Source organism: Sinorhizobium sp. KGO-5, from assembly GCF_036245905.1.
Taxonomy (GTDB): Bacteria; Pseudomonadota; Alphaproteobacteria; order Rhizobiales; family Rhizobiaceae; genus Sinorhizobium; species Sinorhizobium meliloti_A.
This window is the reverse complement of sequence record NZ_BDIZ01000002.1, coordinates 958,247-1,005,321: the sequence shown is the minus strand read 5'-3', so window position 1 is coordinate 1,005,321 and position 47,075 is coordinate 958,247. Positions and strand designations below refer to the sequence as shown.

Annotated in this window: 41 protein-coding genes and 3 pseudogenes (1 of these 44 cut by a window edge); 27 read left to right on the top strand and 17 right to left on the bottom strand. The window is 60.6% G+C overall.

Going from position 1 to position 47,075, the window contains the following annotated elements; all coding sequences use genetic code 11:
- From BHD07_RS14095 to BHD07_RS31945, 4 genes and pseudogenes are all read left to right on the top strand, one after another.
- A partial coding sequence (locus tag BHD07_RS14095) for a multicopper oxidase domain-containing protein (protein ID WP_338280894.1) occupies positions 1-631 on the top strand: 631 nt, incomplete at its 5' end.
- Between the two features lie 39 nt (positions 632-670).
- Complete coding sequence (locus BHD07_RS14090; RefSeq protein ID WP_338280892.1) at positions 671-1,150, top strand: cupredoxin domain-containing protein; 480 nt, start codon at positions 671-673, stop codon at positions 1,148-1,150.
- A 19-nt stretch (positions 1,151-1,169) separates the two neighbouring features.
- Positions 1,170-1,454 carry a copper-binding protein gene (locus BHD07_RS14085; protein ID WP_324765321.1) on the top strand — a complete coding sequence of 95 codons (285 nt, stop codon included), beginning with the start codon at positions 1,170-1,172 and terminating at the stop codon, positions 1,452-1,454.
- A 96-nt stretch (positions 1,455-1,550) separates the two neighbouring features.
- Positions 1,551-2,893, top strand: a pseudogene (locus BHD07_RS31945) (adenylate/guanylate cyclase domain-containing protein).
- On the opposite strand, the gene BHD07_RS14070 reads toward BHD07_RS31945, so the two are convergent.
- The 6 genes from BHD07_RS14070 to blh form a co-directional block, all read right to left on the bottom strand.
- A complete protein-coding gene (locus BHD07_RS14070) occupies positions 2,812-3,174 on the bottom strand; it encodes a hypothetical protein (protein ID WP_338280887.1) in 363 nt (120 codons plus the stop codon). The pseudogene BHD07_RS31945 and the gene BHD07_RS14070 overlap by 82 nt on opposite strands.
- 204 nt (positions 3,175-3,378) lie before the next feature.
- Positions 3,379-4,227 (bottom strand): sulfite exporter TauE/SafE family protein, encoded by an 849-nt coding sequence (locus BHD07_RS14065; RefSeq protein ID WP_338280885.1) that lies wholly within the window; start codon positions 4,225-4,227, stop codon positions 3,379-3,381.
- The gene (locus BHD07_RS14060) at positions 4,209-4,640 is read right to left on the bottom strand and encodes a YeeE/YedE family protein (RefSeq protein WP_324765317.1); all 432 of its coding nucleotides are present in this window, start codon (positions 4,638-4,640) and stop codon (positions 4,209-4,211) included. Before BHD07_RS14060 ends, BHD07_RS14065 begins: the two co-directional genes overlap by 19 nt.
- Positions 4,637-5,047, bottom strand: coding sequence for a YeeE/YedE family protein (locus tag BHD07_RS14055; RefSeq protein WP_338280883.1), 411 nt, complete (start codon positions 5,045-5,047; stop codon positions 4,637-4,639). Before BHD07_RS14055 ends, BHD07_RS14060 begins: the two co-directional genes overlap by 4 nt.
- Positions 5,044-5,385 carry a sulfite-sensing transcriptional repressor BigR gene (gene bigR / locus BHD07_RS14050; RefSeq protein ID WP_416385307.1) on the bottom strand — a complete coding sequence of 114 codons (342 nt, stop codon included), beginning with the start codon at positions 5,383-5,385 and terminating at the stop codon, positions 5,044-5,046. Before bigR ends, BHD07_RS14055 begins: the two co-directional genes overlap by 4 nt.
- Positions 5,382-6,680, bottom strand: a complete 1,299-nt coding sequence (gene blh / locus BHD07_RS14045) for a bifunctional sulfur transferase/dioxygenase Blh (RefSeq protein ID WP_338280881.1) — start codon at positions 6,678-6,680, stop codon at positions 5,382-5,384. The genes bigR and blh overlap by 4 nt, the downstream gene beginning before the upstream one ends.
- 190 nt (positions 6,681-6,870) lie before the next feature.
- Here blh and BHD07_RS14040 point away from each other — a divergent pair.
- Positions 6,871-7,177, top strand: a pseudogene (locus BHD07_RS14040) (hypothetical protein); the annotation flags it as partial.
- 443 nt (positions 7,178-7,620) lie between these two features.
- Here BHD07_RS14040 and BHD07_RS14035 read toward each other — a convergent pair.
- The 4 genes and pseudogenes from BHD07_RS14035 to BHD07_RS31940 all read right to left on the bottom strand — a co-directional run.
- A complete protein-coding gene (locus BHD07_RS14035) occupies positions 7,621-8,253 on the bottom strand; it encodes a Spy/CpxP family protein refolding chaperone (RefSeq protein ID WP_338280879.1) in 633 nt (210 codons plus the stop codon).
- A 100-nt stretch (positions 8,254-8,353) separates the two neighbouring features.
- Positions 8,354-10,723: a phosphoketolase family protein gene (locus BHD07_RS14030; protein ID WP_338280877.1), complete on the bottom strand. Its 2,370-nt coding sequence runs from the start codon at positions 10,721-10,723 to the stop codon at positions 8,354-8,356.
- Between the two features lie 214 nt (positions 10,724-10,937).
- Complete coding sequence (locus BHD07_RS14025; RefSeq protein ID WP_338280963.1) at positions 10,938-11,435, bottom strand: BON domain-containing protein; 498 nt, start codon at positions 11,433-11,435, stop codon at positions 10,938-10,940.
- Positions 11,436-11,438: 3 nt separating this feature from the next.
- Positions 11,439-11,564 (bottom strand): annotated as a pseudogene (locus tag BHD07_RS31940) (CBS domain-containing protein); the annotation flags it as partial.
- Between the two features lie 123 nt (positions 11,565-11,687).
- Here BHD07_RS31940 and BHD07_RS14020 point away from each other — a divergent pair.
- From BHD07_RS14020 to BHD07_RS14005, 4 genes are all read left to right on the top strand, one after another.
- Positions 11,688-13,889, top strand: a complete 2,202-nt coding sequence (locus tag BHD07_RS14020) for a copper-transporting P-type ATPase (protein WP_338280875.1) — start codon at positions 11,688-11,690, stop codon at positions 13,887-13,889.
- Entirely contained in the window at positions 13,886-14,089 is a 204-nt protein-coding gene (locus BHD07_RS14015) for a DUF2933 domain-containing protein (protein ID WP_324765310.1), read from the top strand. The genes BHD07_RS14020 and BHD07_RS14015 overlap by 4 nt, the downstream gene beginning before the upstream one ends.
- On the top strand, positions 14,086-14,616 hold the full coding sequence (locus BHD07_RS14010; protein WP_338280873.1) for an SRPBCC family protein: 531 nt from the start codon (positions 14,086-14,088) through the stop codon (positions 14,614-14,616). The genes BHD07_RS14015 and BHD07_RS14010 overlap by 4 nt, the downstream gene beginning before the upstream one ends.
- Positions 14,617-14,759: 143 nt before the next feature.
- Positions 14,760-14,963, top strand: coding sequence for an Hsp20/alpha crystallin family protein (locus BHD07_RS14005; RefSeq protein WP_338280871.1), 204 nt, complete (start codon positions 14,760-14,762; stop codon positions 14,961-14,963).
- A gap of 206 nt (positions 14,964-15,169) precedes the next feature.
- On the opposite strand, the gene BHD07_RS14000 is transcribed toward BHD07_RS14005, so the two are convergent.
- Both BHD07_RS14000 and BHD07_RS13995 read right to left on the bottom strand, forming a co-directional pair.
- Positions 15,170-16,498, bottom strand: a complete 1,329-nt coding sequence (locus BHD07_RS14000; RefSeq protein ID WP_324765309.1) for a trypsin-like peptidase domain-containing protein — start codon at positions 16,496-16,498, stop codon at positions 15,170-15,172.
- 194 nt (positions 16,499-16,692) lie between these two features.
- Positions 16,693-18,288, bottom strand: a complete 1,596-nt coding sequence (locus BHD07_RS13995) for an MBL fold metallo-hydrolase (protein WP_338280869.1) — start codon at positions 18,286-18,288, stop codon at positions 16,693-16,695.
- A gap of 598 nt (positions 18,289-18,886) precedes the next feature.
- On the opposite strand from BHD07_RS13995, the gene BHD07_RS31935 reads away from it, so the two are divergent.
- A complete protein-coding gene (locus BHD07_RS31935) occupies positions 18,887-19,381 on the top strand; it encodes a DUF6064 family protein (protein WP_445190492.1) in 495 nt (164 codons plus the stop codon).
- On the opposite strand, the gene argF is transcribed toward BHD07_RS31935, so the two are convergent.
- Positions 19,378-20,400, bottom strand: a complete 1,023-nt coding sequence (gene argF / locus BHD07_RS13990; RefSeq protein ID WP_324765425.1) for an ornithine carbamoyltransferase — start codon at positions 20,398-20,400, stop codon at positions 19,378-19,380. The two genes, BHD07_RS31935 and argF, sit on opposite strands and share 4 nt — an antisense overlap.
- 234 nt (positions 20,401-20,634) lie before the next feature.
- Between argF and BHD07_RS13985 the strand changes: the two genes are divergently transcribed.
- A complete protein-coding gene (locus BHD07_RS13985; RefSeq protein ID WP_324765307.1) occupies positions 20,635-21,081 on the top strand; it encodes a hypothetical protein in 447 nt (148 codons plus the stop codon).
- 55 nt (positions 21,082-21,136) lie between these two features.
- Here BHD07_RS13985 and BHD07_RS13980 read toward each other — a convergent pair whose 3' ends face one another.
- Complete coding sequence (locus BHD07_RS13980) at positions 21,137-21,883, bottom strand: response regulator (protein WP_324765306.1); 747 nt, start codon at positions 21,881-21,883, stop codon at positions 21,137-21,139.
- Positions 21,884-22,027: 144 nt separating this feature from the next.
- On the opposite strand from BHD07_RS13980, the gene BHD07_RS13975 reads away from it, so the two are divergent.
- The 5 genes from BHD07_RS13975 (at position 22,028) to BHD07_RS13955 (ending at position 29,149) form a co-directional block, all read left to right on the top strand.
- Positions 22,028-22,777, top strand: coding sequence for a Crp/Fnr family transcriptional regulator (locus BHD07_RS13975; RefSeq protein ID WP_338280866.1), 750 nt, complete (start codon positions 22,028-22,030; stop codon positions 22,775-22,777).
- A 35-nt stretch (positions 22,778-22,812) separates the two neighbouring features.
- Complete coding sequence (locus tag BHD07_RS13970; RefSeq protein WP_338280864.1) at positions 22,813-24,381, top strand: PAS domain S-box protein; 1,569 nt, start codon at positions 22,813-22,815, stop codon at positions 24,379-24,381.
- Positions 24,382-24,521: 140 nt separating this feature from the next.
- Positions 24,522-27,221, top strand: a complete 2,700-nt coding sequence (locus BHD07_RS13965) for a bifunctional acetate--CoA ligase family protein/GNAT family N-acetyltransferase (RefSeq protein WP_338280862.1) — start codon at positions 24,522-24,524, stop codon at positions 27,219-27,221.
- Between the two features lie 75 nt (positions 27,222-27,296).
- Positions 27,297-28,118, top strand: a complete 822-nt coding sequence (locus tag BHD07_RS13960; RefSeq protein WP_324765302.1) for a universal stress protein — start codon at positions 27,297-27,299, stop codon at positions 28,116-28,118.
- 197 nt (positions 28,119-28,315) lie between these two features.
- On the top strand, positions 28,316-29,149 hold the full coding sequence (locus BHD07_RS13955) for a universal stress protein (protein WP_324765301.1): 834 nt from the start codon (positions 28,316-28,318) through the stop codon (positions 29,147-29,149).
- A 60-nt stretch (positions 29,150-29,209) separates the two neighbouring features.
- On the opposite strand, the gene BHD07_RS13950 is transcribed toward BHD07_RS13955, so the two are convergent.
- Entirely contained in the window at positions 29,210-29,665 is a 456-nt protein-coding gene (locus tag BHD07_RS13950) for a pyridoxamine 5'-phosphate oxidase family protein (protein WP_338280859.1), read from the bottom strand.
- Positions 29,666-29,809: 144 nt separating this feature from the next.
- Here BHD07_RS13950 and BHD07_RS13945 point away from each other — a divergent pair, with 144 nt between their 5' ends.
- The 6 genes from BHD07_RS13945 (at position 29,810) to BHD07_RS13920 (ending at position 38,021) form a co-directional block, all read left to right on the top strand.
- Complete coding sequence (locus BHD07_RS13945) at positions 29,810-30,484, top strand: BON domain-containing protein (RefSeq protein ID WP_324765299.1); 675 nt, start codon at positions 29,810-29,812, stop codon at positions 30,482-30,484.
- 14 nt (positions 30,485-30,498) lie between these two features.
- Positions 30,499-33,186: a cation-translocating P-type ATPase gene (locus BHD07_RS13940; RefSeq protein ID WP_338280857.1), complete on the top strand. Its 2,688-nt coding sequence runs from the start codon at positions 30,499-30,501 to the stop codon at positions 33,184-33,186.
- A gap of 313 nt (positions 33,187-33,499) precedes the next feature.
- Complete coding sequence (locus BHD07_RS13935; RefSeq protein WP_338280855.1) at positions 33,500-35,824, top strand: heavy metal translocating P-type ATPase; 2,325 nt, start codon at positions 33,500-33,502, stop codon at positions 35,822-35,824.
- A gap of 110 nt (positions 35,825-35,934) precedes the next feature.
- On the top strand, positions 35,935-36,978 hold the full coding sequence (locus BHD07_RS13930) for an alpha/beta fold hydrolase (protein ID WP_338280853.1): 1,044 nt from the start codon (positions 35,935-35,937) through the stop codon (positions 36,976-36,978).
- A 56-nt stretch (positions 36,979-37,034) separates the two neighbouring features.
- Entirely contained in the window at positions 37,035-37,616 is a 582-nt protein-coding gene (locus tag BHD07_RS13925; RefSeq protein ID WP_338280851.1) for an NAD(P)H-dependent oxidoreductase, read from the top strand.
- A gap of 114 nt (positions 37,617-37,730) precedes the next feature.
- A complete protein-coding gene (locus BHD07_RS13920) occupies positions 37,731-38,021 on the top strand; it encodes a hypothetical protein (protein ID WP_017272068.1) in 291 nt (96 codons plus the stop codon).
- A 763-nt stretch (positions 38,022-38,784) separates the two neighbouring features.
- Here the strand turns inward: BHD07_RS13920 and BHD07_RS13915 are convergent.
- Together BHD07_RS13915 and BHD07_RS13910 are read right to left on the bottom strand one after the other, a co-directional pair.
- Positions 38,785-39,303, bottom strand: a complete 519-nt coding sequence (locus tag BHD07_RS13915; protein ID WP_324765294.1) for a GNAT family N-acetyltransferase — start codon at positions 39,301-39,303, stop codon at positions 38,785-38,787.
- Positions 39,304-39,581: 278 nt separating this feature from the next.
- Entirely contained in the window at positions 39,582-40,412 is an 831-nt protein-coding gene (locus BHD07_RS13910; RefSeq protein WP_324765293.1) for a ferritin-like domain-containing protein, read from the bottom strand.
- A 171-nt stretch (positions 40,413-40,583) separates the two neighbouring features.
- On the opposite strand from BHD07_RS13910, the gene BHD07_RS13905 reads away from it, so the two are divergent.
- The 5 genes in view from BHD07_RS13905 to BHD07_RS13885 are tightly spaced (at most 24 nt apart) and all read left to right on the top strand, a layout consistent with a single transcriptional unit that may run on beyond the window.
- A complete protein-coding gene (locus BHD07_RS13905) occupies positions 40,584-42,851 on the top strand; it encodes a regulatory protein NosR (protein ID WP_338280843.1) in 2,268 nt (755 codons plus the stop codon).
- Positions 42,852-42,875: 24 nt separating this feature from the next.
- Positions 42,876-44,795: a TAT-dependent nitrous-oxide reductase gene (gene nosZ, locus BHD07_RS13900; protein ID WP_338280841.1), complete on the top strand. Its 1,920-nt coding sequence runs from the start codon at positions 42,876-42,878 to the stop codon at positions 44,793-44,795.
- Positions 44,795-46,156, top strand: coding sequence for a nitrous oxide reductase family maturation protein NosD (locus BHD07_RS13895; protein WP_338280839.1), 1,362 nt, complete (start codon positions 44,795-44,797; stop codon positions 46,154-46,156). The genes nosZ and BHD07_RS13895 overlap by 1 nt, the downstream gene beginning before the upstream one ends.
- Positions 46,153-47,067 carry an ABC transporter ATP-binding protein gene (locus BHD07_RS13890; protein ID WP_338280837.1) on the top strand — a complete coding sequence of 305 codons (915 nt, stop codon included), beginning with the start codon at positions 46,153-46,155 and terminating at the stop codon, positions 47,065-47,067. Before BHD07_RS13895 ends, BHD07_RS13890 begins: the two co-directional genes overlap by 4 nt.
- On the top strand, positions 47,064-47,075 hold the 5' portion of the coding sequence (locus tag BHD07_RS13885) for an ABC transporter permease (RefSeq protein WP_127712335.1). 816 nt of this gene lie beyond the right edge of the window; the window shows 12 of its 828 coding nt (coding positions 1-12); it begins with the start codon at positions 47,064-47,066; its stop codon lies beyond the right edge, outside the window. Before BHD07_RS13890 ends, BHD07_RS13885 begins: the two co-directional genes overlap by 4 nt.

Here is a 47,075-nt window from a genome sequence, read left to right as displayed (position 1 = left end):
CCCGCTGGTCGTTTCCAGGAACGACCGCGTGCGCGTGCGGGTCGGCAATCTCACCATGACCAACCACCCGATCCACATGCACGGCTACGACTTCGAGGTCACATGTACCGACGGCGGCTGGGTCCGAGCGGAGGCACGCTGGCCGGAGGTCAGCATCGACATTCCGGTCGGCGCCATGCGCGCCTACGAATTCGACGCCAAATACGCGGGCGACTGGGCGATCCACTGCCATAAGTCGCACCACACGATGAACGCCATGGGACACGACATCCCGACCTTCATCGGCGTCGACAAATCGAAGGTCGCCGAGAAGATCAAGAAAATTCGCCCGGAGTACATGCCGATGGGCACGAAAGGCATGGCCGACATGGGCGAGATGGAAATGGAAATCCCCGAGAACACCATCCCGATGATGACCGGCTGGGGTCCGCATGGCCCTATCGAGATGGGCGGCATGTTCTCGGTCGTCAAGGTGCGCGAGGGCATCTCGGCGGGCGATTACGCCGATCCCGGCTGGTACGAAAACCCGCCCGGAACCCAGGCCTGGGAGTGGACGGGCGAAGTTCCTGACGCGACCAAAGCCAAGGACTCCAAGACCCAGATCACGCCGAAACATGAGAACCACGGCTGATCCAGCATGCCGATGTTCAACCAACCTAAGGACCACACAATGAAAGCTCAAATCTTCGGACTTCTCGTCGCCGCGCTCGCCACGCCGGCGTTCGCCGGCGGCAATCACGCAGGCGGGCACGAAGAGGCCTTGGCTGTAGGCGAGCCCGGCAGGAAAGCAAACGCCACCCGGACGATTGAGGTCACGATGAAGGAGACGGACGACGGCAAGATGATCTTCACGCCATCGACCTTCAATGTCCGCAAGGGCCAAACCGTCCGCTTTGCGATCAAGAACGCAGGCGAACTCGACCACGAGTTCGTGCTCGATCAGGAAGACAACATCATGGAGCACAAGGCGGTGATGGAGAAGTTCCCGGAGATGGAGCACGACGATCCGAACGCCATCCGCCTCGCCGCCAGAGAAACCGGCGAGATCATCTGGAAGTTCACGAACGACGGCACGTTCAAGATCGCCTGCCTCGTACCCGGCCACTACGACGCCGGCATGCACGGCGACGTCACCGTTGCCAAGAAGTGATCATTGAAAGGAGTCCAACATGAAAAGCCTCATCCAACTCACGCTCGCCTCTGCGCTCGCGCTCGGAACAGCCTACGGCGCGCTGGCGCAGGAGTTCACAAAGGCAACCGTCAAGAAAGTCGACGCGAAGGCCAAGAAGGTCACGCTCATCCACGAGGAGCTGAAGAGCCTCGAAATGCCGGCGATGACGATGGTGTTCCGCGTCCAGGACGACGCGATGCTGGATAAGCTGAAGGAAGGCGCGAACGTCGAGTTCGTCGCCGAGCGCGTAAACGGCAAGCTGACCGTGACGCAGGTCAAGTAAGCAAACGTCGGGACGCGGCCCAGCATTCGGCCGCGTCCCTTCCCCTCGCTTCGTCCGAAGACCGGGGAAGCATCTCCCTCCTCCCTGCGGTAGGACATGACGTTTTCGCTTCACCCACAATGGGACTTCGCAAGGGAATTCCGCTCGATCATCTTGCGGTTCGTCGCATTCGCGATCCTGGTCGCGAATTTCCTGCTGGGCGGCAATGCAGGGGCGGAAGGCACCCACTCGGTCGTCATCGTTGGCTATCTGGCCATCAGCATCGCTGCAGTGGCGACCGCCCGATATGTTCCTGGGCGCTCCTGGCTCAAGACGCTCTTCGTCGTACTCGACGCGCTTCTCGTCGCCTTGATCCTGTACGCGCACATTCTTGCCGGCCCGGTCACCGAGAACCACAACCTCGCCACCCACCAGCCTGGTCGTCGCCTTCATCCTGCTCAATCACGCCGGCCTCCAGCTCGAGCGCCGTCTCGTGCTGGTGTTTTCCGGCATCGTCCTCATCGCCTGCGTGGCCATGCTGGCGATCACGGCAGCCAGGCACCACACCGCCGACGCCATTTCACTATTCGCTTCCTTGTTCAACCATGACCTCGGCCTGACGGTCAGCTTCGGCTTTCCCGCCTTTGCGATCTACCTGCTTGCGAGGGATCACGACCGGACGCGCAATGAAGCCCTCGAGGCGGATCGACGGCGGCAAAATCTCTCCGGGTTCTTCTCCCCGCTGATCGTCTCGGAACTGCAGGAACGGGGTCAGGCGCTCGGCTCCAGCGCCGCAATGCAGCGATAATGTTCGTAGATCTTCGCGATTTTACAAGCTTTACGGAAACCGCCACTGCCCGCGAGTTGGCCTTCGTGCTTGCTGTACCGTCAGTTCGTCGCGCAGCATCTTTGACCATGGCGGGACGGTACACAAGTTCATCGGCGACGGGGTAATGGCAGTGTTCGGACCCGGCCGCGGCCGACAGAGGACGATGCGGACCGGGCACTTGCATGCGCTCTCGATCTGGTCGACACGCTTAGCGACTGGAGAAGTCACGGCTTTTGGAACGGCTATCCCGCCCTCGTTGCTGCAATCGGACTGCATTACGGCACGGTCGGCGGCGTGCAGGACAGCGGCTGCCACAGCGAGTCCACGGTCATTGGCGATGTGGTAAACGTGGCGCAGCGCCTTGAAACACTTGCGAAGTCGCTCGACGCCTACCTCGTGATCTCATCCACTTGTAGGGCGGCTGCAGAGTCCGCTTCCGCCCGCCCCGTGGATGTCTTTGACCTCAGCCGCTCTGCCGGGCGACGCTGCCATTAGATGTCTAGCATCTGCTGCGAGCGAACCGATTTCGCAGGGGGACATGCGATCGGGTTACGACACAGGAGTCTCGCAGACAGCCCTCCACAGGTCCGCCTTCCAATCTCCTCCGGCACCGGATATGGGTACCATGTAATCGACACCTCTGACCGACACTTTGGCCGGATTGCCGCACTTAACCAATGCCCGATGCTTTCCCGGATCTTTGTAAACCCTGCCGCTAACTGCATTGGTCTGTGAAAGCGAGATGATGACGTCGTAGTCGAATCCGGGCCGTTCAGCCATCCTGTTGCTGACGAGTCCTAGGCTGACGCTGGCGTCTTGGAATTGTGCCGTATGGAAGACAAGAGCTTCCTCGGCAGCGGTGCCCGATATATCGAACGTCAAAGCGACAAGTGCGAACACAAGTTCACGCATCCCACCTCCCATGGTTTCATGCGCTGACTATAGTGTATCACGTCAAGACCTCGGCGGCCATCATCGATTCCACCGTTTGAACTGGCGCTCACCGTTCAATTTCGCATGATCTATGCCAACGCATCGGCGCTGCGCGACTGTGCCGTTATCCTGGTGCCGGCTACAGAGCCTGCGAGAACGCGTCACGGCGGAACGGCTGCCTGGTCAGCTCCGGGCGTGAGCACCGCCGAAGACCACTTGAGGATCGAGGATGCTTTGGTGCGCCCCGGCCTGCCGTGCGCTCTGGTACAGGATGTAGGCAGCGACTACGAAGATGACCGCGGCGAACAAGCGGTCCAAGATGTTCTTGTGGGCGCTGAGCCGTGTGGCGAGTAGCATCCCGAGCAAGCCGCCTACGAGGCCACCCCCGATGAACTCGACGGCAATCCACCAGTCCACCAGGGCTGAACTCGCATAGTTCAGGGCGGTCGCCAATCCGAACGCACCGACGGAGAGGAGCGAGGTGCCTATCGCGTTGATCATCGGCATGCCCGTCGCCAGCATCAGGCCGGGAACGATCAGGAAGCCCCCGCCAATACCGAAGAAGCCGGATGCAGCGCCGGCGGCGAGTGCCATGGCAGCGGTGGCGAGGCACATTCTGAGGTCGACAGGACGACATTCGACCGCCGCCGGCTTCCGGGGCTTCAGCATCAAGACGCCAACGACGAGCATCAGGATGCCGAACAGGAAGATCAGGCGGTCGCCGTCAATCGCCTTGCCGAGGCTGGAGCCGGCAAGCGCGCCGACGACGCCGAGCGTGGAGAAGACGGCGGCACACCGCCACCAGACGTGCCCCTTGATCGCGTGGCTGGCAAAGTTCGCGAAGGCGTTCACCGAGACCGCAAGCGCACCCGTTCCGATAGCAATGTGCGGCTGCGTCACTCCGACGACGTACAGAAGCAGCGGCGTGGCGAGGATTGAGCCGCCACCGCCGAGCAGACCGAGCATGAAGCCGACGATCCCGCCGGAGCCAACTGCCGCGAGGATCGAGGTGCTCACGTCCCTTTGCTCCATACTTTGTCGTACAAGGTCATGCCGACCAGCATGGCAATTACAAACAATGCTGTCTGGGGAATGCCTGTCGACAGGGACGCGAGAGCCGGACCGGGGCAGAAGCCGCCGATGCCCCAGCCCAGGCCGAACAGGGCCGAGCCGATGATCAGCGGCGCGTCGATCCTCTGATTCGTCGGCACATGGAAATGGTCGTCGAAGGCCGGATGGCGCATCCGCTTCATCACCTGCACGCCGATAAAGGCAACGACGACAGCGCCGCCGAGAACGAAGGCAAGGCTTGGATCCCATGTGCCGAAGACATCGAGGAAGCCCTGGACGCGGACCGGGTTCAGCATGCCCGATAGAGACAGGCCAAAGCCGAAGACGATACCGGAGGCGAGAGCCGCTCCGAGCTGATAGATGTTCCTGTTCATAGTCCGACACCTCGAAAAACTGCGACGGCGACCGCGCCGGCCGTCAGGAAGGTGGCAACCGCCACCATGGAGCGCGGAGAGAGGCGAGCAAGCCCGAGCACGCCGTGCCCGCTGGTGCAGCCCGAGCCCATGCGCGAGCCGAAGCCCACGAGAAGTCCGGCGAGGATGATCAGCGGCCAGCCTGCCGTGATCTCCACCGTCGGCCAGCCGCCGAACACCAGTAGGTAGGCGAGCGGCCCGAGCACCAGGCCAAGCACAAAGGCAAGATTGGTCGTCAGGCAAACGCGCTGAGCGAGACGCCCGACGATACCGCTGATCCCGGCGATCCGCCCGTTAAGGAGCAAGAGCATGACGGCAGATGCGCCTATCAGTATGCCGCCAGCCAATGAGGCGAAATAGGTGCTCATTTCTCCTCCTTCACGCAGAAGATGTCATAGAGGGCAGCAACCAGTTGGGCGGCCTTCTCCTCCGTCAGGGAATAGAAGATCTGCTTCCCGTCCCGCCGCGTCTCGACGATTCCCGAGCCGCGCAGCACCGTCAGGTGCTGCGACAGATGCGGCTGGTGGACATCAAGCTTCTCTTCAAGCTCGCCCACCGAATACTGGCCTTCCGCAAGCGTGCAGACGATCATCAGGCGTGCGGGATGCGACAGCGTCTTCAGGAGGCTTGCCACCTCTCCGGCACGGCTGGCCATCTCCGCCGAAGACAATCCTGCCTTCAACATTGCTTTCAGATCAGTTGTCATTCCCAGGCAGCTCCCTGCAATGCATCGAGCGGAAGCTTGAGGTAGCGCTTGCCATTGGCTTCCGGCTCCGGCAGCCGCCCGCCGCGGATGTTCACCTGCAGGGCATGCAGGATGAGCTTCGGCATTGGCAGCGTCTTGTCGCGCTTCGTCCTGAGAGCCACGAATTCTTCTTCCGTCACGCCGGCCAGATGCGGGTTGAACTTCTTCTGATCAGCCACCGTGCTTTCCCAGCGCGGCGCCCGACCGTCCGGCTGGTAGTCGTGGCCGGTGAAGATCCGCGTCTCGTCCGGGAGCGCGAGAATGTCCTGGATCGACGTCCACAGAATGCGGGCATCACCACCGGGGAAATCGGCTCGCGCAGTCCCGCTGTCGGGCAAAAAGAGCGTGTCGTGCACGAAGGCCGCGTCGCCGATGACGTACGTGATCGAGGCAAGCGTATGTCCCGGTGAAAACAGCACTTTCGCTTCGATTGAACCGACCTTAAAGTCCTCACCATCGGCAAACAGTCGGTCCCATTGGGAGCCGTCGGTAGCAAGCCCCGGCCAGTTATAGATTTTCTGCCACAATTTCTGAACATCGACGACGCGCTCGCCGATAGCTGTTTGCGCGCCGGTTTTCTCCTTCAGATACTGGGCCGCCGAAAAGTGGTCGGCATGCGGATGGGTGTCGAGGATCCATTCGACGGTCAGATCATTGTCCCGGACGTAGTCGAGGATCGCATCGGCGTTGATGGTTGCCGTTGCACCGGCCCTTTCGTCGAAGTCGAGTACGGGATCGACGATGGCGCATTTGCGGGTCGCGGGATCGGACACCACGTACTGGACGCTCCACGTGCGCTTGTCGAAGAAACCCTTCACCTGCGGCCGGCGCGCGGCATGTCTCTCCAGCCAAACTGCAGCGGAAGAAGTGTCGAAGCCGCGGCTGCGTCCGAACACGACGGCCTCATCGGCAGACATCCGGCCGTCAAGAACCTCACCAATGAGGTAGAGGTCTAAGGAACGCCTGCCGGTCTGGCAATACGCCAGAACAGGCCCATTCGACTCATCGACCGCGCGCTGGAAAGCACGCACGTCCGCCTCGGTGATCGTGTCGGCCGTGACCGGGATGAACGCGTAAGCCAAGCTGCAGTGTTTCGCTTCCTGCCTTCCCGCCTGCGTGTTCGGCTGAAAGGTGTCTTCGTTGTCCGGCCGGTTGCTGATCAGTGTTTTGAATCCCTTGTCGCGCAGCGATGGGATGTCCTCGACACTTAGCTGCGGCGATACCGAAAGTTTGTCGGATATTGCAGTGATAGGCATGGCTCACTCCGAGTTCCACATTAATATTTAATATAATATAATGTATTTTAATAAGCACTCAAGATCAGGTCGGGAATTTTGTGCTTTCCCTGGGGTTCCTGGCGGGAGAGGAGAAACAACGATGGCCACGACAGCGAACCGGGTAAGCGTCCAGACATCCGACGAAATCAACCGACGTCTGCGCCTACAAATGGAGGAGAGGCTCGCCCGCTACGAAACTCGTCCCGACCAGATCGACACTAGGCTAGCGGAGCTCTTGACCGGGAGTGGGACATCGAGCGAGCCCTCGAGGCGAACGCTTCCACATTGGCATTCGCGGGACAATGCTGGCGGCCACGGAGGATCGACGGTGGCTGGCATTGCCGGCGATCGTGACGGGTTTCCTCTTCCAGCACGCTTTTCAGGGGTGGTGTCCGCCTCTGCCGATCCTGCGCAGGCTGGGCTTCCGAACAGCGGACGAAATCAATCAGGAACGCTACGCGTTGAAGGCGCTCAGATTTCGAAGCCCATAGCGGCAACAAGCTCGGTGCAGTACGCATCACACGAGGGGCGCATGACGATGGTGTTCACCGGTCCAGATGAAATGGTTATCACGGCTTTACCGCGACACTGATCTAGGCAGGTATGCGTGGGCTTTGGACTAGAGTGTGAACCGGCATCCAATTTGTACACGCCGTGGGCATAATGGTCTTCGTCAATCACAAGGCGCGACACGAACCGGTTCCGGTATCACGTTAATAGTCACCGGGGATGCCGGCGCCTCAGAAATAAAGGGTCGCCGCGACAGCACTTGCCGATTTCCTCGATGTACTTACGTCTTGATTCAGCGCGATTGCGGTTTTCGAGCGCCAGAAACCTGCTGGCCCTCCGGTACTGGCGTTGTGATGTAAACTTGGTTGCGTTTCGCTGCTCACTGGAATTACCTCCCTGCCCGCTTGGGTTACATGATCCCCATCATTGGGGGCACAAGCAGCCTGTCAGCTATCTGTTTCTGCGCGCCCTCGAGTGACTGATAGAGAGGAACGAGGGCGCCTTTCAGCTTGCGTATTCCCTCGAGCCGTCCGGCCAGGGCGCTTTCTCTCAGGTCCAGACGCTGCAGCGGGGTCGCGGCTGCCTCACCCGCCCCGGCCATCCCACCAGACATCTGCATCATCCCATCCCGTGGACCGCGGGCGTTGGCCCGCAGAGTTTCGGCGAAGGCGTTCCACAACGGCTCCTGCTCGGGGGTTATCTTGAGCTCCGTCTTCAGGAACGCGATGCGCCCCTCGATGTGTTCGGGGGCCATCATCTGGGCGATCGCACCCATGGCGGCCTGCCCCATCGGTGCCTGACCGGCCATCATCCCCATGGGATCTTGTGCGCCCATCATCATCCGCATCATACCGCCCATCATGTCGCCGGACATCATGCCGCTCTGCATGGTGGCGCTCGGGCTCGCTGCGGGAGCCTGCTGGACGGCTCCTTCACTCGCCTGCCCGGCTGTGGGATCGGGATGATGCGCTTCTTCGGCAAAGCCCGGCGTGCTGAGCATAAGCACTGTGCCTGCCAGCAGGAACGTCCGCAGTGTCGCCATTTCGCCTCTCCTCACGTTCGCTAAACCATGACCTTAAATGTACGACTGCCGGGAAAATCCAACTTGACGCAGATCAAACTCGGCCGCTTGATTGCCGTCGTCACGACGCGTCGGATGTCCGCCATCGCCAGTTCCTGATCTCCGGCAAATCTTCACCATTCTTGCGGATGTGGACGTGGTGCTCCGAGAGCTTGCCCTCGATGGCACAGGCGAATTCTTCCCGCGCCGCGGCGCGCGAAGGGACACGCTCGACCACCGCCTTGGCAAGATGGAACCGATCGAGTCCATTGAGCACGGTCATATCGAACGGCGTCGTGGTCGTCCCTTCCTCCTGATAGCCATGGACATGAAAGTTGGCGTGGTTGGTGCGGCGGTAGGTCAGCCGGTGAATGAGCGCAGGATAGCCGTGATAGGCGAAGATGACAGGCTTGTCGGTTGTGAACATCCGGTCGAAGAAGTCATCCGCCACGCCATGGGGATGCTGGCTGGGGGCCTGCAGCGCCATGAGATCGACGACGTTGACGACGCGCAGCCTGAGCGTTGGAAATGCCTCGCGCAGGATCATGACGGCGGCCAGTGCTTCCATGGTCGGCACATCGCCGGCGCAGGCGACGACCGCATCGGGAGCGCCTTCATCATTGGATGCCCACTCCCAGACACCGAGCCCGACGCGGCAGTGCGCAACCGCCGCGTCCATGTCCAACCACTGCAACTGCGGCTGTTTGCCTGCGACGATCACGTTAATGCAGTCACGGCTCCGCACGCAATGATCGACGACCGAGAGAAGCGTATTTGCATCCGGTGGAAGGTAAACGCGGATGATGTCGGCCTTCTTGTTGGCCACGTGGTCGATGAAGCCTGGATCCTGATGCGAGAAGCCGTTGTGGTCCTGACGCCATACATGAGAGGTCAGTAGGTAGGTGAGAGACGCGATGGATTTGCGCCAAGGAATCTCCCGGCAGACTTTCAACCATTTTGCATGCTGGTTGAACATTGAATCGACGATATGGATGAAGGCCTCATAGCAAGAGAAGAAGCCATGTCGCCCTGTCAGCAGGTAACCCTCGAGCCAGCCCTGGCAGAGTTGCTCACTGAGCACTTCCATGACCCGGCCGTCGGGAGATAGCTGCGTGTCGCTAGCGAGAATCTCGCCGGTGAAGACGCGTTCTGTTTCTTCGAAGACGGGTGACAGCCGGTTTGATTCGGTCTCATCCGGTCCGAAGATCCGGAAGTTGCGCTCTTCCGCATTGAATTTCATGACATCGCGGAGAAACAGACCCGCGACGCGGGTCGATTCTACCGTCACGGTTCCCGGAGTGCCGATCTTCACCGCGTATTGACGGAAGTCCGGCAGGTTGAGGTCTTTCAGGAGAAGTCCGCCGTTAGCATACGGGTTTGCTCCCATGCGGCGTTCGCCCTTCGGCGCAAGCTCCCTAAGCTCAGGTCGAAGGCTGCCACTCTCATCGAACAGCTCCGCAGGGCGATAACTCTTGAGCCACTCTTCGAGAATTCCGAGGTGCTCCGGCACTTCCGCAAGCTTCGCAAGCGGCACTTGGTGCGAGCGCCAGGTGCCCTCCGTTTTCTTGCCGTCGACCTCGCGCGGCCCCGTCCAACCTTTCGGTGAGCGGAAGATGATCATCGGCCAGGCAGGGCGGCCGGAAAATCCTTTACTGCGCGCTTGCCGCTGGATTTCGGCAATCTTCCCGTGGGCCTTGTCGAGCGCTGACGCCATAAGCTGGTGCATTTGTCGCGGATCCACGCCCTCGACGAAAAGCGGCTCGTAGCCGTAACCCCTGAACAGCGCCTCCAGCTCGTCGTGGCTGATGCGAGCAAGCACGGTCGGATTTGCGATCTTGTAGCCGTTGAGATGCAGGATTGGCAGGACCGCTCCGTCTCGTGCCGGATTGAGAAACTTGTTGGAGTGCCAACTCGTCGCGAGCGCGCCCGTCTCGGCCTCCCCGTCTCCCACGACGCAGGCCGCGATGAGTCCGGGGTTGTCAAAGACTGCGCCATAGGCATGCATCAGGCAATAGCCAAGCTCGCCGCCTTCGTTTATCGAACCCGGCACCTCTGCCGCGACGTGGCTCGGTATCCCGCCTGGATAGGAGAATTGCTTGAAAAGCCTCTTGATCCCGGCCTTGTCCTGGCTGACTTCGGGGTAGAGTTCTGAATAAGTACCTTCCAAATACGTATTCGCGACAAGACCGGGGCCGCCGTGACCCGGACCGGTGACATAGATCATGTTCAGGTCATGTGCCCGGATCAGCCGATTGAGGTGGACATAGAGAAAGTTCAGCCCCGGAGTCGTGCCCCAGTGACCAAGCAGGCGCGGCTTTACATGTGCGAGAGTAAGCTTTTCCTTCACAAGTGGATTGTCGCGAAGATAGATTTGCCCCACGGATAGGTAGTTGGCGGCTCGCCAATAGGCGTCCATCCGCTCCAAAAGTTCGGGCGACAGCGTACCGGTCATCGGGAGGACCCTTCCAATTGAGAGATCGTTGACTATTCTGCGACGATGGCTTGTCCGTCGGCGCGATGACGCGAACCTCTGCGCCGACTTCGGCGGCTGAATTATGGAGTCGGCCAACGCAGTGCGCACGGGCCCTTGCGATCGCAGAATTGCTGATCACCGGGGAAACGCCGAAGATGAAACGAGAACATTTATTCCCCCCATCAGCAGGGGCTCAGGTGGCAACAACACGCAGTCTGTTTCTGACGCCTCCGGCGCCGCTGATCGTCTCGGCGGCGACGCGAGCCGCCTCCCGCAGTGCCTCGCTTTCAACCTGGCCTGACAAGCTGACGGTTCCATTCTCAATAGTCACTTCGATGGCCCCATTCTCAACCCCGAGATCGGAACAAAGCCGCGCCAAGACGGCCCGCCGCACTGCGTCATCACCGTTCGCAACCATATCAGGCACAGAGGCAGCAATCGCGCAAAGGATGTCGCTGCGACTGATGATGCCCACCATCTCTTCCGCTCGCATGACCGGAATGCGCTTGATACCTTTGGCAGCCATGAGTTCGGCGACGCCGCCAACGGGCATGTCTTCATCAACCGTGACAGCAGGCTGCGTCATCACGTCGCCCACGCGCCAGCTATGCCCCTTGATGAACGACTCCGGTTTCGTTCGGACGCCTGCGATGTCGCGCCAAGAAACCGATCCCAGCTCCGCACGCCGCATCAAGTCGCCCTCCGATAATATGCCGACGAGCCTGCCGCGGTCGTCGCATACAGGCAGGCCGCTTATATGGTTCTCAAGCATCGTGCGCGCGGCATGACTCACGCTGTGATCGGGACTTATCGACAGCACCTCTTTACGTCTCTGGCAAGCATCCTACAGCCCTCCGATTGAGCGCGCAGCATACCCCGCACCGTTAAGCAGGACATTGATGTTGGTCAAAGAATTGACTGCTGAGATGCATAAGATGCCGCGATGGGAATCGATCCGAGCCATCACCATAGTCGAACAAATGTGGGCGCCCCGCCCGCAAAAGCGGAGAGTTCGCGAGTCACGCTGGTGGAAGGCGCGATCTACACATGCCCGATGCATCCACAGGTGCGGCAGATCGGCCCGGGCAACTGCCCGATCTGCGGTATGTCGCTCGAGCCGGAAGTAGTGACCGCCGGAACCGGGCCAAGCCCCGAACTCGTTGAGATGCGGCGGAGGTTCTGGATCGGACTCGCTCTGACGGTACCGGTCTTGTTATTGGAGATGGGCGGCCACCTGGTCGACCTGCATATGCTCCTCGACCCCCAGACATCAAACTGGCTGCAGCTCGTCTTCGCGACCCCCGTTGTTCTGTGGGCCGGCGCCCCGTTCTTCAAACGGGCTTGGCGGTCGATCATCACCAGGCATCTCAACATGTTCACGCTGATCGCAATGGGCACGGGCGTGGCCTGGGTTTACAGCGTGATCGCGACGCTAGCGCCCGGACTGTTCCCGACGACGTTCCGATCGGTCGACGGAGCGGTCCCAATCTATTTCGAGGCCGCAGCGGTCATCACCGTACTCGTCCTGGTCGGGCAGGTTCTGGAACTGCGTGCTCGCGAGCAGACGGGCGGAGCGATCCGCGCGCTTTTGGATCTCGCCCCGAAGACGGCCCGCCGTATCCGGAACGACGGGACCGACGAAGACGTGCCGCTCGAAGCCGTTGCCGTCGGCGATCGGCTGCGCGTGCGGCCGGGCGAAAAGGTCCCGGTCGACGGGACGCTCGTCGAAGGCCGCAGCTCGGTCGACGAATCGATGATCACCGGAGAATCCATGCCCGTCACCAAGGCGCTCGGTGAGAACCTTATCGGCGGGACGATGAACAAGACGGGCGGTTTCGTCATGGAAGCCGGCAAGGTGGGACGCGACACCATGCTGTCGCGGATAGTGCAGATGGTGGCGGAAGCCCAGCGCTCGCGCGCTCCGATCCAGCGGCTGGCCGATGAGGTCTCCGGTTGGTTCGTGCCCGCTGTTATTCTGATCGCTATCGTCGCGTTCGCCACGTGGATGGCTGTTGGGCCGGAACCTCGCTTCACCCATGGACTTGTCGCCGCAGTGGCGGTGCTGATCATCGCCTGCCCCTGTGCGCTCGGCCTCGCCACTCCGATGTCGATCATGGTCGGCGTCGGCAAGGGTGCAAGCGTCGGTGTGCTGATCAAGAACGCCGAGGCGCTCGAACGCTTCGAAAAGGTCAACACGCTTGTGGTCGACAAGACCGGGACTCTGACCGAGGGCAAACCGAAAGTCACATCGGTCGTCGCTGTGAACGGGATAGCCGAGGACGAACTCCTGCAGGTCGCTGCCACGCTGGAGCGGGCGAGCGAGCATCCGCTCGCGGCGGCAATCGTCGAGGCCGCCAATGAGCGCGGGCTGGGTCTCGGAACGGCAGAGAACTTCGACAGCCCGGTGGGCAAAGGCGTCACGGGTACGGTCAAGGGACACAGGCTTGTTATCGGAAGCCACCAAATCATGTCCGAGGAGAAGGTGGACATAGCCCCGCTCACCGAAAAGGCGGAAGCACTGCGGGAAGAAGGAGCGACCGTCATCTTCGTCGCCATAGACGGCAGAGTCGGTGGCTTGTTCGCGATCTCCGATCCGATAAAGCCAACGACACCCGCCGCCGTCGCGGCACTGATGAAGGACGGCATTCGCGTGGTGATGCTTACGGGTGACAACAGGACCACGGCCACTGCCGTCGCTCGCAAGCTCAGCATCACGGAGGTTGAGGCGGAAATCCTGCCGGAGCACAAGAGCGAAATCGTCAGACGTCTGAGAAACGAGGGTCGCATCGTCGCCATGGCGGGAGACGGCGTGAACGATGCCCCGGCCCTCGCCGCCGCCGACGTCGGCATCGCCATGGGAACAGGGACGGATGTGGCAATCGAGAGCGCCGGCGTCACCCTTCTCAAGGGCGACCTTCAGGGCATCGTGCGGGCACGGCAGCTCAGTCACGCCACGATGAGAAACATTCGGCAAAACCTTTTCTTCGCCTTCATCTACAACGCCGCTGGCGTCCCGGTTGCGGCTGGCGTGCTCTACCCCGCATTCGGACTCTTGCTGTCGCCGATCATCGCAGCGGCAGCCATGGCGCTCTCGTCGGTCAGCGTGATCGGCAATTCGCTCAGGTTGAGGAGTACACGGATATGATTTGGGACCGCAAGTGGACGCTCTTCGCCGCCTCGCTCACGGTGATCGTCGCGTTCTTCATTCTCCGTGAGCACTGGCGGCATGCACTTGGGCTCGCTCCGTACCTGCTGCTGCTCGCGTGCCCGATGATGCACCTCTTCCATGGGCATGGCGGTCATCGGCACGGGGACCACCGCGCAAAAACCGACGATATCACATGACCTACGCTCACGCGGCACAAGCCATTGCCGATGTCGCGACCTCCGCAGACGTGCTCTTTGACTATCTGGATGACCAGGCGAGCCTTGGCTCGCACATGCAGAAGCCTTCGGTGATGATGTTCGGCGGGCGGATGTCGTACGAGTTCGACGAAGCCAAAGGCCGCACTGTCGGTTCAGTTATCAAGATGCGTGGCAACCTACTTGGTCTGGTGCTTTCCGTCGAAGAAGTGATCACCGAGCGGCAGCCACCTCGACGCAAGGTTTGGCAGACCCGAGGCCGCCCGAACCTCCTCGTCATCGCTGCTTACCGCATGGGATTCGAGATCAACCCCTCGGGACAAGCCTCGCGTCTGCGTGTGTTCATCGACTATGACTATCCGCCGACGATCGCGGCAAAGTTTCTCGGCCCGATGTTTGGTCCGATCTACGCACGCTGGTGCGTGAATCGGATGCCAATGATGCCAAGAACGCGTTTGAAGGCAGCGAGCGGTCATAGATCGACGACGCATGAGCCAGAACATGCCTGATACGATCGCGGCTCCAGTCTGGTTGAGCGGCCGGCAGTCAGCAGACCGCCGATAAAGATTTGGCGGCACCCTGCGATCACGTTTTAGGAATTAGGCAGGCAAATCACCGGTCCATATAGGGCGCCAGGCCGCATTCGAGTGCTGTGCTGATTGGGAAAGAGCCAGGCGGGCCGATTGTCCTCTCTGAGCGCCGCTACGGCTCGTTCCAGCGCACGTTCCGGATGCCAGATGGAGGCGATGCAGAAAAGATTGCTGCAAATTTCTCGAAGGGCGTTCTGTCGGTAACCCTGCCGAAGACCCAGGAAGCGCAGCAGAACGAGCGCAAGATCCAGATCAAGTCCGCTTGACCACCCCCGGCCTCCCGTCCGCAATTGTTCAACACCTTTGCGGACGGGAGGCCTGTAACGGCTATTCGATGCTCCTGAGGTGCACGCCGAACTGATGCTGCAGCCCTACGTTCTCGGCCGCAGAGTCATTCTCTACCCGAGTGATCGAATCAAGGACGGTGTGGCTATCGTCGAGCGCCAGCCGGACGTAAAGGGCCCGCTTGCCGCTATTGAACATCGATGCGGTATGCGGTTCCTGCGCGCAGGATATCGATAGAAGCGCTGCCTTCCACACTCTCCAGGACGCTTCCAATTTGGTCTGCTGAGACGGGTGGTTTGCCGTTGATGGCCGTCAGGTAGTCGCCCGTTCTCAGCCCGATAGAATAGGCGGTGCTACGCGGCGCAACATCGATGAGGACCGCGCCCGACGGCGCGCATGCGAGTGAGCCGCTCGCGGATGGAAAGGCAACGACGACTGAGCCTTGGTCAGAGGCGTCGCGAGCAGCGGCCGAATCTGAGAGCGTCACGTTCAGCTTCTGCGACGCTTCTCCCCGACGGATATCGAGTGTGATGCGGGCGTTCGCTGGAAGCAGGCTGATCGCATTCCTGAAGGCTGCCTCCGTCGGGAAGGTGCGGCCGTCCAGGGCCATGATCACATCTCCAAGGCGTACGCCTTGGAGCTCCGACGGCGAATTGCAGGCGAGCTCGTTCACGATAAGCGCTTCCGCCTGAGTGGCACTCCCGTCTTGCGCATCCCTGGCGGCCGTTACCGAAAGGCCGAGCCAGCCGCGCTTGTATTCTCCGTGGGCGATCAATTCGCGGACGATCTGCGCCCCAATATTCGACGGAATCGCAAAGCCAATGCCGGTACTCGCTTGATCTGGCGCGGCGATCCCGCGGGCGATGCCAATCAACTCGCCAGAGACATTGACGAGCGCTCCGCCGGAATTCCCTGGATTGATGGCCGCGTCGGTCTGGATGTAATCCTGATATTCATCGGCACCCAGGCCCGAGCGGCCCAAGCCGCTAACGATGCCGAAGGTCGCCGTCTGCGTCAGCCCGAAAGGACTGCCTACCGCGGCCACAAAATCACCGACCTTTAGTTCGGATGAATTTCCCCACTTGAGCGCAGCGAGTTTTGAGGCATCGATCTTAACCACGGCGAGGTCGGTCGGCGCATCCTCCCCTACCCTATCGGCCTGGAAAATCCGTCCATCCGAGAGTGTCACGGAAACATCGTCGGCATCGGCAACCAGGTGGCGGCTGGTAACGATGTAGCCGCCCTCCGGATCGATAATCACGCCGGACCCTGTCGCGATCGCTCCCGTTTGAACGATGAATACCTCATCGGGAAGACCGAGGACCTTACGTACATTCGGATCTTCGAGCAGCTCGCTTCTGAAGATCCCACTGCTGACGGTTCGGATGCTGACGACCGCCGGTTGCACCCGCTCTAATATCTCGGACACATCCGCGCCGATGCCAGTCGCTTCGGCGGTCCCCCCGAAGGCATCGAAAAGAGCAGCTAAAACCAGCAGCCTCGAGATCTTGAGCATCGTCGCGCTCCATGGGTTGATGGCGGAACTTCAGCCGAATCTGCCCGCCGATGCATTGACGCGCATCAATTCGTGGCATTCATGACTGCCTGTCATTCGATCGACGCGGATCAGGATCGTGGAGCACTCGTCAGGCCGGCATGACGCAAACCCGTGTGCTCCCCTGCTCTCGGCTTATAGTCCGGCTCGGCATCTCATGCTTCTTCCTGCAGGGCACGGCGCAACCGTCGGATCACAACACCACGTGCCTTATCGTCCGCGGCCTTTGCCAGTTCGTCCTGAACATCGAGGACGAGCTTCTGGAAATCGTTGTGCCAATCCGTCCTTCCTGCCCGTACGGGATCGATGCGAGGCGGGGCGACCGCTCCGGAAACCTCAACTGCACCCTGCGAGCCAAGACGGAATGCGCTGTCCAATCTAGGCCGGATCAGGCGATCTTCTGGTAGGAAGGTGGACAGACGTTCCCTGAGGCCTTCAAGTGCCTCGTCTTCTCCGTGGACGAGAAAGACACCAGCGCTGATCGGCTGCCGCGCTCCTACCCAGTCGGCAAGCTCTGCGCCGTCGGCATGGCCACTATAGATGTCGAGCTTCCTGATCCGAGCTCGGACGCTGATATCTTCCCCCTGAATGCGCACGACCGAGGCACCGTCTTCAAGGAGGCGCCCCAGGGTGCCATTCGCCTGGTACCCGACCAACAGCACTGTCGCCTCATCTCTCCAGAGCCAATTTTTTAACCGATGCCGAATGCGCCCGGCCTCGCACATGCCGCTCGCAGCGATGACAATATGGAAGCCCCTGATGAGGTCGACCGCCTTGGATTGCTCCACCGTTTCGGTAAAGCGAACGTTCTTCGACTCTAATCCCCGAATTAGAGCATCCCCGTTCTCAAGCTCGCGGGCGTGTCTGTGGAATATCTCGCTCGCACGGGTCGCGAGCGGAGAGTCAATGATGATTGGGCATTTCGGGACGGCACCCGTCTCCATTAGATAGACGAGATCGGTTAGCAGTTCCTGCGTCCGTTCCACGGCGAAAGAGGGGATGAGAAGAGCGCCATTCGACTGCACTGCAGTCAACACCTCGGAACGCAGGATGTGACGTCGAGCGACATCGTCCGCTTCCTCGCGCTCGACATTGCCATAGGTGCTCTCGCAGATGACATAGTCCCAACCGCTAGGTGCTTTCGCATCAAACTGCAGGAGCTTGTGCCGCGGCCCGACGTCGCCGGAAAACAGCAGGCGCAACGGCGACGGCCCGGTACCGACCTCCATCTCGACCGAGGCAGATCCGAGCAGGTGGCCGGCATTCCAGAAACGGAAGCGAACTCCCTCGCCAGCCTTCTCCCAAGAGCCGAGACGCACCTGCCGAAACAGCGTGATCGCGGCAGCGGCGTCGCGCGCGGTGTAAATCGGCGTCACGGGATCCCGGCCGCGGCGCAAATTGCGGCGGTTAAGCTGATCGACTTCGCTCTCCTGAATGTGGGCGGAGTCCGCCAGCATGACGGAGCATAGGTCGGTGCTCGCGGGCGTCGCGAAGATCGGGCCATCGTAGCCAAGCCTGGCGAGCTTCGGCAGCAGGCCGGAATGGTCGATGTGCGCGTGCGTCAGGATGACGGCGTCGATCGTCTTGGGGCTGAAGGGGAAGTCGCGGTAATTTAGCTCTTTCTCTGTCTTCGACCCCTGGAACATACCGCAGTCGACCAGGATCTTCGTGGCACCGAATTCGACGAGTTGGCAGGATCCCGTAACGGTCCCGGCTGCCCCATGAAAACGGATGGTCGGTTCAATCGGCATGGTTCAAGGCCCTGATCTTAAGAACGGCAGATCTAAGCATGCACCCTTGGGCAGCCGGGCGACTTGATGCGGATCAAAGATGCTTTGATCCGGCCAGAACCTCCCGACTTCTAATGTTGGTCAACCGCCTTTCGGCTCGGTCGGACAATCCCTTGGTCGCTTCGTCGGGCCTTTGACGTTCGATTTCGCCATGCACCGAGTAGCCAGCCACGTCATGCGGGGTTTTAGCTTCTTGCCGCCGATCTGCGTTTGGCGGACAGTCGCCTCCGATCTGCGCTGAGAGTGACGCGACTGCTTCAGGAAAACTTCTCCATTCACATGATCTGGCTCAATATTGGTGACCGCAATGTGGGCGATGCTGAGGTGTTGCAGCATCGGAAGGCATACCATGCCATTCACTGAGGAGCAGTTTTTTCAAGTATTCGCCGCCTATAATGCGGCGATCTCACCGCTGCCCGCGGTCGCTTACGTCCTCGGACTTACAGCGTTCGGTCTCCTATTCTAGCGGTCTCGGACCTCCACCGTACTGGTTATGGCGATCCTGGCGCTGATGTTTCTCGTTAACGGCGTGGGCTACCATTGATCATTCTTCACCAGCATCAATCCCGCTGCTCAAATCTTCGGCGCGGTGTTCGTCCTCCAAGCGCTGCTCCTGGCTGCCGCTCCATTTGTCTCACCGGGCTTTAGATTGGCGCCTTCGGATGATGTGCGCACGGTCGCCGGTCTCGCACTCGCCGCTTACGCGATCTCGATCTATCAGGTTATCGGGTGGCTATTCGGCCACGTCTACCCGGCGGTGCCCCTGTTCGGGATCGCACCTTGCCCAACCACGATCTTCACGATCGGAATCCTGCTGCTAGGGCCTTGGCACGTCGCGCGATGGCTCCTCTTGATCCCTGTGCTTTGGAAATCATCGGCGGCAGCGCGGCCCTTCTGCTCAACGTGCCGCAGGACTACGGCCTGCTGGCCGCATTTCTCGCGGTCCTCGCCTTCGGGGCGGCAAACTGGTTCCACGCGGGTATCGGGCCCGCATGGTCAAAGCGAACTCGCGCTCGTAGCGCAAATCCAAGTGGTCGCCCCGGCTAGTCATTAAGGGTCTCTGTCTCGCGCATCGGTCTTCCGGTCCCCAAGGGTCGCGGCGAAAATGGCTTTGATCGTGTGCACCCGGTTTTCCGCCTGGTCGAACACAACGGAAGCTTTCGATTCAAAGATCGCGTCCGAGACTTCCATGCAGTCGGGCCCGAACTGCTTCGCGATGCAGGCGCCGGCCTTCGAGCTGTTATCGTGGAAGGCAGGCAAGCAATGCATGAACTTGCAATCTGGATTGTCAGTGGCTTCCATAACATTGGCCCTGACGCCGTAAGGCGCCAGCAGCCTGATGCGCTCGGCCCAACCCACCTCCTGCTCTCCAAGCCACGAAGCCGTGTAGACGAAATCGGCGCCCAACACTCCGGCGCCGACGTGTTCCAGGACCGTGAACTTGCCGCCGTTCTTGTGCGCTTCCGACGCCACTTCGTCGATGAAGGACGAAGCGGGCCAGAAGATCGGCGGCGAGACAATGCGGAAGTCCATGCCGAGCTTGGCCGCTCCGATGGCGAGTGACCCGGCAATAGCACAGCGGCCGTCGCCCAGAAATGCGGTCGTGACTTCCGGCAGCGCCTTGTCGGCCACTTCCTGCATCGTCAGCAAATCTGCCAATGCCTGTATTGGTAGGGATTCATCGGTAAAGCCATTGTAGACAGGCACGTGGGCATGTGCCGCCAGCTCCTTCAGGGTCCGAGCGCGGCCGCAATATTCGATAGCGTCGTAGATCCTGCCGATCACGCGGGCCGTGTCCTTGATCGATCCGCAACGCCCCGGATGGCTCGCGGGGAGCGTGAGACTGACGACGCGCGCGCCTTGATCATAGGCTGCAATTTCTGATCCGAGGAGAGTTCCGATCGAATCGTCCTCGCTGACAAGCGCGATGTTCTTGCCATTGAGCCGTGGGATTTCATTACCACTTCGCTTGTCGGCCTTCAACTCGGCGGCGAGTTGCAACAGGAACCCGATCTCCCTTGAAGTGAATTCGTCGAGCGTCAGGACGCTGCGGCCCCGGAGACTGGTGGACATGGCATGCCCCGTCACTTTGAGTTGCGCAGAAACTGCAACTTTTGCGCAGCAGTGCGTTAGGAATTGAACGACAAATACGACGCGCCGGCTTTGATGAGCATCAATGACGGCCCAGCTCGTTTCCCGGAAAATGCCTCTCAATGCGACGGATCGCAGGTTTGCGAGAGTTGACGCGTGGCCGGCGGGGCCTGTCCTCCAGTGGAGGCGACGGTTTTTCGCTGAGATGCATTTCCGATGGAGAGCAACATGGCTGTTGCCTACGCCGTGGGTCCGATCAAACGGCATCAATTCGACAAAGCTTACCGGCTGGTCGACGCAGCCGGCTGTCACTTCGACTTGCAGGGATGGCGCGAATTCTGCGCAGCCACCGTCACCCGAGTGTGCTCACCAGAAGGAATAGTGACCGCAGAGAACCCGCTCGGTTATATCGCCGGGATCTGCATCATGCGCCCAGTGCAGAACGAAACATACGGCAGAATGCTCGACGTACCGGTCTTCATCATTACAAGCGCGGCGGACACGCGTGGCGTGGCCAACGCGCTTCTCGCGTATTTCACAGTGGTCGCTCGCAAATCCAATTGCGGGTTCATTCGCGTCGCGGCACTCGACCCAACAGACTGGCCAAGTTCCATCGCCACCTCGCCCCGAGAGGGCCGCGGCATCCTCATACCTGTTCAATAGTCCTGACTTAGGCTGAGACCCGAGCTCGTCCGTATGCCACTGCGAACCGGGGGAGCTAGGAGCGATGGCGAGTCGCCCTCGCGCTAAAGACGTATCCAACACCTCTAACCGACTTGATGAGAGCGGGGCGGGTAGGATCACGTTCAATTTTGCGCCTTAGGCGAGCAATCTGCGCGTCGATGGTGCGATCGAAAGCCTCAAGGTTTCGACCTCTCGTCAAATCCATCAACAATTCGCGTTGCAGCACGCGGCCCGCATGCTTCACAAGTACGCATAGCATGTCGAACTCACCGGTCGTCAGAGGGACTTCCCTCCCGTCATCGTCCGCGACCAATTGGCGGCGATCAATGTCAAGGCGCAGTCCTTCGAAACAGTACACTTCCGCTGACGGCGTTTCGCGATCGCTCTGCGATTGCTGCGGCTGGCGGCGACGAAGGACGCCCCGGACGCGCGCCAATACCTCCCGCAGGTGGAAGGGCTTCGCAATGTAGTCGTCGGCACCCACCTCCAGCCCGACCACCCGGTCGACAACGTCATTGCGACCAGTCAACATTATCAAAGGCACATCCGAGCGCGCCCGTATGCCGCGCGCAAGTGCCAATCCATCCTCGCCAGGCAGTACAAGGTCGAGCAGAATGATGTCGATTGACTCTTTGTCGAGGCACTCGCGCATCTCGAGTCCGTCGCCGGCCAGACTGACGCGGTATCCTTCCTCTTCGAAGTACCGCGCGAGCATCTGCCGGATTCTCGCGTCGTCATCGACCACGAGAATGTGCTCGGGCAAGGTTCGTGCGTTTGCCATTCATCAACTCCGAACCGCGCCGTTTCCCTCCATGCGCCGTCACACTTTGTTACATTATCGCACCGATTTTTGCACGCGTGTCGTCATGAGATTACGGCTTGACCTTCAGACTCTTCCCGTCACGAAAGATGGAGGAGAGAGGTCATGAGCGTTCAAGTCGTAGCAATGCAGGATCGTCTCACTGCAGCGATATGCGGGCTGATAGTGCCAGTAACGGACCTATCTTCCCTATTTCATCGGCAGCCAATCGAAAGGTTTGAGCCCGGTCGGGCCATATTCTGGGACGGCGATGAGGCCGCTGACGTCTTCGAGGTCGCGGATGGAATGCTGCGCGCATTGCGGCTGCTCGGCGACGGCCGGCGGTTTATCGTAGGCTTCTTGCGTCCCGGAGATCTCCTCGGCGTGTCGCTTAAGGAGCGTTATCTCTACACGGTCGAGGCGATCTCCCCAGTGCAGCTTCGCCGCTTCCCTCGCCGCCGTTTCGAAGACGAAGTGGCGCGGCATTCACACTTACAGCAGCAACTTTTCTCGAGGTTACGTGACGAAATGACTGCCGCGCAAGATCAGGCCGTCCTTCTTTCCCGCCGGAGCGCTGAGGAAAAGCTTGCGAACTTCTTCCTGATGATGAGGCGGAGCGAGAACTCCAAGCATACTTCGGTGGTCGACCTGCCCATGACGCGACTCGACATCGCCGATTATCTCGGCATGACAATCGAGACGGTATCCCGCACTATAACAAAGTTTGCGACAAGCGGCGTCATCGCGGCACCGGAACGGCGCTCGATCACGGTGTTGAAGATGGAGACCCTTCGATCGCTCGCGGACGGTGACGAAAGGGAGCACTGGGTGCCCTCGCGTATAGCGCCCGCGCGCTATGCAGCCGGCAGTGCTTGAAGCCCGCCGAGCCGAATGGAGAGAGGAACCGCTATATGGTCGATCAGACCGACAGCGACATCACCAATCTTAGACGCGCTAAGGCCGAATTGGCGGCGCGCGAGGCACATCTTCGGTCGATTCTCGAGACGGTTCCCGAAGCAATGGTGGTGATCGATGAAACAGGCGTGATTTCCTCTTTCAGCGCAGCCGCAGAACGCCTGTTCGGATATGCTGAAAGCGAGGTCGTTGGATCCAACGTCAAGATCTTGATGCCCTCTCCCCATCGCGAGGCGCATGACCGGTACCTGGATAACTATCTGCGCACTGGCGAACGGCGCATTATCGGAATTGGACGGGTCGTTGCGGGCCAACGAAAGGACGGCACAATATTTCCCATGGAGCTGTCGGTCGGAGAAGCGACGTCCGACGGTCGGCGGATATTCACCGGCTTTATTCGGGATCTGACCAGCCGCCAGCGTGTTGAGGAAGAGCTCAGGCAAGCGCAGAAGATGGAAGCGGTCGGGCAACTCACCGGCGGGTTGGCGCATGATTTCAACAATCTGCTGACTGTGATTACCGGGAATCTGGAAATGATCGAAGCCCGGCTGCAAGACGCGAAGTTAAGGCCTCTCTTACAAGAAGCTCAGGCCGCAGCCGACGATGGGGCAAAGCTAACGGCCCAATTGCTGGCATTCGGGCGGCGGCAGCCGCTCAACCCGAAGCTCGTCGACGTTGGTGAACTCGTCACGAACTTTTCGAAGCTGCTCACCAGAACCCTGGGCGAGGCCATAGAACTGTCCACCGTCGTAAACGGCAGCGCGAACCTCGCCTTGATCGACATCTCCCAGCTTCAGAACACTCTCCTGAACTTGGGGCTGAACGCACGCGACGCAATGCCGAACGGCGGCCACCTGACAATCGAGATCTCCACGACGGTTCTCGACCGCGATTACGCCCTGATGTACCCCGAAGTCCGAATGGGGCACTACGTTCTGGTCGCCGTCACGGACACGGGCGTCGGAATGACCGAAGAGGTCAAGCGTCATGCCTTTGACCCGTTTTACACCACGAAGGGCACTGGTGCGGGGACAGGCCTCGGTCTCAGCATGGTCTACGGCTTTGTAAAGCAATCCGGCGGACATATTCAGCTTTATAGTGAACCCGATCGAGGAACGAGCGTGCGGCTATTCCTGCCAGCGGCACAGGGAGAAAACCGCCTTGCCCAAGCTGGCGCAGGAGATGAAGCAGCCCTTGAGCCTATGCCGAGAGGTCATGAAACGATTCTCGTCGTGGAGGACGACGCACGGGTGCGCCGCGTCGTGGTCTCGCGACTCCGCGACGCTGGATATTCCGTCATCGAAGCAGAGGCCGGTACGCAGGCCCTTAAACTGCTCGGGGAGCATCCAGAAATCTCCCTCGTCTTCACGGACATGATAATGCCGGGCGGAATGGATGGCGGCGAATTGGCCGAGCATGTTCGCGCACTCAGACCCGACGTAAAGATGCTGTTCACGTCGGGCTACGCCGAGCCGGGTGCGGCCGGCCGGGCGGCAGGAAGCTGGCTGCAAAAACCCTACACCGCCAGAGACTTGGCATTGCGGCTCCGAGACCTGCTGGATTGATGTGCCAGGTGTCATGGCGACATAGCTGCACGGAATAGATCCTTGCCCGAACGGGACTTTTTGTTTGAGCGCGATCAACGCGCGGCCGGAATGCGGCGATATCTTCGATCAACGAAGATTGGAGATCGGAAATCGAGGTCATGAGCATTCGCAACCTTCATCACGCCATCGATCCGGGGTCGGTTGTTATTGTCGGTGCCTCAAATCGCGCCGGATCACTTGGCCGGGTGATCATCGAAAACGTGCTCGCGGCCGGATTTGAGGGAGAAATCTGGCCGGTAAATCCGAAATATGAGCAGGTGGCGGGCCTTTACTGCTATCGCCGAGTAGCGGATGTTCCAAGTGTTCCCGATCTCGCAGTTATCGTCACGCCGCCGAAAACCGTGCCGGCCCTGATCCATGAGCTGGGCGTGAAAGGAACGCGCGCTGCCGTGGTTATCACGGCGGGTCTCAACGCTGATCAAGGCTTGAGACAAGCGATGCTCGATGCCGCGAAACGATTTCTCCTTCGCATCATCGGCCCCAACACGGTGGGTCTCATCGTCCCGTCCGCGAAGCTGAATGCGAGCTTCGCGCATTTACCGGCCAAGCCAGGCGGAATCGCACTTCTTTCGCAATCCGGAGCTATCGCAACTTCGTTGATCGACTGGGCGGCGGATAACAATGTCGGTTTTTCCAAGATCGTTTCGCTCGGCGACATGGCCGACGCAGACGCCGGCGATTTTCTCGACCTTTTGGCGGGAGACCCCGAGACGCGTGCGATCGTCATGTATCTCGAGGCCATCTCCAATCCCCGGAAATTCCTGTCGGCAGCACGGGCCGCGGCTCGGGTAAAGCCGGTTGTCGCCATTAAAGCGGGCCGTCACGCCGAGGCGGCCAAAGCGGCCGCCACACATACAGGTGCGCTTTCAGGAGCCGATCGCGTCGTTGACGCGGCTTTGCGTCGTGCCGGCATCTTGAGAATAGAAGGCCTCGGCGAACTGTTCGATGCGACGGAAACGATCGCGCGCTTTCCCCCTCTTGAGCGTAGCCGTGTCGCAATCGTCACCAATGGCGGCGGTGCAGGCGTTCTCGCCGTGGATCGGCTGATCGACTTCGGGTGCGCGCTCGCGGATCTCTCTCCGGAGACTGTCGGCACCCTCGATCGAATTCTTCCCACCAATTGGTCGCGCGCCAATCCCGTTGATATTATCGGTGACGCACCACCCCATCGTTACGAGACGGCCGTTGAGACCATCGCTGGGGATGTGGGAGTGGATATCCTGATCGTCATGAATTGCCCAACGGGCCTTGCGTCCCCCGTTGATGCGGCTCATGCGATCGCTTCCCTTGCGCAGTCCGGGACAATTTCCGGCAAACCCGTTCTCACATGCTGGCTGGGCGGTCGAACCGCTCGTGAGGGTCGCACGGTGCTGCAGCAGGCCGGATTGGCGAGCTACGATACGCCGTCTGACGTCGCATTAGCGGCTTCTTACCTCGCCAAATGGTCGAAAGCGCAGCAGGCGTTGGTCAGGGTGCCAGAGGGCCGAGACGACGAAGTGCATTGCAACCGCGATCTGGCGCGATCCGTTCTCCTGAGGGTGGCGGCCGAAGGTCGCCGAATGCTGAACGAACCCGAAGCCAAGGCCGTGATTGCAGCCTATGGCATCCCCGTCCCTCAAACGATGACTGCAACGTCGCCGAAGGAGGCGGAAGCGATCGCCGGCTTGCTTCTTGCGGGCGCGCCGAAGCTAGTGGTCAAATTGATCTCGAAGTCGATCACGCACAAATCCGATGTGGGCGGTGTAGTCCTCGACATCCTGTCCCCCGTCGCCGCTCGCGAAGCTGCCGAGGCGATCGCTGCGCGGGTCAAGGCGCATGACCCGACTGCCGTTGTCGACGGTTTTACCGTGCAGCCGATGGTCGAACGCAAACATGCGTGGGAACTGCTCCTAGGCCTCACCCGAGATCCGATCTTCGGTCCGGTCGTTCTATTCGGCTCGGGCGGTGTTTCCGTGGAAGTGGTCGCAGACACTGCGGTCGCGCTTCCGCCGCTCGACGCTGCGCTTACCGGCGACCTCATCGACCAGACCCGGATAGGAAAGCTCCTCGCCGGTTTCCGTAACGAGCCGCCAGCAGACAGAGCAGCGATCTGCAAAGCGCTCGCGGCTCTCTCCCAGATGATCGTCGATTTCCCATGCGTGCTTTCGGTGGATATTAACCCGCTGGTCGTCAGCCCAGAGGGCGTGATTGCGCTCGACGTGCGCATCGAAATCGACCCGCAGGCCGTCGCGTGTCCGGGCCCCAATCGCGACCTCGCGATCCGCCCATATCCAAGCGATTGGCAAAAGCAGGTCACGCTTGCTGAGCGGATCTATCATCTGCGCCCGATCAGACCCGCAGACGCGGCACTGTATCCGGATTTTTTGGCAAAGACGTCTTCGGCTGACATCCAATTTCGTTTCTTGTCGTCGCGCAAGCACTTTCAGGATCAGATGTTGGTGAGGCTCACGCAGATCGATTACGAGCGCGAGATGGCCTTCGTCGCTCTCGATAGTGAAAGCGGCGAGCTTGCCGGAATTGCCAGGCTTTACGCTGATCCTGATCACGAGGCCGCCGAATATGGCTTGCTGGTGAGGACCGACCTGCAGGGGCATGGTCTCGGCTGGGCTCTCCTTACTCATCTGAGGGACTATGCTGCGGCAGATGGTCTGCAACGCATAGAAGGCCTCGTTCTGAGTGAAAATTCGAAAATGCTGAAAATGTGCAGAGAGTTTGGATTTGCGATTTCGCCGAATTTGACCGATTCAACGCTCAGGATCGCGACGCTTACACTGCAGCCTCAGGCGGGAGATTCTTGACCGGCATCAATGCAGCCACCCCCACCCGGCGTAGATTGGCTTTCAGAAAGCAAACCGCTTGGGGAGACCGGAGCAATGACCTACAAGACAGTCCTTCTCGTACTCGATGCAAACTATGAAGCGGACCTCACAGCGGCGGCAGATCTCTGCGTCGCTGCCAATGCTCATCTCTCGGTCTTGCTGGTGAAGGTCGCGGCTCCACCCCGGTTCGGGGACCATGCGGGCCTCTCGGTCGCATGGCTCGACAATCAGGCGGCCGAGTTCGAACAGCTCGAAAAGGCCATCGAGGCGGTACGAGCGACGCTCAAGGAAGTGGGGTTATCGTTCGACGTCGCCGGCGAATACACCGAGCCTGCACGGGCCGACGACCTGGTCGGAGAGCGGGCACGCTACGCTGATGTTGCATTGATCGGAACCAGCATGGACCCGTCATTGCGGGCGCGCGCCATCGAAGGCGCCCTTTTCTATTCGCCCTGCCCGGTCCTGCTTGCGCCCCGTCGCCAATCGGTAACCTTGCTTCCGAGGAGGATTCTGCTGGCGTGGAACGCCAGTCTCGAATCCAAGAGGGCCGCTCGCGAAGCGCTCGACATGATGAAAAGTGCCGAAGGCGTAAACGTGGTATTGGTCGACCCTGCGGCCTCTCGCTGGAACGGCCATGAACCTGGCGCAGATGTTGCGACTTATCTTGCCCGCCACGGCATTAAGGTGACTGTCGATCGGCTTCCCAGCGCCGAACGTCCGGTCGACGAGGTCCTCAACGAGCATGCAATTGATACCACCGCCGACCTGATCGTAATCGGCGCATATGGACATACACGTCTTCGCCAGATGATTTTCGGCGGTGTCACGAAGGCCATGATCGCGGCCCCGATCGTGCCAGTGTTGCTGGTCCGCTGACATCACTCAGGCTTACAATGGCGCCGCTTTCTGCGGCGCTCAGTTCGGGTCTGCGATCGCGCCGCACTCGGCGAAATCAAGCACAAGGAATGGCAACACTCGCACCGCCAGGAGCTTCTTGACGGCGATCAATGTAGCAGGCGCTGGCGGGAGTAGATTGGTTCGTGAAACTGCCAATCAGGTTCGAGGAGAAAGCAATGACCTACAAGACAATTCTTTTGGTGATCGGCGCCAATGAGCACGAAAATGATCTAACAGCGGCAGCGGATCTCTGCGCGGCCGCCGATGCGCATTTATCAGTTCTTCTGGTCAAGCTCGCTGCACCACCACCAATCGGAGATTATGCGGCCATGTCGGTCGCCTGGCTCGACGAACGGACCGACGATGTACAGCACCTGGACGGGGCGGTGGAGAGGGCTAGGGCGACGCTGAAGGTCCTTGGGATCTCATTCGAGGCAAATGGCATCTATTGCGAGACCGCATGGGCCGACAGCGATGTGGGCAATCGCGCACGCTATGCCGACATTACATTGATCGGGGCGAGCCTGAAGCCGGATTCTCCGTTGCGAGCGCGAGCCATTGACGGAGCACTCTTCTATTCGGCGCGACCCGTTCTGCTCGCAACCAATCGCCAATCCGTTACACTGCGTCCAAGAAAGATTCTCCTCGCATGGAACTCGAGCATGGAATCCGCGAGAGCAGCCCGCGAAGCATTGGAACTGATGGAGAGCGCCGAGGAGGTGAATGTCGTGGTGGTTGATCCAAGCGCAGCTTCGGCCAAAAACGGCGAAGAACCGGGTGCTGATGTTGCCACCTATCTTGCTCGCCATGGCATCGAAGTGACCGTCGATCGCCTCCCGAGCGCCGGTCGCCGTGTCGACGAGGTTCTCAACCAGCATGCCATTGATACCTCTGCCGATCTGATCGTGATGGGCGCATACGGGCATACACGTCTTCGCGAAAGGATATTCGGCGGCGTTACCAAGGCGATGATTGAAGCACCTATGGTACCGGTCCTGATGGTGCGCTGAACATTCCCTGTTACATCGAAACAAGGGCGCCGCATAAAGCGACGCCTTTGTTGTTTGCCGTCATGCTTCACCTTCGTGTGCAGCACGGCCGGTCATGTCTTCGATATCGACACAGAAAAAGACATGCGGCGAAGAGCCTGCGATCGCTTGTGGTGCGGGCTTCAGCCCGCCCGGTTCCCACCAATTTGGTCGCGCCTCGAGAAGCGACCAGGCATGCACGCACTCTCTCTGCCATCGCCCTTCCGGCGGCAGCTCCTGATAGCGGCCGAATACAAGGACGCTTTTCCACTGCCGTTCGCCTGAAAACTCATCGACTTGAAGGCATACATGCGGGTTGGCGTGCATCCAGTCGATCTTCTGGCCGGGCATAGAAAAGCAGTAAATGCAGTTGCCCGTAAATGCATAAGTGATTGGCACGACATACGGCCTGCCTTCGTTACAGCAAGCAAGACGAGCCAGACGACCGGCCTGAATGACGCTGCTGCATTCGTGACGGGACATTTCCTTGATGAACATGATCTCCCCTCCCTTAGGGCGTGATCTATCGACTAAGGTTAAATCTGCAGGGAACGTCTGTGCCTTGATGTCCCTCAAAGAACGATAGCCGGAAATGGCCAATACTTGAGCCAGTGTTTGCCGGTTTTGAGGAAGGAGACGATCATGAGCGACATTCGCCTGCGCCAGGACATCCTGGATGAGCTCGAATATGAACCCAGCATAGACGCCGCGAACATCGGAGTAACGGTCGAGGATGGCGTTGTCACTTTAACGGGCCATGTTCACAGCTTTGCGGAAAAACACACTGCGGAACGGGTTGCGCAACGGGTGAAGCGCGTGCGCGCAATCGCCGAGGAAATCGAAGTGCGGCTACCGGAGAACAAAAAGACCGCCGATGACGAAATCGCCAGCCGCGTGGTAAAAATTCTCACCTGGGGAGCCGCAATTGCCGAGCTCAAGGACATCCAGGTCAAGGTTGAAAACGGTTACGTGACCCTGGAGGGAACGGTCGATTTCTATTTCCAGCGCAATGCGGCCGAGAGCTTGGTGCGTCGCTTGACGGGCATCACCGGTGTCGACAACCGACTGAGGATTCGTCCCATGATGGATTTGCTCGACCTCAGGCATGGCATCAGAGAGGCGCTGAAACGCAATGCTGAGATAGAGGCCGAAAACATCGACGTAGAAGTATCCGGCAGTCATGTCACATTGCGTGGGAAGGTTCAAAGCCGGCGCGAGAGAGCAGTGGCCGAGCGAGCGGCCTGGTCGGCTCGAGGCGTCACGGCTGTCGAGGATCACTTGAAAATCGAAGAACCCCGACGCCGGCTCAATACCTGAATGGAGCGCTTCAAATGACCTTCGTGGCACTCCCAGACCTTGCCTCGCGCGGGGGCTCACTGGTCGGCGGTGCGGGACTTAGCCATGAGGAGGCTCGTCTCCGGCTTACGCGCTTTGGCTCGAACAGCCTTCCGGAACCGCAAGCCTCCTCGCTGGCGATGACTTTCCTGCGCCAGTTCCGCAGCCCGCTGATCTACATTCTGCTGGCCGCGGCACTGGTATCTCTCCTATTGAGCGATCTGAAAGATGCGCTATTCATCAGCATCGTTCTTATCGCGAACGGCATCATCGGGTGTTTGCAGGAGCACACGGCCGGCAAAGCCGCATTGGCGTTGCGCAGACTGGAACAACCGAAGGCGAGTGTCATCCGCGACGGACGCTTGCAGGAAATCGACGCTCGACTGTTGGTGCCGGGCGACGTGGTCGCGCTCGAAGCGGGCGGACGCGTGCCGGCCGATATCCGGCTCCTCTCAGCGACCGATCTCGTTTGCGACGAATCCCTCCTGACGGGAGAATCAGCACCGGTTCACAAGCCCAGCTCGATTGTGGAGGCTGCCTCCGGAAAGGATGGGCGCTCCATGGTCTTTGCGGGCACGCTAGTCACGCGCGGCCGCGGACAGGGTGTGGTCGCGGCGACTGGAGCAGCAACCGAGATCGGCAAGATTGCCACCGAGATCGGCAAGGCGTCCATCACCAAGCCCCCCTTGATGATCAGGCTGGAACGCTTCTCCAAATTCATTGCCTGGATCGTCGCGGTTGCGATCGCTCTTCTCGTCGTTGTGGGGATTGCCCGCGCGATGACGCCGAGCGAGCTCTTTATGATGTCCGTTGGCCTCGCGGTGAGCGCGATCCCTGAAGGCCTGCCGATTGCGATCTCGGTCGCGCTGGCAGTCAGCATGCGACGTATGGCGAAAGCGCACGTCATCGTGCGCAGAATGCCCGCGGTGGAAGCTCTCGGCTCCTGCACGATGATCGCCACCGACAAAACCGGCACATTGACGCTCAACGAACTGACAGTAACGGATATCCGCCTGCCGGACGGCACCGAGATTGTCTGCGATACGGGCGCTGATCTGGACGCCTGCACGATTCGGGGCGATGGAACCCCTCCGGCGGAGGCACGGGAACGTGCCCTTGCCTTGTTCAAGGCCGCGTCGCTGCCCAACGAAGGATCGCTGGTCAAGGAAGCGAATGGCTGGAGCGCCGTCGGCGATACGGTCGACATTGCATTGCTCGCGGCCGCCCGCAAGGCGGGCTTGCCGCGGGAGGCTATCGAGAACGACTATCCGCTTGTCGCCCGAATCCCCTACGAGCCGGACCTCAAATACGCGGCCTCGTTTCACCGCCACGGCGACAGCGTTCGCATCTTCGTCAAGGGTGCCGCGGAAACCCTGATCGATATGGCCGATCGCATGGACGTGGCCGGTCGAGCCGTGCCGATCGATCGGGATATCCTCCTCCATCAGAAGGAAGAGATGGCCGCGCGCGGGCTACGAGTCCTTGCCTTTGCGGAGGGCGAGACGGCAATCAAAACAGAGGGCGGCTTTGGGCGGCATCTCCTGGTCGACCTCGTCTTTCTGGGGCTTGCAGGAATGCAGGATCCGGTACGCCCTGAGGTGCCGCAAGCCATCCGCGATTGCCACTCCGCAGGCGTGGACGTGGCAATGGTCACCGGCGACGATCCCCGAACCGCGGCGGCAATTGCCTCCCATGCCGGGCTGATCTTCGCCGAAGGTCAGGTGGTCATCGGCGAAGACGTGCGCAGGGCCGAGGAAAATGGGCAGGAAAGTCTCGACGCGTTAACCCGCCATGGCCGCATCTATGCGCGCGTTGCCCCGTCAGAGAAGTTGGCGATCGTCCTGTCGCTCGCCCGCAACGGGCACTTCGTCGCCGTCACAGGTGACGGCGTCAATGACGCGCCGGCGCTGAAGCACGCGCATATCGGCGTGGCGATGGGGCGCAAGGGCACGGAAGTGGCGAAGGAGAGCGCCGACATCGTCATCATCGATGACAACTTCGCGTCGATCGTCAGCGGCATCCGCGAGGGCCGGGTCGCCTACGCGAATATCCGCAAGGTCATCTTCATGCTGATGTCGACGGGGGCGGCAGAATTGCTGCTGTTCCTACTGGCAATCCCACTCGGCTTGCCGATGCCTCTTCTTCCCGTGCAGTTGCTTTGGCTCAACCTCGTGACCAATGGCATTCAGGACATTGCCCTTGCCGGCGAAAGTCCGGAAGGCGATGAGCTTAGCCGCGGGCCACGCAGGCCGTCCGAACCGATCTTCGACCAGCTCATGATCCGGCGCATATGGCAGTCCACGCTCGTCATGGGAGCCGGAGGCTTCGCGATGTTCTATGTTCTGCTCGCGCAGGGCTATGGCGAGAGCGAAGCCCGCAATCTGCTGCTGCTGTTGTTCGTGCTTTTCGAGAACTTCCAGACGCTGGCGAGCCGCTCCGAGCGCAAATCCCTCTTCCAGCTCGGCTTTCTCGCCAACCCGCTGCTGCTACTCTCCATCGCAGCGGCTCAGGGCCTTCATATCGCTGCCATGTACATTCCGATCCTCGGGGAAACGCTACAAGTTTCTCCGATATCATTTTCCGAATGGGCGCTCCTGCTTGTTACCGCGTCTTCTGCCCTCCTGGTCGTGGAAATCGACAAATGGCGGGTCCGCAGCAAGCCGGTCGCCCTTTGCGCACTGTGAATTCAGCACCGTCGTCGATCACGGCTGTGCTTCAGGATATCCGCAACGATATCGTTAGCGGGGCGATTTGCATCCATTCGGTGCAAATCGATACCTCCGAGGTCGTAAGTTAGTTGCCGCGAAAGGACATCCAGATCCGCATCGGAGGCCCTGCCGTCCTTTCGGCAACGCCGTGTCGCTAGCTCGCGATCGTGGCAGAACGGCGCCGCCATTCACATAGCACTGTATCGTTTGCATGGGCTGGGCCTTTGCGCGGGATCAAGGCAACGATCCTGTTATCCAGTATTCTTCACGAGATCTGTCGGAGAGCACCTTGACCAAGAGCCGAGTCGTCGAGCCGTTTTGGCAAGGAGGAGAGCTGGGCAAGCGCCTTCTCCTGGCCCTCATCGCTGTAGCCTTGCTCGCCGGCACAGCCGCCTGGCTGGCGGACCGGCCTGACCTCAGCGCCGCGTCCTGGGCTGCCGGAACCGCGATCATCCTGGCGAGCCTTCTTATCGAGGTCGCGATCAGTCTCGGAAGGAAGGAATTCGGGCTGGACCTCATCGCGGCGCTCGCCATGGGCGGTGCCCTTCTTCTCGGCGAATACCTGACCGGCAGCATCGTCGCACTGATGTATACGGGCGGACAGGCGCTCGAGGATTTCGCTCAAAGGCGCGCACGCCGGGAACTGACGGCGCTGCTCAGTCGGGTACCGCGCACCGCCGCTCGCTACGCGGATGGACAGTTGCAGGAGGTTTCCATCGAAGAACTGAATCCTGGCAACCGCATCCTGATACGCCGTGGCGAGGTGGTGCCCGTCGACGGAAACGTGCTGGATGGAACCGCCGTGCTGGACGAGTCGGCCCTAACGGGCGAAGCCCTGCCGGTCCGCCGCCGCTCCGGCGAGCCCGTGACGAGCGGCACGACGAACGCCGGCGATGCGTTCGACATGCTCGCCGCAAGTTCCGCGAGCGACAGCACCTATGCGGCGATCGCCAGGCTGGTGGAGGCGGCGAGGGCCGCGAAGGCGCCGATGGTCCGTTTTGCCGACCGCTACGCGCTGGTGTTCCTCGCGGTCACGCTGCTCCTCGCCGGCGGCGCCTGGGCCATGAGCGGGGAACCGGTCCGCGCGCTCGCCGTGCTGGTCATTGCGACACCGTGCCCGCTCATTCTCGCGGTCCCGGTGGCGATCATCTCCGGCGTCTCCCGCTGCGCCGGCAAGGGGGTGCTCGTAAAGGGCGGAGGCGCTCTCGAGATGCTCGCGCGGATGAAGACGGTGATCCTCGACAAGACCGGGACGATCACCGACGGCCGGGCCCGTCTTATCGAGGTCAAGTCCCGCGTGGATCTCGATCCTCTTGAGGTGCTGCGTCTCGCGGCATCGCTAGATCAGGGCTCACACCATGTGATCGCCCGCGCGCTGGTCGCAGCCGCCCGCGAGCGGGAACTGAAACTTGTCGCACCGTCGGGATCACTTGAAGTGGCAGGTTCCGGCATGACCGGCAACATAGATGGTCACGAAATCGCAGTGGGCGGTTGGGATTTCGTCAACGCCAGGATTGAGGAGACCGCCTTCTCGCGAGAGATCCGGGAGTGGATCCGGAGGGATGGCACCGTCTCGGTTCTCGCCGCGAAGGACGGAATTCTGGCGGGCGCTCTTCTGCTGGCAGACGAGGTCAGGCCGGAGGCCGGCAGCGTGCTCAGGCGATTGCGCGATGCCGGCGTCGATCGGATCGTGCTTGCGACCGGGGATCGCACCGAGCTGGCGGAGAGCCTCCAGGCCTTCCTAGGGTTGGACAGTGTTGCCGCCGAATTGAAGCCCGAGGACAAAACCCGAATTGTCGAAGCGGAAAGATCGGCAGGACCGGTCATGATGGTCGGCGATGGCGTCAACGACGCACCGGCGCTCGCAGCCGCCGACGTTGGGGTAGCCATGGGCGCGCGCGGGGCTGCCGCCTCCTCCGAAGCGGCCGACGTGGTGATCCTGGTGGACCGGCTCGATCGCCTCGTCAGCGCCATCCGCATCGCGCGTCGCTCACGCGGCATAGCCCTTCAGAGCGTCTATATGGGTATGGGCTTGTCCGCCGCTGGCATGATCGCGGCCGCCTTCGGCTATCTGACGCCGGTTCAGGGCGCACTGTTGCAGGAAGCAATCGACGTCGTCGCCATCTTGAACGCGCTGCGCGCTCTTGGAAACCCTAACCGCGGTTGGCGGAAAACAACACGTTTGGCGCACGCGGAGCTCCTGAAGCTCGAAGCCGAGCATGGTGCCCTGATGGACGTCGTGGACGAGATACGCCATACGAGCGCTCGCATCCAGCAGCTCCCGGAAGAGGAAGTGCGCAATCAGCTTGCCCATTTGGACGCCTTGCTGCGACAACGCCTTCTTCCGCACGAACGGCAGGATGACGAGGAACTCTATCCTAGGCTGCGCAGGCAGGCGGGCACGCCGGATGCTCTTGCCGGCATGAGCAGAACTCACATGGAGATCCAGCGTCAGGTCCACAGCTTCACTTCGCTTCGACAAGCGCTTAGCGAACATGGACCGAGCCAGGCACAGCGCTACGAGATCCAACGCCTGCTGCACGGTCTCGAAGCTATCACTCGCCTCCACTTTGCGCAGGAGCTGGAAATCTATCGATCGCTCGAGGACGAGTAATCCAAACGAATAGACGACCCGATGCCGAGCATCTCATCGACCCATTTGAGGCAGATCAAAGTCCTCGCGGCTCAACCCAACTAGGATGCCCTGCAAGATTGAGTTCCGGGATGGCGGCCATGGGTCGGATCGGATGGACATTATCAGCGGTCTTTATCGCAATCGCGGTCGCAGGTGGGATGGTTTTCCTGTCCTACAGCAATGACATCGATCGCGCGCGCTCCGCAGTCGCCAATGGCGCGCGCATTGCCAATACGGCCGCCGGCCCCATCGAATATGCCGAGAGAGGTGACGGCATTCCGCTCCTGTCCATTCACGGTGCAGGTGGCGGATGGGATCAGGGCCTGACCAACGTTGCCGATCTGGTCGGAAGCGGCTTTCGGGTGGTCGCCCCGTCTCGCTTCGGGTATCTGGGAACGCCGATTCCTGCCGATGCTTCGCCGGCTGCCCAGGCCGATGCCCATATGGTGCTGCTCTCCCAGCTTCAGATCGACAAAGCCGTGGTCGTCGGCGTTTCGGCAGGCGCACGCTCGGCGATCGAACTGGCGCTTCGCCATCCGGATAGGGTGTCAGCTCTTGTTCTGATCGTGCCTGGAACTTACGCGCCCGAGAGCCCAGTGATGGTCGAGGGCAGTCGCGGCAGCGCATTTGCCTTCTGGCTGGTCAATACCGGCGCCGATTTCGCATGGTGGGCCACAGAAAAGATGGCTCCGTCGGTTCTCATGCGCTTCCTCGGCGTACCGCCCGAGGTCGTTGAAGCGGCCGCGGCGACGGATCGAAATCGGGTGACGGCCATTATCCGCAGCGTCGAACCGCTTTCGCAGCGCTTCCCCGGCATAAACATCGACAGTGCGCCCAATCTCCACCGCCTGCCGCTCGACAACATCGCCGCTCCAACCCTCGTCGTGTCGGCCCAAGATGATCTGTTCAACACGCTCCCCGCAGCCACATTCGCGGCCAGGAGCATTCCGGGCGCGAAGCTGGTCGTCTACGACACCGGCGGCCATCTGCTCGTTGGGCGTGGGGAGAAGGTCAAGAAGGCCGTGAGCGATTTCCTTGGTCAGACAGGCACAATGGAGCCCTCGGGATCTGGTGCCCGAACGCCTGTTCGGCCAAATTCGCCCGCACCCGCGGTATCGTCGACGCGGTCATGAGGGAACAGCTAAGAGGCACGCAATGGTGTGCCTCAGGTATTTACGAAGCGCAGCAGATGACCAGGCACATAGCGATTGTCCAGGGCCACCCGAACCCGGCTAGGCACCACCTCCTGCACGCCATGGCTGACGCTTACGCCGAGGCCGCCACGGCCGCGGGACACGAGGTGCGGCGTATAGAAGTGACCAAGCTCGAGTTCCCGCTGCTGCGGACCCAGGAAGATTTCGAAACCGGCACATTGCCAACCAGCCTGGAGCAATCGCGGGAGGACATGCGCTGGGCAGAGCACTGGGTCCTTCTGTTTCCTCTTTGGCATACAACGATGCCGGCCCTGCTCAAGGGCTTCCTCGAGCACATTTTCAGGCCGGGCTTCGCGATGGAATACAAGAAGCGCGGCTTTCTCAAACGGCTGCTTGCCGGGCGCTCCGCCCGCATAATCGTCACCATGGGCATGCCGGTGCTTCCTTACCGGTGGTATGTCGGCGCGTATGGCGTTCGAGGTTTCGAGCGCAGCATGTTGGGCTTCGCCGGGATCAAACCCATTCGCGAGAGCTTCTACGGCCTCTCGTTTGCCGACGAGAAGAAGCGCGCGCGCTGGCTCGACGAGATGCACGATTACGGCACACGGGGCGGTTGATTTAGCCTCGAACGGATCGCGATTGGAGGTCCGACTTTGAGCTTGATCAAGGAGTTTCCGTGTGCGAACGCCTTTTTGGTTGGCTCGACTCGCACTCGTGCCGGGAGGACGAAAATGCCCTTGAAGCTGCTCAGTGGAATGATGAAGGCATCGGGAGACGAGGCGCTTCTGATCATGGAAAGAGACGTCGGAGGCGACGAAATCGTTCTTGTTACGAAGGAAGCCCTTCTCGATATCGCCGATCCGCCGCTCTGCAACGAGTGCCGACTGCAGCAATACGTCACCGTCTTCAGCGACATCGCGTCCAAGAAATTCGATGGCAAGGAGCTCGCGCCCGACGGGCGCGTCGCAGTAACCGCGACTGATGTGTCTGTTTGGAAAGTTAATCACCCTGACGCGACTTGAGATCTATCGATCGCAACCAAGCTGGTACGAGTTGCTGGTCAACCATTAGGACACGGCTGCAATGAAGCGAATATGTGGTCTGCAATGTGCTGGCACTGTTGCCCTCCTTCTGATTGTCACTGGCGAGAGCACCGCGGCCGATCAACTCCGCGGCCGCGCCATCGCACAACGCTGGTGCAGCGAGTGTCACGTCGTTACACCTGGACAGGTTCGCGGCTCCGACACTGTTCCGACATTCGCTGAGATTGGTGGATCCGAACGATTTGACGAGAGAAGCCTTTCGGCGTTCTTGGCTACGCCGCACCACTCCCGCATGCCAAACCTATCCTTGACACGTACTGAGATTGCCGACCTCGTTGCGTACATAAAGGCGAAATAGTCCTCGTCCATCGTCGCGGATCAACGCCCGCACCGATCACACAGTGTAAGCGCAGCCACCGAAATCAGTTATCTGGCCACTAACCGGCTGCCCTCACGATCGGCTTGTCGGTAGGCCTCTGCTGAACGGAAGGATAGCTGGGAATTACGGTTTCGTGGCCGTCGCAGCCGGCTTGACTCATGGCGGCGAGCTACGGCGGAAATTGGAACAACCGAGAAAGCTGGCCGTCCTCGCAAGTCTGGAAGTGGAGCGAGCTCCAGCTTCCGCGGTTGCGGTTGAACTTGCCACAGTCATTCACGGTATCGTGGTCCAGACCGGAGATGTCAGCACTCCGGCCGGAAAGCATGCTCCGGCCGAACAAAATTGCTTAAGCGCGGCGGCGTCTCACGCGGCTCTAAGTTCCTTCCGGACGAGGAGGATCGTGGGGTCGTCGGGATCGGTCACGGTGGTGAATCCCATCTGCTGCTCGATTTCGATCGCCGCACGGTTCTCGCGCCGCTCGATCGACTCGAGCACCTTGACGCCCTTTGCCTCGGCGACCTGCGAGAGAAATCCGAGGAGCTCCCAGCCAACGCCCAGATTCTTGTAGTCCGAGCGAATGCTGATTGCCACCTCGCCGCGCTCGAATGCGGGATCACAGGCCAGCATGGCAGTGGCGATCAACGGATCGCCGCTCTCGCCGAAAGCCAAGTAATTCTCCGTCCGGACGTGATCGACATTGGTGAGGGCCGCGATCCGCTCCTTGCCGACCTCGTTCAGGCCAGCAAGATAACGAAAACTCAGGTCCTCTTTGGTGACATGGGTGAAGAATTCGGCAAGCATCGGCTCATCTTCGGCCCGAACGGGCCTGACGTGAATTTTAAGTCCTGTTCGGGTCATCAGATCTGCGGTCCCGTTTCCCATAGTGGTCTCCTTTGGCTGCGCCTTCTCCCTTCCGACAAATGCAAGCGGAAGATGATTGCTGAACATTTAGTCAAAGGAGAATGGAGCGCATTGTTCCGGATCAATCTCCTCTTCACCGCAGGAAACCGACCAAAAAGGCTCGGAGCGTCTGGGTAATACCTCTCCGCTTCGCCGATGTACTAGCGGACGCCGAAATCAAAGCTAATCGTCTATGGATTAGTGGCTTTTAGCGCCGGAGTGGCCCAGGGCCTGTGACGGTGATGTCACCGGGCAGCAGCCTAAAGTTCCCGTGCTGCATAGAGGCAGCGGATGATGTCGCTGGCGAACGACTGCATCCGAGCTCTTGCCGACTCGGTGCCTTCGTGTTCCGCAAGGTCGAGATAGCAATCGAGCAGGAATTCGCAGAGCGGGACCAGCCGCCCGGTGACGTTCGCGGGAACGTGCTGCAAGAGAGGCGTTTCGCCAGGCGGCGTTGCTATTAGGGCGGTCGCGCGCTCCTGCGCCTCGTTCGCCAAGCCGCGCAACCGCTCCGCACTTTCTCCGGGTGCAGCCGCAGGGATGCGTATCAACAGTTCGGCGAGCCGCCCTTCGAGCGTCGGCAAGTCGTCCCCTATTGAGCCGCCTTCCGCGTGGCGCATTTCGTGAAAGGCGCGGCGGCGCTCGCGACGCAGTGTCGCCACATGGCCGAGTTCCTCCCTTGCCAGTCGCTCGGCGGCCTGCCTGATTGCCTCGGAAGGCGCATGCGCCGCCGCATAAGTCCAGAAGACAAAGGCCCGCTCCTCGTTGCGCACGGCCATGGAAAACGCGCGGTACGACGTCAGCAGCTCCGGAGCGACAACGCCCGCCCCCTCGTCGTCAAAGAACGGTTCTGGGAGGTTGACCGGTTGTGGCGCTCTCTCGCCTAGCCATTGGTCCACCTTTCCGAGATGCCCCTCCTCTTCCGCCACAAGGCCGTCGAAGACTGCGGCGAGGTCGGGGCGTTCTTCGGCGCGCATGCGCGCGGCCAAGGCGACATAGCCGTCGACAGCCTCCTGCTCCATTGCTCGGGCGAACGACAGCAACTCTGTCATCGACGCCATTACCCAAGGTTCGGTTCTCTTTTGCGGCATGTCCTGCTCTCCCGGTGGCTCGCGCAAGTAGCGCAGCTTGAGCTCGGTCTTCTGGACCTTCGACACATTGGACCGAGTTGAAGTTAATCAAGTTGATCTGGCGCAAAGAAATTCATTTCCGGCCGTGCGAAATGGCCGCGATGCAGTGGCTCCGTGGGCCCAGGAAATCAGATGTACCAAGCAGCGATACAAAAGAACAAAATCAAACGCCTTCTGCGCGGCCTCGTCGCTCTCTGCATCGCCATCTTGTTGGCCGGTCCAAGCATGGCCACGGGTCAACTTTCCACCTATCTTCAAAAAGTGCAGCCGCAGGAAATTTTTCCAGGTGCAACCCGCTTCGGCGAGGTCATCGGCGATCCGCCGATCGCACCCGTCTTCCGCGGCGACAGCCTGCTGGGTTACGCGTATCTCAATTCCGACGTCACAAGCTCCGTCGGCTATTCCGGCAAGCCCATCCATGTCGTAGTTGGAATCGATCCGAAAGGCGTCGTACGCGGGCTTAAGCTTGTCGACCATAAGGAACCCATCGTTCTAATAGGCATTCCGGAAGCGAAGGTCGTCGCCTCGGTCAATGCCCTCATCGGCAAGGACCTCGGGCGCGTCTCGGCAGGGGCCGATCGGCCCCCGCAAGTCGATATCGTCAGCGGTGCCACCGTAACCGTCCTCGTCATGGGCGACAGCATCGTCCGTTCCTCCGTCAAGCTGATCCGCAGCGGCAGGCTTGGTAGGGATGTTGGCACGGCGGCCGGATCCACCACCGAGATTCGCAAGCTTGATCTTGACAAGACGGATACGAGCGACTGGCGGACCTTGATCGGGGACGGCTCCGTTCGAAGTCTACGGCTGACAGTCGGCGAGGTTTCCGAAGCGTTTCGGCAGGCCGGTCAGCTAGCCGCCGCAGGCCGGCCCGAGACCCACAACCCCGGCGACAGGTTCATAGATCTCTTCGTCGCGCCGGTGAGCGTGCCGGCAATCGGAAGGTCGCTGCTTGGAGATGCTCGTTACGAGCAGATGCGCCATAAGCTGAAACCCGGAGAGGAAGCGATAATCGTCGCGGGAGATGGCGCCTATTCGTTCAAGGGTTCGGGCTACGTTCGGGGCGGTATTTTTGACCGCATCGAACTGCTCCAGGAGGGCCAGGGGCTCCGGTTCCGCGACCGCTATCATACGAGGCTGCCGGCGCTCGCGGCGGTCGGCGCGCCGCGGCTGCGCGAAATCGCCCTATTTGTGATTCCGGCAGAGTTCGATTTTGATGTAACCGCCCCCTGGGAGCTCCAGTTGCTGGTGCAGCGAAGTGCCGGCGGGCGCGAAAAGGCCGTTCTGCCCTATAATCTGGGTTACACCCTCCCCGACGCCTTTGTAACCGTCGAGACAGCCACCGCACAGGCACCGCCGGTCAGCGCCGCCGAAAAGGCCGCACCCGCTGACCCGATTGCGGAAGAGCAGCCCCTCTGGGTGAAAATGTGGGACATGAACCGGCTGTCGGTGGCGGTCACGGTAGCCGCCGTGCTCGTCCTGACGCTGATCTTCTTCTTCCAGGACTGGCTGGTGAAGCGGCCGGCGCTGTTTGCCTGGGTCAGACGCGGCTATCTGCTCTTCACGCTGGTGTGGCTCGGCTGGTACGCGAACGCTCAGCTCTCCGTTGTCAACGTCCTGACATTCTTTAACTCCCTGATGACGGGATTCCACTGGGAGTTCTTTCTCTCCGCACCTCTGGTCTTCCTTCTGTGGGGCAGCCTGGCCGCTGCTCTGCTGTTTTGGGGGCGTGGCCCCTTCTGCGGTTGGCTATGTCCGTTCGGCGCCCTGCAGGAACTGACCAATTATGTCGCGCGATTGCTGAAGGTGCCTCAGGTGAGAGTGCCCTGGGGCCTGCATGAGCGTCTCTGGCCGATCAAGTACATCATCTTCCTCGGCCTGTTCGGACTGTCGCTCCACTCTCTCGCGCTTGCCGAGATGTTTTCTGAAGTGGAGCCGTTCAAGACGGCGATCATCCTGAAGTTCGCCCGCGAATGGCCCTTCGTCGTGTTTGCGCTCACCGTGCTCGCCGCCGGCCTTTTCATCGAACGGTTCTACTGCCGCTACCTTTGCCCGCTGGGCGCTGCACTCGCCATTCCTGGCCGGATCCGCATGTTCGAGTGGCTGAAACGGTGGCCGGAATGCGGTTCGCCCTGCCAGCGTTGCGCCAAGGAATGCCCGGTCCAGTCCATCCATCCGGAGGGTGCCATCAACGTCAACGAATGCATCTACTGCATGCATTGCCAGGAGCTTTACCACGACGATCAGCGCTGTCCGCACATGATCCAGGTGCGGCTGAAGCGCGAAAAATTCATGGCGCTTTCGACCCCGGCTTCCCGGGGGGAAGTGCCGTCGAAGACCGTCGTGACACACAAGGGTGCCCCGATCAGAAAGACTGAAACGGCGCCGGAAAATCCCGTCTGAAGCCAACATCCAAGGAGAGGCACAATGTCAAATGAAGAAACCAAGATGCGTCTGAACAGACGACAGATCCTCGGCACCACCGCCTTCATGGCGGCAGCCGGTGCTATGAGCGCAGGCGGTGCGCTGACGCTTTCTGGCGGCACTGCGACCCCGGCCAAGGCGCAGGCGGCTTCCGACGGAAGCTACGAAGTAAAACCGGGCGAGCTCGACGAATACTATGTGTTCTTCTCATCCGGGCAGTCGGGCGAAATCCGTATTCTCGGCGCACCCTCGATGCGCGAGATGATGCGGATACCTGTCTTCAACCGGTGCAGTGCCACCGGTTGGGGCCAGACCAACGAAAGCCGCAAGATCATGACCGAGGGGCTGCTGCCGGAAACGGTCGAGTTCCTGAAGGATCAGGGGGGGCTTTACCTGAACGGCGACCTTCACCATCCGCATCCGTCGTTCACCGACGGCACTTATGACGGGCGCTACCTCTACGCCAACGACAAATCCAACTCCCGCGTCTGCCGCATTCGGCTCGACGTCATGAAGTGCGACAAGATCATCCAGCTTCCGAACCAGCACACTGTCCACGGGCTTCGGGTCCAGAAATATCCGAAGACCGGGTATGTCTTCTGCAATGGCGAGGACGCCGTGCCAGTCCCGAATGACGGCAAGACTATGGGCGACAAGAACTCCTACCAGGCGATATTCACCGCCGTGAACGGTGAGACGATGGAGGTCGCCTGGCAGGTGATGGTCGACGGCAACCTCGACAACGTCGACGCCGACTACCAGGGCAAGTACTGCTTTGCCACCTGCTACAACTCCGAAGAGGGCTTTACCCTGGCGGACATGATGGCGAGCGAGCAGGACTGGGTCGTCATCTTCAACCTGAAGCGGATTGAGGAGGCGGTCGCAAAGGGCGACTACAAGGAAATCGGCGGCGTACCGGTGCTGGACGGCCGCAAGGGTTCGCCCTACACGCGCTACGTGCCCGTGCCGAACAGTCCGCACGGCATCAACACGGCGCCCGACGGCATCCACGTCGTTGCGAACGGCAAGCTCTCGCCGACCGTGACCGTGTTCGACGTACGCAAGTTCGATGATCTCTTCGATGACAAGATCCAGCCCCGCGACACCGTTGTCGCCGAGCCGGAACTCGGTCTCGGTCCCTTGCATACCGCCTACGACGGCAAGGGCAACGCCTACACGACATTGTTCATCGACAGCCAAATTTGCAAATGGAACATCGAGGACGCCAAGCGGGCCTATGCGGGCGAGAAGGTCGATCCCATTCGCCACAAGCTCGATGTCCATTACCAGCCCGGCCACAACCACACGTCCATGGGGCAGACCAAGGAAGCGGACGGCAAATGGCTAATTTCGCTGAACAAGTTCTCCAAGGACCGTTACCTGAACGTCGGCCCGCTCAAGCCGGAAAACGACCAACTGATCGACATTTCGGGCGACGAGATGGTACTCGTGCACGACAACCCGACCTTTGCCGAACCCCATGACGCGACGATCGTCCATGCCTCCAAGATCAACCCCGTCCATGTCTGGAACAGGGCCGATCCTTTCTTCGCCGATGCGGTCGCCCAGGCTAAGGCCGACAACATCGACCTGATGGTCGATTCGGAAGTCATCCGAGACGGCAACAAGGTCCGCGTTTACATGACGTCCGCCGCCCCGGCCTTCGGGCTGGAAGATTTCACCGTCAAGCAGGGCGACGAGGTCACGGTCTATGTGACAAATATCGACGAGGTCGAGGACCTCACGCATGGATTCTGCATCGTCAACTACGGCATCAACATGGAGGTGGCACCGCAAGCGACCGCTTCCGTCACCTTCAAGGCGAGCAGGCCGGGGGTCTACTGGTACTACTGCACCTGGTTCTGCCATGCGATGCACATGGAAATGAAGGGCCGCATGCTCGTGGAGGCGCAGGGCGCCTGATGGTTCGGTCGAACATATCGGCTTTCGGGATGACGGCGCTTGCCGCCGTCATCCTCGCCTGTCCCGTCTCGGCCGCGACGATTCGGAAGGCTGCCGACGGGTTACCGCTCCAGGCTGTGCTCGACCGCGCCTCGCCCGGCGACGTCATCGTGCTGCAAGGCGAACATCAGGGACCGGTTACAATCGGCAAAACGCTGACGCTCGAAGGCGAACCCGGAGCCCTTATCATGGGCAACGGCAAAGGCAGCGTGATAACCGTGAAGGCGCCGCAGTCGATCGTCCGCGGCCTCGAAATCAGAGGCTCGGGCAAGGACCTTTCTGGAATGGACTCCGGCATCTTCGTGGCACAGACGGCGACCGGAGCGCGCGTGGAGAAGAACGCGATCATCGGCAATCTCGTCGGCATCTATCTTCACGGTGCACGAGACTCCTGGGCGCTCGGCAACCGGATCATCGGCTTGCGCGAGGGCAGGATCAGCGAAGCGGGGGACGGCATATCGGTCTGGAACGCGCCGGGCGCGCGGGTCGTCGACAATGACGTCAGCTACGGGCGCGATGGTATTTTCAGCAAAACGAGCAAGCGGAATGTCTTCAGCGGCAATCGCTTTCGTCAACTGCGATTCGCAGTGCATTACATGTACACGAACGACAGCGAAATCAGCGACAACGTCTCGACGGGCAACGCTGTCGGCTATGCGATCATGTATTCCAGCCGCCTCAAGATAAAAGGCAATCGCTCGGACGGGGATCGCGACCACGGACTTCTGTTGAACTACGCGAACAACTCCCGGATCACCGGCAACATCGTCGTCGGCCGCCTTCAGCCGGCGGACCGCTGGCTGAAGGCGCGGTCCTCGGAACACGGCGTTCGGAAGGCAGAGGACGAGAACCAGACAGTAGATGAAGGCCGCCGACTTGGGCCGGAAAAATGCGTCTTCATCTACAATGCTAACAAGAACCGCTTTCGGAACAACGTGTTTGAGGGCTGCGCGATCGGCATCCACTTCACCGCAGGCTCGGAGGGCAACCTGATCAGTGGCAACTCCTTCATCAACAATCGAAATCAGGTCAAGTATGTTGGTACGCGCCACCTCGATTGGTCGTCTGAAGGACGGGGCAATTACTGGAGCGACAACCCCGCCTTCGACCTCAACGGCGACGGTGTTGGCGATAGCCCCTACAGACCGAATGATCTAATCGACAAGGTGTTATGGACTTCCCCGCAGGCAAAGCTGCTGACCACTAGCCCCGCCGTCCAGGTGATCCGCTGGGCGCAGGCGCAGTTTCCGGCGATCCTGCCCGGCGGCGTCGTCGACAGCCACCCGCTGATGGTGCCGGCAGACAGGAAGGTTGTGCAATGACCGGGACAGTCGAGATAGTCAACGTCAGCAAGTGCTACGGAAACTCGACCGTAGTGCGGGACATTTCTTTTGGATTGCGAGCAGCCGAAACCGTCGCGCTCGTCGGGCATAACGGCGCCGGCAAGACCACTCTCATCAAGCTGATGCTCGGCCTAATCCGGCCGACAAAGGGTCTGGTGCGTGTCCTCGGAGAGAACCCGGCGACGGGCGACTTCGCGGTACGTCAACGCCTCGGCTATCTCCCGGAGAGCGTCTCCTTCAACATGGCGCTGACAGGGCGGGAGACTCTGCGCTTCTACGCACGGCTGAAGCGGGTGGACTGTGCAGCCGCCAGCGATCTTTTCGAGCGCGTCGGGCTAGCCGAGGAAGCCGTCGACCGGCCCGTCCGGACCTATTCCAAGGGCATGCGACAACGTCTGGGCCTGGCGCAGGCCCTGCTCGGCACGCCACGGATCCTGCTGCTCGACGAACCCACTAGCGGACTCGACCCGGCCCTGCGGCGGAACTTCTACGAGCTGATCACCGAACTGCGGGCGAAGGGCACCACCGTGCTGCTCTCGTCGCACGCCCTTACCGAACTCGAGGGCCGGGCCGATCGCGTGATCATCGTCAACAAAGGCGTGAAGATCGCAGACGGAACACTTGAGGAGCTTCGTGGCATCGCCCGGCTGCCGACGCGAATCAACCTGACGTTCTCCCAGGCCGACGCCACGCCTGCCTGGCTGAACGGCGGCATGAAATGGTGCCGCAGCCCGCACGGCGTCCTCGACGCGGAAGTTTCCTCGGACCGCAAGATCTCGCTGCTGCATGAGATCACCGCAGATGCTGCGCTGCTCTCCGGCTTGACGATCACTGAACCGACGCTTGATGACCTTTACGCGCATTTTCTCAAGGGTGGGGTAACGAAATGAGCAATATC

Excerpts from the sequence above, each read along its gene's own strand:
- BHD07_RS14090 (WP_338280892.1), top strand. The coding sequence starts at position 671 with ATGAAAGCTCAAATCTTCGGACTTCTCGTCGCCGCGCTCGCCACGCCG.
- BHD07_RS14085 (WP_324765321.1), top strand. The coding sequence starts at position 1,170 with ATGAAAAGCCTCATCCAACTCACGCTCGCCTCTGCGCTCGCGCTCGGA.
- BHD07_RS14070 (WP_338280887.1), bottom strand. The coding sequence starts at position 3,174 with ATGCGTGAACTTGTGTTCGCACTTGTCGCTTTGACGTTCGATATATCG.
- BHD07_RS14065 (WP_338280885.1), bottom strand. The coding sequence starts at position 4,227 with ATGGAGCAAAGGGACGTGAGCACCTCGATCCTCGCGGCAGTTGGCTCC.
- BHD07_RS14060 (WP_324765317.1), bottom strand. The coding sequence starts at position 4,640 with ATGAACAGGAACATCTATCAGCTCGGAGCGGCTCTCGCCTCCGGTATC.
- BHD07_RS14055 (WP_338280883.1), bottom strand. The coding sequence starts at position 5,047 with ATGAGCACCTATTTCGCCTCATTGGCTGGCGGCATACTGATAGGCGCA.
- bigR (WP_416385307.1), bottom strand. The coding sequence starts at position 5,385 with ATGACAACTGATCTGAAAGCAATGTTGAAGGCAGGATTGTCTTCGGCG.
- blh (WP_338280881.1), bottom strand. The coding sequence starts at position 6,680 with ATGCCTATCACTGCAATATCCGACAAACTTTCGGTATCGCCGCAGCTA.
- BHD07_RS14035 (WP_338280879.1), bottom strand. The coding sequence starts at position 8,253 with ATGGCGACACTGCGGACGTTCCTGCTGGCAGGCACAGTGCTTATGCTC.
- BHD07_RS14030 (WP_338280877.1), bottom strand. The coding sequence starts at position 10,723 with ATGACCGGTACGCTGTCGCCCGAACTTTTGGAGCGGATGGACGCCTAT.
- BHD07_RS14025 (WP_338280963.1), bottom strand. The coding sequence starts at position 11,435 with ATGCGGCGTGCGGAGCTGGGATCGGTTTCTTGGCGCGACATCGCAGGC.
- BHD07_RS14020 (WP_338280875.1), top strand. The coding sequence starts at position 11,688 with ATGGGAATCGATCCGAGCCATCACCATAGTCGAACAAATGTGGGCGCC.
- BHD07_RS14015 (WP_324765310.1), top strand. The coding sequence starts at position 13,886 with ATGATTTGGGACCGCAAGTGGACGCTCTTCGCCGCCTCGCTCACGGTG.
- BHD07_RS14010 (WP_338280873.1), top strand. The coding sequence starts at position 14,086 with ATGACCTACGCTCACGCGGCACAAGCCATTGCCGATGTCGCGACCTCC.
- BHD07_RS14000 (WP_324765309.1), bottom strand. The coding sequence starts at position 16,498 with ATGCTCAAGATCTCGAGGCTGCTGGTTTTAGCTGCTCTTTTCGATGCC.
- BHD07_RS13995 (WP_338280869.1), bottom strand. The coding sequence starts at position 18,288 with ATGCCGATTGAACCGACCATCCGTTTTCATGGGGCAGCCGGGACCGTT.
- argF (WP_324765425.1), bottom strand. The coding sequence starts at position 20,400 with ATGTCCACCAGTCTCCGGGGCCGCAGCGTCCTGACGCTCGACGAATTC.
- BHD07_RS13985 (WP_324765307.1), top strand. The coding sequence starts at position 20,635 with ATGGAGAGCAACATGGCTGTTGCCTACGCCGTGGGTCCGATCAAACGG.
- BHD07_RS13980 (WP_324765306.1), bottom strand. The coding sequence starts at position 21,883 with ATGGCAAACGCACGAACCTTGCCCGAGCACATTCTCGTGGTCGATGAC.
- BHD07_RS13975 (WP_338280866.1), top strand. The coding sequence starts at position 22,028 with ATGAGCGTTCAAGTCGTAGCAATGCAGGATCGTCTCACTGCAGCGATA.
- BHD07_RS13970 (WP_338280864.1), top strand. The coding sequence starts at position 22,813 with ATGGTCGATCAGACCGACAGCGACATCACCAATCTTAGACGCGCTAAG.
- BHD07_RS13965 (WP_338280862.1), top strand. The coding sequence starts at position 24,522 with ATGAGCATTCGCAACCTTCATCACGCCATCGATCCGGGGTCGGTTGTT.
- BHD07_RS13960 (WP_324765302.1), top strand. The coding sequence starts at position 27,297 with ATGACCTACAAGACAGTCCTTCTCGTACTCGATGCAAACTATGAAGCG.
- BHD07_RS13955 (WP_324765301.1), top strand. The coding sequence starts at position 28,316 with ATGACCTACAAGACAATTCTTTTGGTGATCGGCGCCAATGAGCACGAA.
- BHD07_RS13950 (WP_338280859.1), bottom strand. The coding sequence starts at position 29,665 with ATGTTCATCAAGGAAATGTCCCGTCACGAATGCAGCAGCGTCATTCAG.
- BHD07_RS13945 (WP_324765299.1), top strand. The coding sequence starts at position 29,810 with ATGAGCGACATTCGCCTGCGCCAGGACATCCTGGATGAGCTCGAATAT.
- BHD07_RS13940 (WP_338280857.1), top strand. The coding sequence starts at position 30,499 with ATGACCTTCGTGGCACTCCCAGACCTTGCCTCGCGCGGGGGCTCACTG.
- BHD07_RS13930 (WP_338280853.1), top strand. The coding sequence starts at position 35,935 with ATGGCGGCCATGGGTCGGATCGGATGGACATTATCAGCGGTCTTTATC.
- BHD07_RS13925 (WP_338280851.1), top strand. The coding sequence starts at position 37,035 with ATGACCAGGCACATAGCGATTGTCCAGGGCCACCCGAACCCGGCTAGG.
- BHD07_RS13920 (WP_017272068.1), top strand. The coding sequence starts at position 37,731 with ATGCCCTTGAAGCTGCTCAGTGGAATGATGAAGGCATCGGGAGACGAG.
- BHD07_RS13915 (WP_324765294.1), bottom strand. The coding sequence starts at position 39,303 with ATGGGAAACGGGACCGCAGATCTGATGACCCGAACAGGACTTAAAATT.
- BHD07_RS13910 (WP_324765293.1), bottom strand. The coding sequence starts at position 40,412 with ATGCCGCAAAAGAGAACCGAACCTTGGGTAATGGCGTCGATGACAGAG.
- BHD07_RS13905 (WP_338280843.1), top strand. The coding sequence starts at position 40,584 with ATGTACCAAGCAGCGATACAAAAGAACAAAATCAAACGCCTTCTGCGC.
- nosZ (WP_338280841.1), top strand. The coding sequence starts at position 42,876 with ATGTCAAATGAAGAAACCAAGATGCGTCTGAACAGACGACAGATCCTC.
- BHD07_RS13895 (WP_338280839.1), top strand. The coding sequence starts at position 44,795 with ATGGTTCGGTCGAACATATCGGCTTTCGGGATGACGGCGCTTGCCGCC.
- BHD07_RS13890 (WP_338280837.1), top strand. The coding sequence starts at position 46,153 with ATGACCGGGACAGTCGAGATAGTCAACGTCAGCAAGTGCTACGGAAAC.